Origin of the sequence: Pseudoalteromonas sp. BZK2 (genome assembly GCF_014349195.1) — a bacterium.
GTDB lineage: Bacteria > Pseudomonadota > Gammaproteobacteria > Enterobacterales > Alteromonadaceae > Pseudoalteromonas > Pseudoalteromonas simplex.
This window is the reverse complement of record NZ_JACSOG010000035.1, coordinates 1-42,637: the sequence shown is the minus strand read 5'-3', so window position 1 is coordinate 42,637 and position 42,637 is coordinate 1. Positions and strand designations below refer to the sequence as shown.

General features: G+C 41.8%; 44 protein-coding genes. 13 read left to right on the top strand and 31 right to left on the bottom strand.

Annotated elements, in window-relative coordinates; translation table 11 throughout:
- Window positions 1-135: 135 nt before the first annotated feature.
- The 13 genes from lpxA to rpsB all read right to left on the bottom strand — a co-directional run bounded on the left by lpxA (window position 136) and on the right by rpsB (window position 13,008).
- Window positions 136-906, bottom strand: a complete 771-nt coding sequence (gene lpxA / locus BIZ38_RS17890) for an acyl-ACP--UDP-N-acetylglucosamine O-acyltransferase (RefSeq protein WP_054553112.1) — start codon at window positions 904-906, stop codon at window positions 136-138.
- Window positions 907-908: 2 nt separating this feature from the next.
- Window positions 909-1,361 (bottom strand): 3-hydroxyacyl-ACP dehydratase FabZ, encoded by a 453-nt coding sequence (gene fabZ, locus BIZ38_RS17885; protein WP_054553113.1) that lies wholly within the window; start codon window positions 1,359-1,361, stop codon window positions 909-911.
- Between the two features lie 10 nt (window positions 1,362-1,371).
- Window positions 1,372-2,412, bottom strand: a complete 1,041-nt coding sequence (gene lpxD, locus BIZ38_RS17880; RefSeq protein ID WP_187490901.1) for a UDP-3-O-(3-hydroxymyristoyl)glucosamine N-acyltransferase — start codon at window positions 2,410-2,412, stop codon at window positions 1,372-1,374.
- A gap of 9 nt (window positions 2,413-2,421) precedes the next feature.
- Window positions 2,422-2,940, bottom strand: a complete 519-nt coding sequence (locus BIZ38_RS17875; RefSeq protein ID WP_187490900.1) for an OmpH family outer membrane protein — start codon at window positions 2,938-2,940, stop codon at window positions 2,422-2,424.
- Between the two features lie 12 nt (window positions 2,941-2,952).
- On the bottom strand, window positions 2,953-5,424 hold the full coding sequence (gene bamA, locus BIZ38_RS17870; protein ID WP_166341552.1) for an outer membrane protein assembly factor BamA: 2,472 nt from the start codon (window positions 5,422-5,424) through the stop codon (window positions 2,953-2,955).
- A gap of 104 nt (window positions 5,425-5,528) precedes the next feature.
- A complete protein-coding gene (gene rseP / locus BIZ38_RS17865) occupies window positions 5,529-6,881 on the bottom strand; it encodes a sigma E protease regulator RseP (RefSeq protein ID WP_187490899.1) in 1,353 nt (450 codons plus the stop codon).
- 1 nt (window position 6,882) lies between these two features.
- Window positions 6,883-8,082: a 1-deoxy-D-xylulose-5-phosphate reductoisomerase gene (gene ispC / locus BIZ38_RS17860; RefSeq protein ID WP_187490898.1), complete on the bottom strand. Its 1,200-nt coding sequence runs from the start codon at window positions 8,080-8,082 to the stop codon at window positions 6,883-6,885.
- The gene (locus BIZ38_RS17855) at window positions 8,079-8,945 is read right to left on the bottom strand and encodes a phosphatidate cytidylyltransferase (RefSeq protein WP_054553119.1); all 867 of its coding nucleotides are present in this window, start codon (window positions 8,943-8,945) and stop codon (window positions 8,079-8,081) included. The genes ispC and BIZ38_RS17855 overlap by 4 nt, the downstream gene beginning before the upstream one ends.
- Before the next feature lie 22 nt (window positions 8,946-8,967).
- Window positions 8,968-9,747: an isoprenyl transferase gene (locus tag BIZ38_RS17850; protein WP_187490897.1), complete on the bottom strand. Its 780-nt coding sequence runs from the start codon at window positions 9,745-9,747 to the stop codon at window positions 8,968-8,970.
- Window positions 9,748-9,851: 104 nt separating this feature from the next.
- Window positions 9,852-10,409 (bottom strand): ribosome recycling factor, encoded by a 558-nt coding sequence (gene frr, locus BIZ38_RS17845; RefSeq protein ID WP_054553121.1) that lies wholly within the window; start codon window positions 10,407-10,409, stop codon window positions 9,852-9,854.
- 14 nt (window positions 10,410-10,423) lie between these two features.
- The gene (pyrH, locus tag BIZ38_RS17840) at window positions 10,424-11,173 is read right to left on the bottom strand and encodes a UMP kinase (RefSeq protein ID WP_138599317.1); all 750 of its coding nucleotides are present in this window, start codon (window positions 11,171-11,173) and stop codon (window positions 10,424-10,426) included.
- 151 nt (window positions 11,174-11,324) lie between these two features.
- A complete protein-coding gene (tsf, locus tag BIZ38_RS17835) occupies window positions 11,325-12,176 on the bottom strand; it encodes a translation elongation factor Ts (protein ID WP_138599316.1) in 852 nt (283 codons plus the stop codon).
- Window positions 12,177-12,279: 103 nt separating this feature from the next.
- Window positions 12,280-13,008, bottom strand: a complete 729-nt coding sequence (rpsB, locus tag BIZ38_RS17830; protein WP_054553123.1) for a 30S ribosomal protein S2 — start codon at window positions 13,006-13,008, stop codon at window positions 12,280-12,282.
- A gap of 247 nt (window positions 13,009-13,255) precedes the next feature.
- On the opposite strand from rpsB, the gene map reads away from it, so the two are divergent.
- The 5 genes from map (at window position 13,256) to BIZ38_RS17805 (ending at window position 22,009) form a co-directional block, all read left to right on the top strand.
- Window positions 13,256-14,065 carry a type I methionyl aminopeptidase gene (map, locus tag BIZ38_RS17825; RefSeq protein ID WP_228482666.1) on the top strand — a complete coding sequence of 270 codons (810 nt, stop codon included), beginning with the start codon at window positions 13,256-13,258 and terminating at the stop codon, window positions 14,063-14,065.
- A gap of 12 nt (window positions 14,066-14,077) precedes the next feature.
- Window positions 14,078-16,696: a [protein-PII] uridylyltransferase gene (gene glnD / locus BIZ38_RS17820; protein ID WP_062566881.1), complete on the top strand. Its 2,619-nt coding sequence runs from the start codon at window positions 14,078-14,080 to the stop codon at window positions 16,694-16,696.
- Window positions 16,697-16,705: 9 nt separating this feature from the next.
- Window positions 16,706-17,533: a 2,3,4,5-tetrahydropyridine-2,6-dicarboxylate N-succinyltransferase gene (dapD, locus tag BIZ38_RS17815; RefSeq protein ID WP_187490896.1), complete on the top strand. Its 828-nt coding sequence runs from the start codon at window positions 16,706-16,708 to the stop codon at window positions 17,531-17,533.
- Window positions 17,534-17,810: 277 nt separating this feature from the next.
- Entirely contained in the window at window positions 17,811-20,921 is a 3,111-nt protein-coding gene (locus tag BIZ38_RS17810; protein WP_187490895.1) for an efflux RND transporter permease subunit, read from the top strand.
- 11 nt (window positions 20,922-20,932) lie between these two features.
- Window positions 20,933-22,009 carry an efflux RND transporter periplasmic adaptor subunit gene (locus tag BIZ38_RS17805; protein ID WP_187490902.1) on the top strand — a complete coding sequence of 359 codons (1,077 nt, stop codon included), beginning with the start codon at window positions 20,933-20,935 and terminating at the stop codon, window positions 22,007-22,009.
- Between the two features lie 287 nt (window positions 22,010-22,296).
- Here the strand turns inward: BIZ38_RS17805 and BIZ38_RS17800 are convergent, their stop codons facing one another.
- The 7 genes from BIZ38_RS17800 to BIZ38_RS17770 all read right to left on the bottom strand — a co-directional run bounded on the left by BIZ38_RS17800 (window position 22,297) and on the right by BIZ38_RS17770 (window position 25,919).
- Complete coding sequence (locus tag BIZ38_RS17800; protein ID WP_166341562.1) at window positions 22,297-22,758, bottom strand: ankyrin repeat domain-containing protein; 462 nt, start codon at window positions 22,756-22,758, stop codon at window positions 22,297-22,299.
- A gap of 164 nt (window positions 22,759-22,922) precedes the next feature.
- Window positions 22,923-23,039: an RHS repeat-associated core domain-containing protein gene (locus BIZ38_RS22025; protein ID WP_206004323.1), complete on the bottom strand. Its 117-nt coding sequence runs from the start codon at window positions 23,037-23,039 to the stop codon at window positions 22,923-22,925.
- A gap of 243 nt (window positions 23,040-23,282) precedes the next feature.
- On the bottom strand, window positions 23,283-23,765 hold the full coding sequence (locus BIZ38_RS17790; protein ID WP_166341564.1) for a hypothetical protein: 483 nt from the start codon (window positions 23,763-23,765) through the stop codon (window positions 23,283-23,285).
- A gap of 91 nt (window positions 23,766-23,856) precedes the next feature.
- The gene (locus tag BIZ38_RS17785) at window positions 23,857-24,273 is read right to left on the bottom strand and encodes a hypothetical protein (RefSeq protein ID WP_166341566.1); all 417 of its coding nucleotides are present in this window, start codon (window positions 24,271-24,273) and stop codon (window positions 23,857-23,859) included.
- Between the two features lie 92 nt (window positions 24,274-24,365).
- Window positions 24,366-24,752: a hypothetical protein gene (locus BIZ38_RS17780; RefSeq protein WP_166341568.1), complete on the bottom strand. Its 387-nt coding sequence runs from the start codon at window positions 24,750-24,752 to the stop codon at window positions 24,366-24,368.
- Between the two features lie 189 nt (window positions 24,753-24,941).
- A complete protein-coding gene (locus BIZ38_RS17775) occupies window positions 24,942-25,283 on the bottom strand; it encodes a hypothetical protein (protein ID WP_166341570.1) in 342 nt (113 codons plus the stop codon).
- 288 nt (window positions 25,284-25,571) lie between these two features.
- Window positions 25,572-25,919, bottom strand: a complete 348-nt coding sequence (locus BIZ38_RS17770; protein ID WP_187490894.1) for a hypothetical protein — start codon at window positions 25,917-25,919, stop codon at window positions 25,572-25,574.
- 147 nt (window positions 25,920-26,066) lie between these two features.
- Here BIZ38_RS17770 and BIZ38_RS17765 point away from each other — a divergent pair, with 147 nt between their 5' ends.
- Together BIZ38_RS17765 and BIZ38_RS17760 are read left to right on the top strand one after the other, a co-directional pair.
- Window positions 26,067-26,309, top strand: coding sequence for a type II toxin-antitoxin system Phd/YefM family antitoxin (locus BIZ38_RS17765; protein ID WP_187490893.1), 243 nt, complete (start codon window positions 26,067-26,069; stop codon window positions 26,307-26,309).
- Window positions 26,310-26,315: 6 nt separating this feature from the next.
- Window positions 26,316-26,612, top strand: a complete 297-nt coding sequence (locus tag BIZ38_RS17760; RefSeq protein ID WP_187490892.1) for a type II toxin-antitoxin system RelE/ParE family toxin — start codon at window positions 26,316-26,318, stop codon at window positions 26,610-26,612.
- A gap of 31 nt (window positions 26,613-26,643) precedes the next feature.
- Here BIZ38_RS17760 and BIZ38_RS17755 read toward each other — a convergent pair whose 3' ends face one another.
- From BIZ38_RS17755 to pspA, 11 genes are all read right to left on the bottom strand, one after another.
- The gene (locus tag BIZ38_RS17755; RefSeq protein WP_187490891.1) at window positions 26,644-27,213 is read right to left on the bottom strand and encodes a hypothetical protein; all 570 of its coding nucleotides are present in this window, start codon (window positions 27,211-27,213) and stop codon (window positions 26,644-26,646) included.
- 191 nt (window positions 27,214-27,404) lie between these two features.
- Window positions 27,405-28,571 (bottom strand): lipase family protein, encoded by a 1,167-nt coding sequence (locus BIZ38_RS17750; RefSeq protein ID WP_187490890.1) that lies wholly within the window; start codon window positions 28,569-28,571, stop codon window positions 27,405-27,407.
- 33 nt (window positions 28,572-28,604) lie between these two features.
- On the bottom strand, window positions 28,605-29,114 hold the full coding sequence (locus BIZ38_RS17745) for a DUF6795 domain-containing protein (RefSeq protein ID WP_138617111.1): 510 nt from the start codon (window positions 29,112-29,114) through the stop codon (window positions 28,605-28,607).
- Window positions 29,115-29,392: 278 nt separating this feature from the next.
- Complete coding sequence (locus BIZ38_RS17740) at window positions 29,393-29,737, bottom strand: 4a-hydroxytetrahydrobiopterin dehydratase (RefSeq protein ID WP_036969771.1); 345 nt, start codon at window positions 29,735-29,737, stop codon at window positions 29,393-29,395.
- 9 nt (window positions 29,738-29,746) lie between these two features.
- A complete protein-coding gene (phhA, locus tag BIZ38_RS17735; protein WP_187490889.1) occupies window positions 29,747-30,544 on the bottom strand; it encodes a phenylalanine 4-monooxygenase in 798 nt (265 codons plus the stop codon).
- Window positions 30,545-30,770: 226 nt separating this feature from the next.
- Entirely contained in the window at window positions 30,771-31,952 is a 1,182-nt protein-coding gene (gene megL, locus BIZ38_RS17730) for a methionine gamma-lyase (protein WP_138599307.1), read from the bottom strand.
- Between the two features lie 134 nt (window positions 31,953-32,086).
- Window positions 32,087-33,121: a TIGR01620 family protein gene (locus tag BIZ38_RS17725; protein WP_187490888.1), complete on the bottom strand. Its 1,035-nt coding sequence runs from the start codon at window positions 33,119-33,121 to the stop codon at window positions 32,087-32,089.
- Window positions 33,118-34,530 carry a YcjX family protein gene (locus BIZ38_RS17720; protein WP_187490887.1) on the bottom strand — a complete coding sequence of 471 codons (1,413 nt, stop codon included), beginning with the start codon at window positions 34,528-34,530 and terminating at the stop codon, window positions 33,118-33,120. The genes BIZ38_RS17725 and BIZ38_RS17720 overlap by 4 nt, the downstream gene beginning before the upstream one ends.
- A 62-nt stretch (window positions 34,531-34,592) precedes the next feature.
- Window positions 34,593-34,994: an envelope stress response membrane protein PspC gene (pspC, locus tag BIZ38_RS17715; RefSeq protein WP_054553136.1), complete on the bottom strand. Its 402-nt coding sequence runs from the start codon at window positions 34,992-34,994 to the stop codon at window positions 34,593-34,595.
- A complete protein-coding gene (gene pspB / locus BIZ38_RS17710) occupies window positions 34,991-35,224 on the bottom strand; it encodes an envelope stress response membrane protein PspB (protein WP_036969793.1) in 234 nt (77 codons plus the stop codon). Before pspB ends, pspC begins: the two co-directional genes overlap by 4 nt.
- 57 nt (window positions 35,225-35,281) lie before the next feature.
- Window positions 35,282-35,944, bottom strand: coding sequence for a phage shock protein PspA (pspA, locus tag BIZ38_RS17705; RefSeq protein ID WP_054553137.1), 663 nt, complete (start codon window positions 35,942-35,944; stop codon window positions 35,282-35,284).
- 188 nt (window positions 35,945-36,132) lie between these two features.
- On the opposite strand from pspA, the gene pspF reads away from it, so the two are divergent.
- Genes pspF through BIZ38_RS17675 form a run of 6 tightly spaced genes read left to right on the top strand, consistent with a single transcriptional unit; the run spans window position 36,133 to window position 42,499 of the window.
- Window positions 36,133-37,206 carry a phage shock protein operon transcriptional activator gene (pspF, locus tag BIZ38_RS17700; RefSeq protein WP_187490886.1) on the top strand — a complete coding sequence of 358 codons (1,074 nt, stop codon included), beginning with the start codon at window positions 36,133-36,135 and terminating at the stop codon, window positions 37,204-37,206.
- 15 nt (window positions 37,207-37,221) lie between these two features.
- Window positions 37,222-38,829, top strand: a complete 1,608-nt coding sequence (locus BIZ38_RS17695; RefSeq protein WP_138617099.1) for an ABC transporter substrate-binding protein — start codon at window positions 37,222-37,224, stop codon at window positions 38,827-38,829.
- A complete protein-coding gene (locus BIZ38_RS17690) occupies window positions 38,829-39,863 on the top strand; it encodes an ABC transporter permease (protein WP_054553140.1) in 1,035 nt (344 codons plus the stop codon). Before BIZ38_RS17695 ends, BIZ38_RS17690 begins: the two co-directional genes overlap by 1 nt.
- The gene (locus BIZ38_RS17685; protein ID WP_054553141.1) at window positions 39,850-40,743 is read left to right on the top strand and encodes an ABC transporter permease subunit; all 894 of its coding nucleotides are present in this window, start codon (window positions 39,850-39,852) and stop codon (window positions 40,741-40,743) included. The genes BIZ38_RS17690 and BIZ38_RS17685 overlap by 14 nt, the downstream gene beginning before the upstream one ends.
- A 2-nt stretch (window positions 40,744-40,745) precedes the next feature.
- On the top strand, window positions 40,746-41,738 hold the full coding sequence (locus BIZ38_RS17680; protein WP_054553142.1) for an oligopeptide/dipeptide ABC transporter ATP-binding protein: 993 nt from the start codon (window positions 40,746-40,748) through the stop codon (window positions 41,736-41,738).
- Complete coding sequence (locus BIZ38_RS17675; protein ID WP_054553143.1) at window positions 41,738-42,499, top strand: ATP-binding cassette domain-containing protein; 762 nt, start codon at window positions 41,738-41,740, stop codon at window positions 42,497-42,499. The genes BIZ38_RS17680 and BIZ38_RS17675 overlap by 1 nt, the downstream gene beginning before the upstream one ends.
- Window positions 42,500-42,637 lie beyond the last annotated feature (138 nt).

The following is a 42,637-nucleotide window of genomic DNA, read 5'->3' as shown; positions in this document are numbered from 1 at the left end:
AAAATCAAGTAAGGAATTAACATGAGTATTTTTTCAGGCAAAGCCTAAATGATGATAACCACCTACTGAAGTAGGTGGTTTAGGGCCGAAAACAAAAAAGCCACCTTACGGTGGCTTTTAGTAATTAGCTTTTGATTAGCGAATAATTCCGCGCTCAGAGCTTTTCACGAAGTCTATCATCAACTGAACAGCTGGATACTTCGCAGCATCTTCACTTAGCTCAGCGATTGCTTCTTCAACACCTAAACTCTTACGGTAAAGCGTTTTATATGCACGGCGTGTTGCCATGATTTCATCGCTTTCAAAACCACGGCGTTTCATGCCTTCAGTATTGATTGCTACAGGGCCTGCCGGCGTGCCAATGGTCGTTACAAATGGTGGCACATCTTTATTAACACCTGAGTACATACCAACAAAGGCATGTGAACCAATTTTACAGAACTGGTGAACACCTGAATTACCAGCAAGGATCACCCAGTCACCTACGTGTACGTGGCCAGCAACAGAGGCATTATTAGCAAAAATAACGTTATCACCCACTACTGCATCATGCGCAACGTGTGTGTAAGCCATAAATAAGTTGTTGCTACCAATTTTTGTTACACCTTGGTCTTGAATCGTACCACGGTGAATGGTCGCACACTCACGGATCACGTTGTTGTCACCAATGATCAAGGTTGTAGGCTCATTCGCGTACTTTTTGTCTTGGCACGCTTCACCGACCGAAGCAAATTGGAAAATATGGTTACCAGAACCAATCGTCGATGGGCCTTTTACAACCACATGAGATTCGATGATACAGTTATCACCAATAGTAACATCGTTACCGATGTAGCTATAAGGGCCAACTGATACGTTATTTCCAAGTTTTGCACCTGGTTCGATTATCGCCGTAGGATGGATCACTATTAAAACTCTCTTCTCGCACACATGATTTCGGCAGTACACACTACTTTGCCGTCAACTTTTGCTTCTGCTGCAAACTTCCATATATTGCGGCGCTCTTTTAAAAACTCTACATGTAAATGCATAGTATCGCCAGGTAATACTGGCTGTTTAAATCGCGCATTATCAATCGCAGCGAATAAATATAGTTCGTTATCGCTACGATTTTCAACTGTCTTAAAGCCAAGTAAGCCAGTTGCTTGGGCCATTGCTTCTAAAATCAACACACCTGGAAAGATAGGTTGATTAGGAAAATGACCCGTAAAAATAGGTTCGTTCACTGTTACATTTTTAATCGCATGTAACGACTCGCCTGGCGTGTAATCTAGAACACGGTCAACAAGTAGCATCGGGTAACGATGCGGAAGTAAACTTAAAATATCTTGGATATCAAGACTATTTAATTCATTTGCCAAAATAGCATCCTTATTTGTCTTCAATATTGAGTGACTTAGTCAGTGACTCAAGAGCTTTAATGCGGTCTTTCATATCGCCAAGATTGCGGATGTGGGCAATACTTCGGCGCCATTCTTTATTAGTTTGATGAGGTAATCCTGATGAATAGATTCCAGGCTCTGTGATTGCTTTCGTCACCATACTCATGCCGGTGATTATAGCACCATCGCATACGCTAAGGTGACCATTAATTGCAACCATACCACCAATCTGACAATTCCTACCGATCTCGACGCTTCCGGCAAAAACCGTGCAACCGGCAACCGCTGTGCCTGAGCCGATCTCGACATTATGCGCTATTTGACATTGATTATCGATAATTACATTACTATGGATGATCGTATCGTCTAATGCACCACGGTCAATCGTAGTAGACGCGCCTACCTCAACCTTATCACCGATGATTACTCGGCCAAGTTGCGGTATTTTCACCCATTCCCCACGCTCATTAGCGTAACCAAAACCATCGCTGCCCACGACTGTATTCGCTTGGAATAAACAGTCGCTGCCAATCTCAACTTCATGGTAAATGCTTACATTTGCCCAAAGCTTAGTGCTTTGACCAATTTTTGCATGCTCACCAATAAAACAGCCTGAGCCAATCTGTACATTGTCAGCAATAACAGCACCCGCTTCAATCACCACATTGGCGGCGATCGCGACATTATTACCAATCGAAGCTGAATCATGAATGACTGCACTAGGGTGAATACCCGTCACTGCTGAGCGCGGTGTGGTGTCCATTAGCTGAGCAAGCTTGGCGTAACAAACATAAGGGTTAGCAACAATGAGCTTATTACCCGAAAAGTACTCAGCGTCTGCTGATGATAAAATCACCGCACTTGCTTGAGTATCATCTAATTGCGAGCGATATTTCTTGTTCGCTAAAAATGCAATATGCCCATGTTGGGCATTTGCAAGTGTAGATATTTTTTTAATCTCTGTAGCGCCGTTACCTTGAAGGTCAGCGCCCAGAAGATCCGCTATCTGCGAAAGCGTGTAGTTTTGCATATATGATTTCTATTGCTTACTTACTTTTTCAACAACTTTGCTTGATAAGTCATCGACAGTTTTAGGGTTTACATAAATCGTTGTTTCTTTAACTTTAACTTCATCGAATTTGCCAGCTTTCGCTACTTCTTCGATTGCATTTAAGATTAGCTTTTGAACTTTAGCTAGTTCTTGGTTTTGACGCATTTTGATTTCTTGCTCTAAAGGACGGCCTTTTTCAGCAAGTTGCTGCTGCATACCTTGAATCTTAGTGCGTAATTCTTCTTTTTGCTTGTCGCTCATCGTTGTCGCTTCACGCTTGAACTTTTCAGCTTCAAAACGAATATCACCTTGAAGTTTTTCTAGTTCTTGACGACGCTCAGAGAATTCAGCTTCTAAAGTTTGCTCTACTTTCGCCATTTGTGGGATTTGTTTGTAGATTTCTTGCATATCAACAATACCTACTTTGTGGGCAAATGCGTTAGTAGATAGGCCCATAGATAAAGTAGCAAGTAGTGCAAAAGCTGTTGATTTAATTGATTTATTCACGAAAAAACTCCTTTAGAATGTATTACTAATGTTAAAGCTGATGGTCTTCGTATCGTCATCTTCTTCTTTTTGCAATGGATACGCAAAACTGATCAGCATTGGACCCATAGGAGAGATCCATTGTAGAGAAAGACCGGTTGAAACCCTAAAGCGCATCGGATCTGCATAGTCATCCAATTTAGCACGCTCATCTGTTGACAGGTTTTGATAACGGTCAATATTAAACTCTGTATCCCATACGTTTGCTGCATCTACGAAGAAGCTGGTACGTACAGAGCTAGTGTTTTCTTCATCTAAGAAAGGTGTTGGAACAATAAGCTCCATCCCTGCGACCGCTTTGGCGTTACCACCAATTCGGCCTGCTGTGTAAAGCTGGTCAAACTCTGATGCACCACCAATGCTACCTGTTGTCGTACCATCAGGTAATGGTGTACCAGGAATGCTTTGCGGAACACGTGATACAGCACGTGGTAAAATCGTATTACGGTCAAAGCCACGTAGTTCCATTTCAGTAATTCTGAAGAACTCTTGGAATGGCAGTGTTTGGTCATAACCATTGGTTGTACCATAGCCATTACCATAACCAAGTGCCGCACGCGTTGAGAACACCCAGCGGTGGTCATTACTGATTGGCCAGTAGAAACGCGAATCATAATTTAGCTTAAAGTACTGTAAATCAGAGTTTGGCGTTGTCGCAGTTAAGTTAAGAGATTGACGCGAACCTGCTGTTGGAAATAAACCACGGTTTACAGTAACGCGTGACCAACCTGCACTTAGCTCGTACTTAGTAAAGTCAAAACCTGCATCTGGGTTATCTGGATCTAAGAAGGTTTCACGAATAACACGTGTTTGCTCGTACTCAGCAATATCTGACAGTTCTTCTTGTACCCAACGAACACCAAAGTTAATACGGTTTACTGCATCGATTGGGAAACCAATGTTAGTACCAATACCATAGCTCTTCGATTTATAGTCGATTAGGCTAAACTTACTCGCATCGTAGTTACTGTAGAAAATGCTACTACCTTGCGATACACCATCAGGCGTAAAGTAAGGGTCAGTATAAGACACACTAATACGCTCAGAACCACGTGAGGTATTGATGTTGAAACCAATTTGGTTACCGGTCCCTAAGAAGTTTGATTCACTGACACCAATGTTAAATTGCAGACCTAAGTAAGAACCATAGGCAAGGCCTGCGTTAAAGCTACCTGCAGATTGTTCTTTCACAGTAAAATCTACATCAACTTGGTCATCTACACCTGGTACTGGCACCACATTAAAATCAACGCTTTCCATGTAGGGTAAACGCTGAATTTGCAGTTTAGAGCGCTCAAGGCTTTGATTGGACAACCACGCACCTTCAAGCTGTGTCATTTCACGGCGCACTACTTCATCAGAGGTATTTTGGTTACCACCCACAATGATACGACGAACATAAACACGCTTACCCGGATTAACCGATAGCGTTAATTGAACTTCTTTATTTTCATCATCAATTTCTGGGATGGTACGCACTTCAGCATTAGCATAACCAAAACGCGCTAAGTAGCTTTTGATAAACTCTTCTGAAGAGGTCACAACGGAGCCATTATAAAGCTCACCTGTTTTCAGCGGGATAACACTTCTGATGAGTTCTTCACGGCCTAACAAGTCACCAATAAAGTCAAAGCCTTTCACTTTGTATTTAACGCCTTCGGTGATATTTGCTGTTACATAAACAGAGTCACGCTCAGGGCTTACAGATACTTGTGTTGAATCGATATTAAAGCGCAAGTAGCCACGGTCTAGGTAGTAACTGCGAATTTTCTCTAAATCGCCTTCAATGGTTTGCTTTTGATAACGGTCGCTCGACATGAACTTCCACCACGGCAAATCTTGCTGTGACTCAGCTAATTTAAGTAGCTCTTCATCAGAGAAAAGTTCGTTACCAACGAGGTTGATTTGACGAATTGATGCAGCATCACCTTCATCAAATTCAAATAATAGTTTTACACGGTTTCGAGGTAACTTTGTGATACTAACTTCCACCTTTGCATTGTACTTACCAATACTGTGGAAGAATTCAACTAGACCTTTTTCAATGTTATCAAGAACTGTTTTATCAAGCGGCTCACCAGTACGGATATCCTGCTGGTCTAGCGACTCATTTAGCTGCTCATCTTTGATATCTTTATTGCCATCAAATTCGATCATACTGATCGTTGGGCGCTCAGTCACTCGGAAGATAACACTGTTGCCATCACGTAATGCTTTAATATTGTCAAAGTGACCAGAACGATAGAGAGCCTTTATGGTTCTTGAAATTGTGTACTCATCAATATTATCGCCCACATTGATCGGAATATGCGTTAACGCAGCACCAAGTGCAACACGCTGTAAACCTTCAACTTTTAAATCTTCTACAATAAAGGAGTTTTGGCCTAGGGCTGCAAAGCTAGCGCCTAATAAACTTGAAACTGCCAAATGTTTTTTTATAGCCATTTTGTTATCTTTATCCTTTACAACTGTATTACCGCTCAACACCTTATTAAATAAACTTTTGGTGTTTTACAATCGTGTTCAAATTGGAATTTTTCGCTTACTTGTTATAAACGCGATACATCATTGAACAAAGCGAAACATGTTAAAAACAGAAGCAGCAAGGCCCCCACTTTAAAACCAAATTCTTGCGTCTTTTCAGAGACCGGCTTTTTGCGAAAAAGTTCAATTATGTAATACATTAAGTGCCCACCATCTAGCACTGGCAGCGGTAATAAGTTAAATACGCCAAGGTTTACACTAATTAATGCTAAAAAGCTTAAAAATGCAACCAAGCCATAGCTTACGCTAGTTCCCGCGCCAACTGCAATGCCCACCGGGCCACTTAAATTTTTAACCGACACCTGACCGGTAATTAAATTACCAATCATGTCAAAACTAAGGGTAATTAAACGCCATGTTTCTTGTATGCCCAGCACAATACTATCGACGGGGCCATAATGTCTAGTTTCAATATAGTTTTCTGGCCATGGCTCGACCACCGGAGACACGCCTAAAAATCCTTGAGCAACGCCTGCATCATTGGTTCTGCTTTGTGGCGTTACCGTCAGTTCTTTTATACTATCTTGCCTTTGTACACTAAATTGTAAGGATTTGTTAGGTGATTGCTGAATTAATGAAACTAACTTGCTCCAACTGCTGATATTTTCACCATTTACAGCAAGTATTTTGTCGTTAACCTCTAAACCTGCAGCTTCTGCCGCCGAGCCTTTACTGATCATGGCCACTTCTAAAAGTGCTTTAGGGCGAAACGGTACAATACCTATCGAGGTTAATGGTGGTACGTCTTGTTGGTCTAGTTTCCAACCATCTAAATTAAGAGTACGCACATGTTTTTGATAATTTTGATCACGAAGCGTTACCACAACACTTTGCTCACCTAAGCGACTCATAAGCGAGAATGTGGCATCTTGCCAAGTGTTAATGTCGTCTTCACCAATTTTAATAATTTGCTGGTTTGGCTCAATATTAGCAGCAGCGGCACGGCTGCCTTGAGTCACCTCACCCACCACAGGTTTTAATGACTGCACACCCACCATATACATCACAGCAAGTGCAAAAATAGCGAATAAAAAGTTTGCCATCGGGCCTGCAGCCACAATCGCAATACGTGCTTTTACTGATTTAGCATTAAATGATAAATGACGCTGCTCTGGCGGCACTTCGTCAACACGCTCATCAAGCATTTTGACATAACCACCTAGTGGGATTGCAGCAATCACATATTCGGTTTGCTGTTTGTCGTACCACTTGATCAACGGCTTACCAAAGCCAATTGAAAAACGTAGCACTTTCACGCCCGCTTTTCGCGCAACCCAGAAATGACCATATTCATGCACAGTCACTAAAATACCTAAGGCGAGAATAAATGAGCCAAGATTCCAGAAAAAATCAAACATGCTAGTTGATGCCTCTTTTTACAAACTCAGTCGCTTTTACACGTGCAGCTTGGTCGCAAGCTAAAATCTCATCGAGAGTTTGCACGTTGATGTTTTGTGTTGCGTTGAGCGTTTCAGCGTTAATTCGATAAATATCTGTAAAGCCGATTTGACCATTTAAAAAGGCAGCAACGGCAATTTCATTCGCCGCATTTACTGTGGTGGTTGCACCTTGCCCCATTTCACACGCATCAATGGCAAGTTTTAAATTAGGGTAACGAGCATAATCTGGTTTAGTGAAAGTAAAATCTGCCATTTGTGAAAAATCGAGCGGTTTTACACCCGCATCGACACGCTCAGGAAAAGCTAAAGCATGAGCAATTGGTGTGCGCATATCTGGATTGCCCATTTGCGCAAGCACTGAGCCATCTTGATATTGCACCATAGAGTGAATAATACTTTGTGGGTGGATCACCACTTCAATATCACTGGCACAGCAGTTAAACAGCCACTTGGCTTCTATAAACTCTAGGCCTTTATTCATCATAGTGGCTGAATCAACAGAAATCTTTTGTCCCATTGACCAGTTTGGATGTGCCACTGCCTCAGCAACAGTCACTGATGATAATGTCGCTAAATCACGCTTTAAGAAAGGACCGCCAGAACCTGTAAGCAAGATTTTGCTTACACCATTATCAGCAAGTAGGCCTGATGCATTCTGTAGCGATGCTGGCATACATTGGAAAATCGCATTATGTTCGCTGTCGATAGGCAGTAAAGTGGCGCCATGTTGTTTTACTTTATCAATAAACAACTGACCTGACATAACGAGCGACTCTTTATTAGCGAGCAAGACCTTTTTGCCAGCTTCAACTGCACTTAAAGTCGGTAACAGACCTGCTGCACCTACTATCGCCGACATCACTGCATCAACATCAACGTGAGCAGCAAGTTCACTCATCGCTTCAATACCCGCTAGCACTTCAGTTTTACACATGCTGTTCGCGAGTAAGTGTTGAAGGGCTTTGGCAGCGTGTTGGTCAGCCATAACAGCAAATTTAGGCTGATGTGCGATACACAGTTCAGCCATTTTTCCAGCATTTTTACCCGCTGCTAATGCAAAAATCGCAAAGCGCTCTGGGTTTCTAGAAACAACATCTAAGGTGCTTAAACCGATTGAACCAGTTGCGCCCAGTACGACAAGTTGCTCTACTTTGCTCATAAACTCAGTGTCCACGCGTAACAAAGTACAAAGATTGGCGCAGCTGCTGTTAAGCTATCGATACGGTCTAAAATACCACCGTGACCTGGTAAACACGAACCGCTGTCTTTCAAACCAACCTCACGTTTAAACATACTTTCGAGTAAATCGCCCACCGCTGAAAATAACGCAATAAATGCAGTCATCACAGCATAGATTGGCCAAACACTCATATCAACATTAGTGAAGTGGCAAAATGCTAAAACAAAAACAACCGAAGCCACTACACCACCTAATAAACCTTCAATCGTTTTATTAGGACTTACCTTTGGCATTAGTTTACGTTTACCTAAATTTTTACCGGTAAAATAAGCACCAATATCTGCGCTCCACACAATACCAAGTACAACTAAAATTAACATTGAACCAAAGTGAGTAGATTCGCCATACCCTGCGCTACGTAGTGTATTTAGTGCAAGCCAAAGTGGCACTAAGGTTAAAAAGCCTGCAATGGCACGCATTACAATGCCTTCATTCCAAGCCTTTGCCATTGCTGGGTAGCGCCAAACTAAGTAAGTTGCCACAATCCACCATGCAAATGACAAGGTAAATAGATAGTTTGCATCACCCACTAATTGACCATTTTGCCAAAGTGATTCAATGGGCCAATGCCAGTTGAGTAATGCCAAAAATGCAGCCGTTGCTGCTACAAATCCAAAGCGTTTAACTTTATCGCATAGGCCCATAAATGCAGACCATTCCCACGCACCGAGCAAAACAATACCAGCGGCGATATAACTAAATAGTGTTAATGGGGTATAAAAAACCAAAATAAGTGCAAGTGGTGCCAACACGAGCGAGGTTAAAATTCGTTGTTTTAGCAATGTGTGTACCTTCAACTAGTAATTAGGTCTCGGCGAGTAATTGTTTTATTTGTTCGCCTGTACAACCAAATCGTCGCTCTCTGGCAACGTAACATGCGATAGCGTCAGCAAATGCAGCTTCATTGAAGTCTGGCCAAAGCGTATCGGTAAAGTAAAGCTCAGCATAAGCCGCTTGCCATAAAAGGAAGTTACTGATGCGTAAATCTCCACCGGTGCGGATCATTAAATCAAGCTCACCTTGGTCGGCCATACGCATTTGTTCAGCCATTAGCTCTTCAGTAATATCTTCTGCGGCCATTTCACCGGCTGCGACTTTTTTCGCAAGCGTTGTTGCGGCGTTAGTAATATCCCAACGTCCACCATAATTAGCTGCCACGTTTAACTGTAGACCCGTATTATTACGAGTTAATTCATGGGCTGCATCAACTTTATTGCGCAAACCTTCTGAAAAGCGTGATAAATCACCAATTATGTTTAGCTTTACATTATTTTTATGAAGTTTTTTAACTTCTTTGCCCAGTACAAATAAAAATAGCTCCATGAGCGTATTTACTTCGTCTTCTGGACGTCGCCAATTTTCGCTACTAAATGCGAATAGTGTTAACGACTGTATACCTAAGCGAGTACAAAATTGCACTGATTGACGAACCGCATCAACGCCCTTTTTGTGCCCATAAACACGTGGGCGATTTTTCGCTTGTGCCCAACGTCCGTTGCCATCCATGATTATAGCGACATGCTTAGGCAAACTTTGCTGGGAAATTTTATCAGCGTTAAGAACCATAAATATCGAGTATTCCATAAAAAAACGCCGTCTAGTATACCCTAGACGGCGTTTCAAAACTAATAAATTTAGTTACGCCTGTTTACTTACAGAATCAGTGTCTGAAAGATAAACAGCAGCGATTAGATTTCCATTAACTCAGCTTCTTTTGCAGCTAGTTGTGCGTCCATCTCTTTGATGAACTTATCAGTAAGCTTTTGGATCTCGTCTTCTGCTTGACGTGCTTCATCTTCAGAAATATCTTTTTCTTTCAATAAGCTCTTAATATCGCCATTTGCATCACGACGGATGTTACGTACAGCAACACGACCGCTTTCAACTTCGCCACGTACGATTTTGATAAGGTCTTTACGACGCTCTTCTGTAAGTGGAGGAAGTGGAACACGAATAACAGTACCTGCAGACATTGGGTTTAAACCTAAATCTGAAGCCATGATCGCTTTTTCTACTGCTTGCGCTAATGACTTATCGAACACGCTAATTGCAAGTGTACGAGAGTCTTCAATTGTTACGTTAGCAACTTGGTTTAATGGCGTGTCAGCACCGTAGTAAGACACTTGAATACCGTCAAGTAATGCTGGGTGCGCACGGCCTGTGCGAATTTTAGATAATTGACTGCCTAGTGCCGCAACACTTTTTTGCATACGTTCTGACGCATCTTTTTTGATATCGTTAATCACGGTTCAATCCTAATCTATTTGCTAGTTTCGTCTGAGGCTTGTGAAGAGATAAGCGTTCCTTCATCTTCGCCCATAATAACACGCTTAAGCGCGCCTGATTTATTCATGTTAAATACGCTTAATGGCATGTTGTGGTCACGCGCCAGCGTAAATGCAGCTAAATCCATAACCTTAAGCTCTTTTTCAATGATTTCATTGTAGCTTAAGTGGCGATATAGTGTAGCGTCTGGGTTTTTCACTGGATCATCAGAGTAAACACCATCCACTTTAGTCGCTTTGATTACAGTATCTGCTTCAATTTCAATACCACGTAAACACGCTGCTGAGTCAGTCGTGAAGAATGGGTTACCTGTACCCGCTGAGAAAATTACAACGCGGCCAGATTTTAATAGGCTGATAGCTTCTGCCCAGTTGTAAGCATCACACACACCGTTCAGTGGGATAGCAGACATTAAACGACAATTTACAAATGCACGGTGCAGTGCATCGCGCATTGCCAAACCATTCATTACAGTGGCAAGCATACCCATGTGGTCGCCAACTACGCGGTTCATACCCGCTTCTGCCAATGAACCACCACGCAAGAAGTTACCGCCACCGATAACTAAACCTACTTCTACGTCGAGCTCTACAAGTTCTTTAATTTCTTGAGCCATACGGTCAAGTACTTTTGGGTCGATGCCGAAGCCTTCGTCTCCCATTAATGCTTCACCGCTAAGTTTAAGAAGAACACGTCTAAAAATAGGTTTACGATTGATAGTCATAATATTTGGGCCAGCCTTAGTAATGAGATAAAAAATAACCGCGCTATGGTTACACATAAAACGCGGTTATTTTAAAGAATTTTCATCAGTGACGCAAAAGCTAATAGCAGATTAATTTCATCTTATTGCCCTACGTCACTAAGTTAGAAAATTACTCGCCTTTTGCAGCAGCGATTTGAGCAGCTACTTCAGCAGCGAAGTCTTCTTCTTTACGCTCGATACCTTCACCAACTTCTAAACGGATGAAGTTAGTAACAGTTGCGCCTTTCTCTTTAAGAATTTCGCCAACTGATTTTTTAGGTTCCATGATGAAAGCTTGACCAGTAAGAGAGATCTCACCAGTGAATTTCTTCATACGACCGATAACCATTTTCTCAGCGATTTCAGCAGGCTTGCCTTCGTTCATCGCGATATCGATTTGAACTGCTTTTTCTTTTTCAACAACGTCAGCTGGTACATCTTCTGGGTTTACGAACTCAGGCTTAGACGCAGCTACGTGCATAGCAACTTGCTTAAGTGTTTCTTCGTCAGCTTCACCAACTACAACAACACCGATACGGTCGCCGTGGCGGTAAGAAGAAAGCTTGTCACCGTCGATGTACTCAACGCGACGAACGTTGATGTTTTCACCGATTTTAGCAACTAGAGCAACACGAGTTTCTTCGAATTGTGCTTTAAGTGCTTCGATGTCTGCTTTAGATTCTGCAGCAGCGTCAAGAACTTGGTTAGCGAAACCAAGGAAATTAGCGTCTTTAGCAACGAAGTCAGTTTGACAGTTAACTTCAAGAAGTGCAGCGAAACCGTTACCTTCTTTGATTAAGATTGTACCTTCAGCAGCGATGTTACCTGCTTTTTTAGCAGCCTTTGCAGCACCGCTCTTACGCATGTTTTCGATCGCTAACTCGATGTCACCGTTAGTTTCAGTTAACGCTTTTTTACAATCCATCATGCCAGCGCCAGTACGCTCGCGTAATTCTTTAACTAGGGCAGCAGTTACAGCCATTAGAATATCCTCAATTGAATTCTGTTATAGGGAAGCGGTATAGGCCGCTTAACAAGAATAACAAGTCTTCATCTTAATTAGATGAAGACTTGATGACAGCTAATTACTCAGCTTCTACGAAGTCGTCTTTCTCAGCTTGAGCAACGATGTTGTTCTCACGACCTTCAGTGATCGCAGCTGATACAGCGCCAGTGTAAAGTTGGATAGCACGGATCGCATCGTCGTTACCAGGTACGATGTAATCAACACCGTCTGGGTTAGAGTTAGTATCAACGATAGCAACAACTGGGATACCTAGGTTGTTAGCTTCACGGATAGCGATGTGCTCGTGGTCTGCATCGATAACGAAAAGCGCGTCAGGAAGACCGCCCATGTCTTTGATACCACCAAGGCTCTTTTCAAGCTTTTCCATTTCACGAGTAAGCATTAACGCTTCTTTCTTAGTTAATTTCTCGAAAGTACCGTCTTGGCTTTGCGCTTCAAGGTCTTTAAGACGCTTGATTGATTGACGAACTGTTTTCCAGTTAGTCAACATACCACCTAACCAACGGTGGTTTACGTAGAACTGCTCGCTTTGAAGAGCGGCTTCTTTAACTGCTTCGCTTGCTGCGCGCTTAGTACCAACGAAAAGTACTTTACCTTTGTTAGAAGCTGCGTTCGATAAGAACTTAAGTGCTTCGTTGAACATTGGTACAGTTTGCTCTAGGTTGATGATATGAACACGGTTACGAGCGCCGAAGATGAAAGGCTTCATCTTAGGGTTCCAGTAACGTGCCTGGTGACCAAAGTGAACACCAGCTTGAAGCATATCGCGCATTGAAACGTTTGCCATTTGTATAATCCTCTATAATTTAGGGTTAGGCCTCCACATATCCCATAGCACCAACACCGTAGTTAATTTGTAACTTAAGTGCACCCAAGTGTATGTGACGATACGTGTGTGTGTTAAAATAAAATTGTGTTTGCCTTAAATACAAAAAATCAGTTAAGAATTTATTTGTAAAAAGACGGCGCGCTTTATACCATATTAAAATTGAAAACTCAACGTCTAGTGCAAAATTTGTGCACTAAAAAATGACCTGAAAAACAACTTTGGAGCCTCAATGAGTGCTGTGATCAAGACCCCTGAAGAAATCGAAAAAATGCGTGTTGCCGGGCGCTTAGCCGCCGAGGTACTAGAAATGATAGAACCGCATGTGGTGCCAGGTGTAACCACAGATGAACTAAACACAATTTGTCATGATTATATTGTTAATGTTCAAGATGCTATTCCAGCACCGCTTAATTATCACGGTTTCCCAAAATCAATTTGCACCTCAGTGAACCATGTAATTTGTCACGGTATTCCAAATGACAAACCACTTAAAGAAGGCGATAGCGTCAATATCGACGTGACTGTGATCAAAGATGGCTATCACGGTGATACATCGAAGATGTTCCACGTTGGTACGCCTAACATTCAAGGCAAGCGTCTTGCAGATATCACCCAAGAAAGCCTTTACCTTGCAATTAAAATGGTAAAACCAGGCGTACGCTTAGGTGATATTGGTGCTGCAATTCAAAAATACGCAGAGGGCTTTAGCTATTCAATCGTACGTGAATACTGTGGCCACGGTATTGGTGCTGAGTTCCACGAAGAACCTCAAGTAATGCACTATGGTAAAGCAGGTACTGGTGAAGTATTAAAAGCAGGTATGTGCTTAACAATCGAACCTATGGTTAATGCTGGTAAACGCCAATGTAAGCTACTTAAAGACAACTGGACAGTTGTAACAAAAGACCGTTCATTGTCTGCACAGTGGGAACATACACTGTTAGTGACTGAAAATGGTGTTGAAATTTTAACGCTCCGATCAGATGATACTATTGACAGGATCATCGAACACTAGGAGCCAGCCCCAGTGGCATTACCCAATAAAGTAAAAAAGTTGCTCAGCCAAGCTGAGCAACTTAGCGATTATCGCGACTGTTCTAGTTATTTTTATAAATGGCTACAGAACGAATTCTCAAAACAACCCGTTAGCAACTTAATTAATGCCCGCGCTGAGTTTATCGACCGCTTATTAATTAAACTGTTTCACGATTACGACCTCGCTCACGAAAGTGATCTTGCCCTAATTGCTGTGGGTGGTTATGGTCGTGGCGAACTACACCCCTATTCCGATATCGACTTTATGTTGCTAGTAAGCGAGCAGCCAAGTGAAGCCGTCTGCGAGAAAATTGGCCAGTTCGTTACCATGCTTTGGGATCTTAATTTAGAAATTGGTCACAGCGTTCGCACTATAGAACAAGCATTAGAACAAAAACGCGAAGATGTGACATTTGCCACCAGCTTACTCGAAAGCCGATTAATTTTCGGTAACCATATCGAATTCGAAAAATTAAAAAATCATCTAATAGATACGCCTATTTGGCGCTCAGACGAATTCTTTTTAGCCAAAGTACAAGAACAAAGCTTACGCCATAAAAAATGCCATGGTACAGCTTATAACCTTGAACCTAACATCAAAGAAAACCCAGGTGGCCTGCGCGACTTACAGACCATTATTTGGGTTGCTAAAAAGCACTTTAGAGCCGAAACATTACAAGAACTTATAAATCACGGCTATCTTACTCACGAAGAATACCAAGAACTGTCTGAATGTTTAGAAAACCTTTGGAACATTCGTTTTGCGCTACACATCGCTGCGGGTCGCTCTGAAAACCGCTTATTGTTCGATCATCAACCTCATGCCGCAGAAATTCTAGGCTTTGGTAGTGACGGTAAAGCCTCGGTCGAGCGCATGATGAAACGCTTATTTAGGATTATGAGCCGCGTACGTGAGCTTAACCAAATGCTGCTTTCATACTTTGAGCAAAGCATTTTACCGGGTGCTGGTGAGTTACCTGTGATTGAGCTTGACCGTAACTTTGAGCGTATTGGTCATCAAATTCGTGTTAAGAATCCATCGGTGTTCTTCCGCCGTGATCAGCTATTTGTATTGTTCGAGCATATTGCTGATAACCCAGAAATCACCCATATTTACCCAAGTACCATACGTACAATGCGCCAAGTTCGCCGTCGTTTATTGGGTGATTTACAAGATTACGCCGCCTGTCGCGAAGCATTTTTGCGTTTAATCAAACACCCTAACGGTATGGGGCGCGCATTTACGCTGATGCACAAGCACGGTATTATCGCTGCCTACTTACCTCAGTGGCGTAATATCTTTGGGCAAATGCAGTTCGATTTATTCCATGCCTACACCGTGGATGAACATACCCATAAACTCATCAACAATATTTATAAGTACTTTGATAAATCAAAAGTCAGCGAATTTCCGTTATGTAGTGAAATTGTCACTCGCATGGACAAGCCTGAGTTACTTTATTTAGCCGGTATTTTCCATGATATTGCTAAAGGCCGTGGTGGCGATCACTCTGAGCTTGGCTCAGTTGATGCAATCGCGTTTGCTAAGCTACACCGCTTCCCAGCCTCAGATGGCAAGCTTATTTCGTGGTTAGTGGCTAATCACTTACTTATGTCGGTTACAGCGCAGCGCAAAGATATTAATGACCCAGATGTGATTAAAGACTTTGCAAGTAAAGTGAAAAATGAGCGTCAGCTTGATTACTTGTACTGCTTAACGTTAGCCGATATTCGCGCAACTAACGATAACCTGTGGAACGATTGGAAAAATACCCTACTACGTGAGCTGTATTTACACACCCAGCGAGCGCTTCGTTTAGGGCTTGAAAACCCAATGGACCAACGTGACCAAATACGTGATAAAAAACAGCAAGCCAAACAGCGCTTACTGAACCACGGTTGTAACGAAGATCAAATCGACTTAATTTGGAGTCGCTTTAAAGCCAATTATTTTACTGCTTTTAGCGAGCAACAGATTTCGTGGCACACAGAGCACCTACTAAGCTGTGACGATTTAAGCCAGCCTAGCGTTGCCGTGTCTAACACCGCAATGCATGGTGGTACACAAGTATTTGCTTATAGCCCTTACTCGGGCAGTTTATTCTCACGTTTAGTTAGTGTGATTGGTTCGAAAAAAGCGCAAATTCAACATGCGCAGGTACTGACCACAAAAGATGGCTACGTGCTATTTAGCTTTGTTATTTTAGAGGTCAATGGTGACCCGATTGCGAGTAACCGTTCGCAAGGCATTAAACGTGCTTTAGATCTTGCAATTAGCGACCCGAAAAAGAAAATTCGCCTTAAAAAGAATCGCTCTCAGCGCTTTAAAGACTTTAATATCAAGCCAAAAATTGTGCTTAGACCGCATGCCCGTAAAGACCGCAGTTTAATTGAAATTCAGGCGGTGGATATTCCGGGTCTATTAACAAAAATTGCGGAAGTATTTCAAGCGCACTTATTACATATTCATGCCGCGCGGATCACCACTGTTGGTGAGCGTGCAGAAGATTTCTTCGTGGTATCAAATAACGAATACCAAGCATTAACAGACGAAGAACAGGCTAAAATTCATCAAGCATTGCGTAAAAAACTCAACGCAGAAACCGAATAAGAGGATCTTATGTTAGATTTAAAAACCATGATCGAAAACGCCTGGGACAACCGCGATAGCATCAGCCCAAGCACAGTATCAAGTGAAATTAAACAAGCAATTATCGACGCGCTTGAATTACTTGATAGCGGTGCTGCGCGTGTTGCTGAAAAAATCAGTGGTGAGTGGGTTGTACATCAATGGTTGAAAAAAGCGGTGCTACTGTCTTTCCGTATTCGTGATAACCAACCAATGAGCGATGGTGTTAATCAGTTTTACGACAAAGTACCCCTTAAATTTAGCGACTATACACCAGAGCAATTCCAACAAGGCGGCATGCGTGTTGTGCCTAATGCTGTGGCACGTAAAGGCAGCTTCGTAGGTAAAAACGTGGTGCTTATGCCATCTTATGTCAACATTGGCGCCTACGTTGATGAAGGTACCATGGTTGATACATGGGCAACGGTTGGCTCATGTGCACAAATTGGTAAAAACGTTCACTTATCTGGCGGTGTAGGCATTGGTGGTGTACTTGAGCCACTACAAGCTAACCCAACTATTATTGAAGACAACTGCTTCATTGGCGCACGTTCTGAAATTGTTGAAGGCGTTGTAGTTGAAGAAGGCGCCGTTATCTCGATGGGCGTTTATATCAGCCAAAGCACACGCATCTATGACCGTGAAACTGGCGAAATCCATTACGGCCGAGTACCAGCTGGTGCAGTTGTCGTTCCAGGTTCTTTACCGTCAAAAGATGGTTCGCACAGCCTATATGCTGCCATCATCGTGAAAAAAGTGGATCAGCAAACTCGCGAAAAAGTAGGTATTAACGCCCTACTTCGCTCGATTGATGAATAATAAAGCGGAGCTTTAAGCCGTCAGCTTTAAATTTTAGATATAAGAAGCGCGATGCTAACTAGTTTCGCGCTTTTTTGTACTTAGAGCTTAAAACTTAGGACTTAAGGCTTTTAACTTAAAGCGCCTCAGCTAAATTGTTACATCTTATTTCAAATACACACTTTATCGCGAATTAACGGCTATTCAGCGTTACTTCTGACATACATTTCATTTACCTCACTGGCACTTTTTTTACATCGCACTACAATGCACACAAACTGATTTTGGAACACACACAATGAACCTGACACGTAGTTCGCTGAAAAACCCTGCGAGTGTTATTGTCATCTTGGTGTTGATTATGTTGTTTGGCATGTTGAGTATTTTTAAGCTGCCAATTCAGCTCACACCAGATATCGAGCAACCGCAGATCACTATTTTCTCTGGCTGGCGCCAAGCTGCACCTGAAGAGATTGAATCGGTGATCATTGAGCCGCTCGAGAACGCAGTAAAAAACACCCCGGGTGCGCTAGAGGTTAATACTTACATTAACCGTGGTAATGGTTCTATCACGTTGACTTTTGCTGTTGGGCAAAACATGCAACAGGCCATGCTTGATGTGTTAACTAGCCTTAACCAAGCGCCGCCTTTGCCGTTAGATGCATTTGATCCTGTGGTATTTGCTGGCGGTAATAATGGCGAAGCCGCTGCAACGTTACTGGTCACCCCGAAAGATTTTAATAGCGACAGCCTTGATTTAGACATGGCGCAGTTCCAAAAACAAATCGATGAATTTGTTGAGCCCCGTTTGGCACGTATTCCTGGTGTTGCCCGCGTTGATTTAGCCAGTGAGCGACCAAAAGAGTTACGTATCACCTTTGACCCTCACAAAGCCGCCGCTCTTGGCGTCAGCCTTGACCAAATCAGTAACGTATTAGCCAGCTCACGCGATACCTCTGGTGGCCTTGCCAATGTTGGCCGTCGTCAATATACCGTGCGCTTTACTGGGCAATATGATTTATCGAGCATGGCACAAATGCGCGTTGGTTATTCAGGCGATAGACCTATTTACCTTGGCGATATCGCAAGTGTAGAGCGCACTTTTTCTGACCGTTTAGGAATGAGTGGTCGAAATGGTAAACCTGCGTATTACATTCGTATTTCGCGCGCTAACGAAGCCAATACCGTTGCCCTACTCGACGAAATTAACCTTGCCATTAAAGAGCTAAACGAAGGGCCGCTGGCTGAGAATGGCTTATCGATTGAATTAAGTTTTGATGCCTCAGTGCATATTCGTAATGCCTTGTCCTTGGTTAAAAGTAACTTAGGCCTAGGTGTTTTGCTGTCGTGTTTAATCTTGTGGCTGTTCTTTAGAGGTTTAAAGGCCACGTTTGTGATTGCAGCGACGATTCCTGTCTCTTTGTTAGTCGCGTTTTTAACGTTGAATATTTTTGACCGCAGCTTAAATGTTATTTCACTGGCGGGTCTTGCCTTTGCTGTTGGCTTAGTACTTGATGCCGCCATCATAGTGCAAGAAAATATCGCAAGGCTCAGAAGCGAAGGCTTTGATAGTAAAAAAGCCGCGCTAAAAGGTGCAGCTCAAGTAACAGGCGCTTTATTTGCCTCAACCACCACCAGCGTTGCTATCTTCTTGCCAATTTTATTTATGGCAGGTATTGAGGGGCAGTTATTCTCTGACTTGGCGCTCACCTTATCTATTGCTGTAATTGCCTCTATGATTTGCGCAATTACACTAATCCCGTTAGCTAACCACTTTTGGCCAGACAAAGAGCTCAAAGCGGATCCTTATAGTAAATATTGGCATAAGCTAACTAACTTCATCATGGCGCTAACCAATACCCGCGTTAAACAAATAGTGTGGATAACAGCCTTATTAGGTGGCTCACTCGTCGCGACCATGACCATGCTCCCGAAAACTGATTTTATGCCACGCGCACCAACCGATGGCTTTTTCTTTAACTTGAATACCCCGCCTGGCGGCAATGTGCAGTTTATGGAAGAAGAGCTGCTGATGCGCATCAAAAAGCGCTTAATGCCTTATTACACAGGTGAAAAAGAGCCGGGGATAAAAGATTTTAACTTTTATGCTTTTGGTTCGAATGCTGGTGGCTTTATTTATTCTGCTGATCCGCAACGTGTTGAAGAATTAATGAAGGTAGCCCGAGAAGAAATCTTCATTGATTTACCCGACACCCAAGTATTCTTCTTTCGAGGGTCGATGATCCAAGTTGCTAATGGCGGTGATGGTCGCAATATCAATATCGATTTAACGGGTCCTAATATGGACGAGCTAATCGCCGGTGCTAATGTGGCGCTGCAAGCTGTCACCGACGCAATGCCGAATGCCACCGCAAGGCCACAACCACGACTCGATATGGCAGAGCCAGAGCTTAGGCTCACACCCAATGACCGCCGTATAACCCAAGCAGGGCTAACTCGTCGTGATGTATCTCAAGCAGTGCAAGCCTATACAGGCGGGTTATTTGTTAATGAATACTTTGATGGCAACGAACGCATGAACGTGATTTTGCGCGGCATACCGTGGCAAACTCCAGAGGAGCTTAAAGCACTGCCCATTGTGACCCCACAATCAGGTATTCAAACTTTAGGCGAGCTTGCCAATATTGAACGCACCGTAGGACCAACCCAGCTTAGACGTGTTAATGGCCGCCGTACCGTGAGTATTGTTGTCACGCCACCAGCAGACATGAGCTTGCAACAAGCGCAAACTATTCTCTCTGAGCAAGTTATGCCAAAAGTTCGTGCAAGCTTGCCTGACAGCTCTGGTGCGATTTTGGCGGGGAACGCACAAAAGATGAATTCGGCCATGCAAGAAATGACAATCAACTTTATCTTGGCTCTGTTTATTTTATTCTTGCTAATGACCGCATTGTTTAAGTCAGCCAAAGACAGCGCGTTAGTTTTACTGGTCATGCCATTGGCAATTGCAGGCGGTGTCCTGGCCCTATTCGTACTTAACTTATTTACCTTCCAATCACTCGACTTACTGACCATGATTGGCTTTATTATCTTGCTGGGTCTGGTGGTAAATAATGCCATTTTATTGGTTGACCAAACCCGTGTCGCAATGGCCGCTGGGCTCAGTCGAGAAGACGCCGTTCGCCAAGCAGTGCTGCTGCGCGCAAGACCCGTTTACTTAAGTACCTTAACCAGCTTATTTGGCATGCTGCCTTTGATGCTAATGCCGGGGGTAGGATCAGAAATTTACCGTGGCCTTGCCACTGTGATCGTCGGTGGCATGGCCATTAGTGCCCTATTTACCCTGATATTAATGCCAAGTTTATTGCAACTTGGCAGACAACTGCCGCCCGCTAATAACAAACAGCAACCAGAAAAAACGCCTTTAAGCTTGGTATCGAATCAATGAGTATTAAAACAATGAACACACCTTTTCGTAAATTAACCGCTCGCTTTTGTGCGCTATTCAGTCTTATCGCATTTAACGCCTTTGCAGTCGTACCGGTTACGGTAGAAACCGTCACACAAGCTCCACTGACAAGCGAAATTGAAGTCAGCGGCACTTTGTATGGCAAAGACGATGTAACCCTAACAGCAGGCGTTAGCGGGCGTTTATTATATGTTGTTGAGCCAGGTACTCTGGTGAAAAGTGGCGACACCCTAGTTCGTATGGACACCTTACCGCTTGAACTGGAAAAAGCACGCCAGCAAGAAATGCTCAATCGCGCCAAAATAAACCTACGCTTATATCAACAAGAGCTCGCTCGTTTACAAAAACTCGCCAAAGCCAGCAGTGCTGCAGCAAGCCAAGTCGATGATATGCAAAATAAGCATGACCTTGCGTTATCTGATATCGCACTGGCTAAGGTTGAATTAAAAGTAATAGACGATCAGCTTTCGCGTGCAACCGTTCGCGCCCCATTTGACGGCGTGATCAGCGAGCGTTTTAAACGCGCTGGTCGCGAAATAAATCGTGCTGATGAACTGGTCACCCTGCTCGATATTAATAACCTAGAAGTAAGACTGTACGTGCCTGTTAAATACTTAAAGTTTTTACACAAAGGCATAGAGTTACCGATTCAAGCCGGCGACTTATCAGCCCCTGATATGACAACAGCCACCGTAACAGCGGTGATCCCATCAACCGATCCGCGTTCACAAACCGTAGAAGTGCGTGCCCTACTAGCAAATGATGCCGAGCAAACATGGGCAATTGGCCAACTGGTTGATGTAACCGTGCCACTAAAAAGCAAAGGGGATGTACTACTGGTGAATCGCGATGCGCTGATTTTACGCAAAAAAGGCACCCATATCGTCAAAATCGACAACGACAACAAAGCCCTGCAAATTCCCGTAAAAGTCGGTAATGGTAAAGACAAACTGGTTGAAGTCACCCCGACTTCAAACATCACTTTAAATGCGGGCGATAAAGTCGCAGTACGCGGCGCCGAGCAGTTGCAAACCGGGCAAGAAGTAGAAGTTCAGGTAAAGCAATAACTGTTAGGCTTGAGATGACTGCCAGCTATTTAATATTTTAAGAGCTGGCTGTTCTAATAAAGGGTAGTAATGATTATTAAGAGTTGCGCTTGTTTTTTGACTTTGTAGGAAGCAAAAAGCAAGACCTGACCCCTTTATTCTTTTGAATTTGGCACCAATCGACTATTTTCATTGAACCAAAAAAACAAACCCAGCTTCCGCTGGGTTTGGATTGAGAGCAACGTTTATTTGATCTCGATAGTTGAATCCTAGCCCCGACTAGCGAGGCTTTGGATTCAACGAACACATTAATCTCGCATACTTACTAGAAAGTTAATCATATTTTGACTTTCCATGTCTTCACCATAACAATCGTCAGGTAGCTCATTATCTTCATTCAAAATGTTAATATCCGCCCCATTTGATACTAAAAGCTTCACTTTTTCCAAAGTTTCCGATAAATGCAAAGGAGTATCACCATACATATTTAACGCATTAACGTTTGCACCATTGTCGATCAACAGTTGAACAATTTTAGAATCATTTTGTATATGAAGTGGAGTCTGTCCATCATCCCTTGAAGCATCGACATCAGCTCCTCTATCAATAAGAAGTTTCAAGACTTTATAATTTTCATTAAAGTGCAGCGGTGTAATACCCCCTTGCGCTTTAATGTCTGCACTAACTCCTTCATTTAAGAAGTTAGTTGCCTCAACAACAGATGCCGTTTTATGCAGTATTGATAATGTATTCACAAACTTTTCATTCATTTTAGTTTCTCTTTTTAACTTTCCATTTCCCTTTTTTGTTCACCACAACATTTGGTAGTTTTGAATCCGCATTTCTTGTTTTCTGATCTGTGATAGTACTTTGTACATGACCGTGATAAGTCTCATTATTGCCACTTTGCTCATGTCTATCTAAAACTACTACCTCACCAATTACCTACATACACATACATATTCATCTCATCTTTATATCCAATGGGAACAGTCTGCATAAAACGCCCTAATTCAGGGTGGTAAACCCGTGCTTTGTAGTGATAAAGCAAGACTTACCAAGGGCAAAAAGCAAGACTTGACCCCTTCATTTTTTCAGATGAGAGATTTCCAACTTCTTCGGCACGGATTTTCGCCTGAGCAAATCACCCAATTGAATTTGACACCAAACGACCGTTTTCATTGAACCAAAAAAACAAAACCAGATTCTGCTGGCTTTGGATTGAGAGCAAGTATTGCTAGTTTGGTTGAATCCTAGCTCCGACTAGCGAGGCTTTGGATTCAAAAATTATAATTTACGATTTAAATTTAAGATAACCGTCAATTCCAATCTTTAATACTAGCGGTATCAGCCAAGGCATTAAAACCAAAATCCAGTTAGGCCACGCGAACCACAAAATAAGCCCATTTGTTACTAGAACCAAGGTGACTAAAGTTATATTAGAAAACTTCTTAAATGAAAAATCACTAGCAATATGTTTCAGATCCATCACTAGTAAACTATTTACACCAATAGTTAGGGGAACTAAAGAACCCAATATGGCTATTCTGATGCCATTTTCTAAATATAAAATAACAAACAACCCTACATATAATCCGATATATACGCATAACTGCAATTTGTCAGACTTGAGCGACAATATTAGACGCTCAAAAGTTAATAGCTTCTTTTCCAAATTAACACTTACCTCCGTTTGAATTGCATATTGTCTTCGCTGTTGATGATGCAGCATTAGAACCAGCAACACTAGCTGCCGCCCCAGCTTCGATTGGAGCATTTTGGACAGCTTGTTGCGCTGCATTTGCTCTATTTATTTGAGCATTTCTAGCTCCGGGTTTATTTGCAATTCTTTGAAGTCTATTCGCAGATTAAGCATTTAATTTTTGCCCAGCAGAGTTTGCCACCTTATTTGAAGCATAGTTCCCAGCCGCTTTGCCAGCGGTTTGCCCCGCAACAACATCAATAGCAACACCTGTCAATGTTACGTCTCCACCTTTAAGCGCTGTACTACCAGCGCTAATAGACGCATCAGCAGCTATGTTACCAAGCACCTGTCCAGCTTTACCAAGCTTAGATACTTGGTTTGCTATCCCAACTCCAGCAAAACCAGCAGCAGAGACTAATACGGAGCCTCCATCAAAGCTTTCTTGCTGACCTGCGGCTATCATAACTCCTTGGGTAACTACATCTAAAGCCGCTGCGATTGCAGCTCCCCATACTGCATACTCTCCTGTCGGATCAGTCAGATTAATAGGGTCATTCCCCACATAAGCATACAGGTTCATCTGATTTTGAACTAAAGATCAAAAAAACACAGCTGCCTGCTTGGCCGGAGTTTTCTGATGGGTGACCCTTTTGAGCGGCAAACGAACCAAGATTATTTATAGTCACTTTCGAGCTCAAGGTCAGATACTATTAGCTTTCTTAAGCTCTCTAATACCAGCAAATACATGGCGTACTCATGGTACTTTAGATGATATTTTGAAAACCAAGATTTAAAATCAGTATTTTCAAATAGTGTTAACTTTTGTAGTTTAAGTAACTTTTCAGAGCGTCCGGAAATAGTCTGTTTAGAGTATTTATAGGCTACACCTTCGATAACTTCAGAATAGAATAGGACTTCGTCATATATTGAAAATTGATCTTCTTCTAATTCCAAACACTCAACCCCGATAGCTTTAATATCTTTCTTTGCCTTTTCAAATTGCTTAGAACCTAAGTTCAACAAATTTTGAACTTGTTGTTCTGAATCGCTTAAATTCATAACTCTAATTTTTTCCGTATGTTAAAGTTTTCCCGTTCAACTCTATTTTGAATTCTCCATCTTTTCTAGTAAATGTCGTTGAACCATCAATATGGTGCTTTTTCCTAGCTCCTTTTTTATTGAAATTACTGTTATGAGGGTCAAGTCTTGTTTTTTGCCTTATAAAGCAGAAAGCAAGACCTGACAACTTTACAAATTAGTTTTCTTATGAAGAAAGTACAAAGCGAGTAAGCCCAGTGCAGCTTGATAAACTATAACGAAACCTACTTGCATAATAGCTGTTGTAATTTCATCTGAAGATTCAAGTAGTAAGTATGCATTTTTAGAGACTATTGAAGTAACCAGTAATGCTCCTAACGTTTTCGATAACAAATACTGCTTCATAACAAAAAGCACTGAAAAAATTACAGAAACGATGATGTTTATAATCTCCCATTGAGAAAGATGTAGAAACTGCGTAAACACATGTAGCAAAATACCGATTATGGGAAGAAACAAAAAGAAAAATATAACTATCAGTTTCTTAATCATCTTTATTCCACCTTTAAATTAAGTTCTTAATTTTTTGACTTTTTAGAAGAAAAAACAAGTTCAGGGCCCTTTGGCTTCCTTGCTATCCAGAGTACCTACCTTAATTCCGATGACAGTACCAACAATCGCAAAGGCTATACTCAGAGGCACTTCGACAAATCATAAAGGTGGGATAAATAACGTTTGTAATAGTATCGATACAATTATTGTTCCCACTATAAAGCTCAGTAAATATACACTTACGCAGAACTAAGTTAACAGCTACGATTCGCGTTTAAAATACTCGCTTTATAATGCTTTAAAATAGTGAATCATTCTAAAAACCTCTTTTATTTCATAGCAATAAAGAGGTTCCCAGCGAAAGCTTAGTGGCAAACACCACCAAAGCATTGAACCTGTGTAAAATTTTGTCTCTTGCTTACTAAATTTAAACTTACATCCTTTGAGGGCTGAACCAAATTTTAAGCTTTTTGGCTTTCCACCTGTTGTAAGTGCTTCATTTGCTTGAGAGATAGATAGCATATTTACTTCTAAGTCAATATAACCATGGCTACAGCCAACCTTTCCTACTTTTATTGAAATAGGATCAGAGTTTTCAATATGCTCGATTACTATGTCATCTAATATAAATTTCATAATTCTCTTATGTATGTGACGTGCCTTATATAATCAGTGCCTTGTAAGTAAAACTACAGAACCCAAACTAATCGTGCGATTTAATTATTTTGACCATTTCATGCTTTTTACTATAATTCCCCTATCACTTTATTTTAGAGCTCAGCCATGAATACACTAACAGCAAATGATGCAAAACGTAATTTTGGTGAACTACTTTTAAACGCTCAACGTGAGCCTATTAAAATTAGTAAAAACAACAAAGACGCCGTAGTGGTCATGTCTATAAGGGATTATGAAGAATTAGAAGCTATGAAAGTTGACTATATTAAGTATTGCTTTGAAAACGCAAAAAGAGACTTAGCTCAAGGTAATGTAGTTGATGGTAAAGACTTCTTAGATACTTTATAAAACATTATGCAAAAGAGAAGTTACAAACTAAGTGAGTTAGCCCAGTCTCATTTGCTAAAAATCAAAGATTACACCGTTAATAATTTTTCGCCGTTACAATGGCGCAGTTACAAAGAAAAACTGCTTACAACATTTCAGCTGCTTGCTGACAATCCAGAAATTGGGCGTAGTTGTAATGACATTTATCCAAATGGTTTTTACTTTTCTGTTGGTAAACATACCGCTTATTTTATTAAAGAAGATGGTTTTATAATGATTGTTGCCGTACTAAACCAATCTCAGCTTCCTGAAAACCACTTATAATCGCAGTCACCTCCCACAAAGCCAACACCTCTCACTGCAAACAGCCATACCCTTTTAATGAAATTTCTTGAGTATTCGCGCCGCTTTGGTTTTTATGTTGAATGATCAAACGCGAATCTTGGCTAGTAAAGGTAAAGGTTCCGAGCCAAGGTAGCTGGGCTATTGGTTGCATGTGGTAAAAACCATTGGCATTAAAGCATATAAATGAGAACTCATGATGTACCGGTGCAAATACGCCATAATCAGCGGTAAATACAGCAATGTTGTCTTGCAGCATAAAATATTTCGCTTGCGTGCCCGCCACTAAATACCAAAAACATATTGCTGTCATTATCACCACCTGTAAGCCGCCGAGTAAAAAGACTGAAAATTTAACAATACGGGTCGATTTACTGGCTTCCATATAAAGGCGCTTTGCTTTGAGTAATAACCAAAGCCCAATGGCAACCATAGTGAGCTTTACAATCATCAGCGCTACGCCTATTTGGTACATAAGTTTAGGGCTGTGCCATTGAATGCCAAATGTTTGCGGGATAAACAAGCTATCAATTAAGGGCAGTAAAATGAGTAGGAATGGCAGAATAAGCGCTTTGTTTTTCATTATTTACTTTTCTAGTGTTCTCGCATAGATAAGAGCCTAATGTTAATTCTTGGACTCTAAAAAAGCAAAAAGGCGCAACCTGAGGTTACGCCTTTTATCGTTCTGGGCAGAACTTAAAATTTACAGTGCAGCGAATACATCGTCTGTTTTTACTTTAGCAACATCATAAATATTTATTTATGTAATGGTTGCTAGTTTTGCTTCATTGCTTGTCTAGCAGCTTTATACAAACGCCCAATAGTTACACTGAATACCCAACGAATGAAGCTCTCTGTTAATTTTATTGGGATACTTACGCCTTTACCTGCAAAAGCCAGCATACATGCTAACAAACCTCTAAGGGGTTCTGTTTGCTCTGTTTTTATCTTAGCTATATCAGCCAGAGTACGAGCCATAACATCATAAACAGTGGCAACAGGCACTAATGTAGCTTGTAAACTAGCGACGATACCTGACGCTCCGCCATCAACCAATATTGTCATTAATGCAGCCGCTATTTTATCAGCCCAATGTGTTGAGTATGTAGTCTGAAGGCGATGGTTATAATTGAGTATTACACGCTGGCTTATAGAGGTTGATGATTGCACATCTAAATTCTCCCAACGATTATGATCTGCTGTATTTATATATCCAGGCCCATTCGGCATTCCATGTGCTGCGAAACTAATTCCTTGAGCTCGTGACAATATATATTCTCGTCCATTTAACGGAGCATGGTAAAAAGGCCAGACAGGTACTTTTGGAACAGGATCATTACCATGAACACAACGGTAAGTCTTTTCAATTCTTGAATGATTACTTATTACAAAATCTTTTTTGCCAACTCGCGGAGCTCCAAAGGTATAAACGTAAACTGTTTTATCAAATTCTGTACTTATCCAGTCAGCAGCTAATGTGGCTAAGGCTCCGCCCAAGCTATGTCCTACACAATGAACAACCCCACCTTTTTTGTCTCTTACGCCAGGTTGGTTAAAATAATCAAAAAGACTAGGTCTTATAGAAGCAAAACTGCGCTGAAAACCAGTGTGAACAGCATTCCCATTATCACTATTCGTACTATGGGCTGTTGCATCAGTAACCCAGTCAGCTAAGGCATCAGTTCCTCTAAAAGCAACTACATAATCATTTTTATGTATCATACTACTAGCCTTTCCTTGACCAATAAGTGCGAAGCCTGTTTCTTTACGCCAGAAAAATCCCCCAGAAGTCCCCTTGTGTACTCCGTTTGATAAGTCAAAGCTGAAGTGTTTATCGATATCTTGGTTAACTGCTAGTCGAGCCCCTTTTGATAAGCCATTTTTAATAGAGTATGAGGCTAGTGCTAGGCTAGATGCCATCCTGGGTGAAATTGCGTGCATAATGTTTCCTTACATTAAAATTGAAATTAAAAATTAATCAATATCTGCATAAGTAGATATCTCTTGATTATTATAAAAAGATGTTATGAGGCTATCTTCGAAATAGCATATAGATAAAACGACTTGAGAGCGCATACCACCATAACTTCTTGTATCAACTTCATGGTGTATTTCTTTATTTTGTAGATCTGCATTTAATCTTAATAACAAATCACTTAACGGCTTAACTGGTTCCCACACCTTACTCGTATACCATAGTTGATATAACTTATCGTCGCGCTCAACATAAATCGCTTGTAATACTGGCATGTTCTGTCCAAAGATACTGCCTGGCTTACGAGATTTGATTACCATTTTTGTAAACGAAAACTCACCATTTTCATTTGTAAATGTATGCTCTAGTTGTTCTTTACCATCTTTGTACCCATCATATGCTAGGCTTCTTGCTACTTGCACACCTGATAATGGCTTACCCCCATCAGTTATTCGACCTGATACCTCCGGCGACATTTCTACAGTATGCAATTTAAATCGACCAAACATAGCTTGTACCTCAAGTGGCTTTAATAAAAGTAAAAGATAAAGGCAAATATAAGCTGATAATATGATATGGCGTAAAAAATAAAAGCTCTGGGTTTGAGTGCTTTCTATAACCTTAGAGGAATAAACGATAAACCACCTTCCCTAGTATTTACCTATATGAGGTTCATGCTAGCCTTTTTATGAAGTCCCTTCAAGTACGGTGCTGAAATCAGAACTAAAAAAGCAAAAAGGCGCAACCTGAGGTTACGCCTTTTATCGTTCTGGGCAGAACTTAAAATTTACAGTGCAGCGAATACATCGTCTGTTTTAGCAGCACAGATAAAATCATTTTTGTGTAATCCTTTGATAGAGTGGCTCCACCAAGTAACGGTTACTTTGCCCCACTCGGTTAACAAGCCTGGGTGGTGACCTTCTTCTTCAGCCATATCGCCCACTTTATTAGTGAACTCAAGTGCTTGCTTGAAGTTTTTAAACTTGTAAACACGCTCTAATTGCATAATGCCGTCGCGCACTTCAGGAACCCAGTCTGGGATCATTTTGATCAATTCTGCTAATTCAGCATCAGATACTTTAGGCGCATCCGCACGACACGCTTCACACTTTTGTGTGCTTAATGAAGACATTATAAATCCTTAACTTGCTAATTTTTCTTTAGGAGGAAACTTTGGCTCATGTAGCCCTAATTCTTTTGCTTTACTCACCAGCGACATGATATCCATTTGTGAAATATCAAATAAGTCATTGATTGAGTTAATGGTGTAGTACACAGGCTGCATAATATCAATACGATAAGGTGTACGTAATACATCAAGCACGTTCATCGCATTGATTTCTGGCTTATCTGAGTACACGTATTGTGTTTCGCCTGGGCTTGATAAAATACCACCACCATAAATTCGCAGACCTTGTTCGGTTTTCATTAAACCAAACTCAACAGTAAACCAGTAAAGGCGTGCTAAATAAACACGATCTTTCTTTTCAGCGGCATAACCTAACTGACCATATTTGTGTGTAAACTCAGCAAATGCTGGGTTGGTAAGCATGGCACAATGGCCAAAAATCTCGTGGAAGATATCTGGCTCTTGTAAGTAGTCAAACTCTTCACGGCTGCGAATAAAAGTCGCTACTGGGAACTGCTTGTTTGCTAGTAATCGAAAGAACTCATCAAAATCGATCAGTGCCGGAACAGGCGCAACTTGCCAGCCCGTTGTTTCGAGTAACACTTCGTTGAGTTCACTAAGTTGTGGAATACGATCTGTTGGTAAATTAATTTTCTTAAGACCTGCTAAATATTCATCACAGGCTTTACCTTCTATGCAAGCGAGTTGGCGAGCAACTAGCTCAGACCATATTTTATTTTCTTCTTCGCTCCAATGGATAACCCCATTTTCATCAGGTTGCTTGGAGGTGTAATTACTTGCTTTAGCCATAATAACCTTCTTCGTTAAATCTTGATCAGCATTGATCAGAATCTCATTAACTTGTTAAGCCGATACTATGTAAAAGTAAGCGAAATTTTAATAGTTAAGGCTGTTTCTAAGGTTTGCAGAAACAGCCCTAACGTAAAGTTAAAATTACACCAAAAGATCGAAAAGTTTACACACCTCGTTTTCAAAGGGCTAAAAGCAAACACAATCGTAAACTTAAGATTACAACCTAACCAATGAATGTAAATGCAGTTTTAAGATCGTTAATAATATCGTTAACATCTTCTAGACCAACTGATAATCGAATTAAGCCATCACTGATCCCAGCAGCTGCTCTTTCTTCAGGTGTATAAGGCGAATGTGTCATCGATGCAGGATGTTGAATGAGGGTTTCAGCATCCCCTAAACTGACCGCAAGGGTACAAAGTTGGGTGTTATTTATAAATGTTTCGCCATCTTCAAGGCTGCCTTTTATTTCAAAGGCAATAACACCACCAGCGGCTTTCATCTGTGAGCCAATAAATTGATGACCCGGATGTGATTTAAGCCCTGGGTAATAAACTTTGCTAACTAAAGGATGCTGCTCTAAATATTCAGCAACTACTTGGGCACTCGCACAGTGGCGTTCCATGCGTACAGCAAGGGTTTTTAAACCACGATTAATTAACCATGCATCATGGGGGCTAATCGTTGCACCAATATCTTTTAGCACCGTCATTTTTATCAGGTTGATATGCTCCTCTGTGCCGCACACAAGTCCTGCTACCACATCACCATGGCCATTTAGGTATTTAGTTGCGCTGTGTACCACAATATCAATACCAAACGAGGTAGGTTGCTGTAGCAGAGGCGTTAAGAAGGTATTGTCGATAACGCTTATCAGTTGATGCTGTTTGGCAACATCGGCAATTAAACTTAAATCAAGCACCGCCATGGTCGGATTAATTGGTGTTTCAGCAAAAATCATTTTTGAATTGGCTTTAACCGCGCCGCGAAGTTCAGCCTCGTTGGTCATATCAACAAAAGTAACTTCGATACCAAAGCGCGGCAACATGTGAGCAAAAAATGCAAAAGTACAACCGTATAACGCGCTTGATGCAACTAGGTGGTCACCTTGTTGTAAAAAGCTAAGCACAGACGCAGACACCGCCCCCATACCCGTTGCTGTAGCAGCCGCTGCTTCACAGTTTTCTAACTGAGCCACTTTTTGTTCTAGCTCTTGGGTTGTCGGATTACCCAAACGGGTATAAATAAAGCCCTGCTCTTCACCAGCAAATCGGGCTGCACCTTGAGCTGCATTAGCAAAAGAGAAGGTAGAGGTTTGATAAAGTGGCGCACTCAGTGCGCCATGTGGGTCATTTGGTTTTTCTGGACCATGAATACATTGTGTATGTAAGTGATGCTTAGTCATTGTGTGTTCTCGTTTTTATTATCAGTACTTCATACTCGTAAATAAAACGTAGATACCCACAATGCACAAGCATGCCGGATGCTCAGATGGCTAAATATCACTCAGCCGTTTTTATTAACTGTACACAAAAGTTGTCATTTTGTATTTTCGGTCTCTTTGTCGCTGGTACGTGAGGCAATTTTACGGGCAATACTATTGGCGGTTTCTTTTAGCAAGCTGCGCTTATGCTCTAAGCGAGGTAATGGGCGACTAAGCTCCATCGCTTTATACCCTATACGCGCGGTAAAAATACCTGCACTTAGCCCTTGCGCTGCACGGCCCGACAATTTTCCCAGTAATTCAGCGCTTAGTGCCGTTGCAGCTAAATCTGAAACTAACTCTGCACTACCAACAAACAACACTTGCTTCACTAATAAGCGGTACAATTTAATACGGCTTGCATAACCAAAACCAATACCGTAAATACGGCCAATTTGCTCAATGAGCTTAGTGCCACGCCATAGCACCGCCATCATATCGACTAAAGCCAACGGGCTTAGCGCAACCAATAAGCCAGACTCAGTGGCAAAACGGTTAATCAGTTTTTTCGCTTGCTGATCTTGGCTGACCAATAAGCTATCGGCGTATAAGGTCATGATTTCTTTATCGGTATGGTGACTTGCTATTTGCTGCTTAAACTCTTCAAACCCAGTAAGCGTTTGATGCTTATTAAGCTTTTCTAGCCATGGTAATGCTTCACCTACTTGCTCGCTATTGAGTAAGCGGTCGGCCTCGGTACGATGCAATTGATTACGCTTTAAACTTCTTAGCATGCGGTACTCGCGCCAAATAACACGGGCAATCAGTAGCACACCACTGAGAACAGCCGTTAAATACACCGAACCTAAAATAATTGATTGCTGGAACGTCACAAATAATGACATTGCAAACTCAAGTAACACTAAAACTAAAAAGCTAACAACAAACACTCCTTTTAGGGTTTGCCATTTCGACTTTTTATACACAGGCTCAAGCTCAATGCTATCTTGCTGATCTTCTTCAGTGTCGATAAATTCAGCGTTTTCTATCACTTTAGCAACAGTTAGCTCCTTCGCTGGCGCTTCATTACTTGCAGAGCTTGAAATACGGCGACCCGCCTGAAAGTTCATCTCCTTTGGTTGCTCACTCATGTTAGTTTATCTCCTATCAGATACTGCATGACATGATCTAAACGAATATGCTTTAACCGTTTATCAGGGCATGGCAGTGGCGAAAACGATAAGAACTCAAAGCCCTGTTTTGGCCACTCTTGTTTGTTGAGCAGGCGTGACGGTGGCTGCGGTGGCAAATACGTTAGCCATTCTTGCTCGCCTAAAGGCTTGCCATAAATACAAGCTAACTGTTGGCCTTTTTCAGCCACTTGGCGCGGCTCTGTAGCGCAGATAGATGACATTGCCATGGTTTCGATTTGCACGCCTTCGAACTTTAAATGATTCGTTTGGTCATGCACGATTGAATCAAGCAATAGCGCTAAATCTTTATGATATTGCGCACTAATATGATCTGACTTATTGGCCGCAAACAGTAGCTTGTCGATGTTTGGTTTAAACAAACGTTTAAAGAAGCTTGCTTCACCATAATTAAAATGGGCCAACAATTGGTTAATAACACGGCTTTGCTCATGCAGGGTTTCGCTGCCTTCATTCAAGGCGCTGAACACATCCACTAGCACAATTTGTCGGTCAAAATGACGAAAATGCTGCTCGTAAAAAGGTTTTACAACCTCTTTTACATAGGCTTTATAGCGCTTTTTAAGATGCGCTAGATTCGACCCTTCGATTATGTCGTCAGGCACATTAGCAACAGGAAAAAACTGCAGTAGCGGCGCTCCTTTAAGCTCGCCTGGCATCAGCATGCGACCAGGTTGCAGCATGGCAAGTTTGGTGTCTTTTTTAAGGCCCACTAATAACTGCTGATAAAGCGCAGCGACATCAGCAAGTTTGTTCTCATCAACACTGGCTGATAGATCAAGTTCAGCAAGGGCGGTTAAAAATGGCTTCGCTTTTTCGTTGCGTGCTGTTTGCTGCAAGAGTGAGTATTGTGACTCACACCAATCAGCAAATGATTGCTCTAGCATTGGCAAATCAAGTAGCCATTCACCTGGGTAATCAATAATGTCTAGATAGAGCGTTGATTGCGGTGCAAAGTGACCACGTAGCCCGGAATTACTTTGGTACTTAATTGCTAAACGTAGCGTATTTATACGCTCGGTAGAGGCAGGCCAAACTGGCTCACCTTCAACAGGTAATAGCGCTGATAATGCATTTGTGTATTCAAATGTCGGTATTGTCAGTGCTTGCTGCGGCACAATTTTTGTAGCGATATGACGCTTTTCGCGCATCACATCAAAAAAAGGTAAGTTTTTATCGTCAGCTTGACTGGTTAAGTGTTTAACCAAGGCGGTAATAAAAGCGGTTTTGCCGCTGCCACTTAAACCTGTAACGGCTAACTTCACGTGTTGATCTAAACTACGGTGAAGGGCTTTTTCCGCTTTATTTTTTAACGAATTAAAGGTGTTCTTTGCAAATGATTGGCTCATAAAGTGTCTAGCACCTTATTTGCGCTTGGTATCACGATGCAAACAAGGTGCGTATATATCCTTTAAAGTTTGTTGATTTCACGGCTAACCGTAAATTCTGTTGATGTGACATAGCGTTCCATCTCTTGTAAACGACCATCAACTCGAGCAAGACGATCTTTTAAGTCTTGCAATGCACGGCGAGGTGGTTCCCCTTTTTGCCATACTTTAAATTTTACTTCAAGCGGGTCTTGGTGAATGCTGTCTGTGCTTTTCTCTGTTTTTTCTGTCGGTTTTTTATCTAAAATAAACCAAGCAGCAATGTAAGCAACAACAATAAATTGACCACCTGATAATAACGCTGCCGAAACAACTAAGATACGTACCAGCCAAAGCTCCATGTTAAAGTAATCACTGATACCTGCACATACACCACCTAACTTGCCACGTTCAGGATCTTTATATAGTTCGCGTTTGATACTCATACTTTACGTCTCCACTGCGGAGCCTCTTGATCAAGTAAGGCTTCTAATGTTTCAACACGCTCTGCCATTTTATCTGCTTTTTGTGCAAGCTCTAATAATTGGCGGTGCTCGTGTTCACTTAAACCTTGGCTCACTTGTTTTTTACTACGGTAATGTAAAATTAGCCAAAGTGGGGCAACAACCACCATAAAAACAATAATCGGTGCCATCAAAACTTCTGCGTCGAACATGGTACTCTCCTGTCAATCCGTTATGTGTTTAAGCATTGGGGGACATGCCCCCATTTATTATTTTTTATCTGCTAGTTTTTTCTTAAGCTCAGCGAGCTCATCATCAATCTTTTCGTCTTGCTGAAGACCAGCAATTTCGTCAGCTAATGATTTTTTACCAAGATCATAAGACTCTATTTGTGATTCTAGACCATCGATCTTAGTTTCGTAACGTTCGAAGCGGTTTAAAGCGTCTTCAACTTTAGAGCTGTCGAGTGCTTTTTTAACTTCTAGACGTGACTCAGCAGAGCGTTGACGTAAGATGATTGCCTTTTGACGCGCTTTTGCATCAGCTAGCTTCTCTTGTAACGTGCTCACTTCTTGCTGTAGTTTCTCGATGTGAGACTCTACATGCTCAAGCTCAGTTTCAACCGCTGCGACTGCATCTGCTGACTTTTGCTTTTCAATCAGTGCTGCACGCGCTAAATCATCACGGTCTTTACTTAGTGCTAATTCAGCTTTTTCTTGCCAGTCTGCAACTTGAACTTTTAAAGTTTCAACGCGACGTACTAGCTCTTTTTTCTCAGCAAGTGTTTTCGCTGATGTAGAGCGAACTTCTACTAATGTATCTTCCATCTCTTGGATGATCAGGCGAACCATTTTTTCTGGGTCTTCTGCTTTATCTAAGATGGCATTGATATTAGAATTAACGATGTCTGCAAAACGTGAAAAAATTCCCATAACATTTACCTCTTTGGTGTTTTAACTTAATCAGTTGGTATATCTAGTATCAATATGCTTGCCAACTTTTATAAACTTAGAATAACTTAATATATTCAAACAGTTAAACTAAATTTATAAATTTCTTTAGTTCTAATAGATAATGAAATACACTAGATCTTAGTAAAAATGACTAAGAGTTAGGGAATATGAGCCAATTTCGCCAACAGGATAATTTACTCGGCCAATCTGACAGTTTTTTAAGTGTACTTGATCAAGTTTCGCAACTAGCTAGTTTAGAAAAGCCGATCCTTATTATTGGTGAGCGCGGTACGGGTAAAGAACTCATTGCTGCCCGTTTGCACTTCTTATCTAAGCGTTGGGATCAAAACTATATAAAGCTTAACTGTGCAGCGCTTAACGAAAACCTGCTCGAAAGTGAGTTATTTGGTCATGAAAGTGGCGCATTCACCGGTGCCAGTAAACGCCACGAAGGCCGCTTTGAGCGTGCTAATGGCGGTACGTTATTCCTTGATGAATTAGCCAACACCTCGGCGATGGTACAAGAAAAACTACTACGCGTTATTGAATACGGCGAGTTTGAACGCGTTGGTGGTAAGCAAACCGTTAAAGTCGATACCCGTTTAGTCTGTGCGACTAATGAAGACTTACCAACCCTTGCTGAGCAAGGCGAATTTAGAAGCGATTTACTCGACCGCCTCGCTTTTGATGTTATTACCCTGCCCCCGCTGCGTGAACGTCAAGAAGATATCATGTTACTAGCAGAACAATTTGCAATTAACATGGCCCGCGACCTTGAGTGGGAGCTATTTAGTGGCTTTACGCGTAGCGCCATCGAAACGCTGCAATCTTACGAGTGGCCAGGTAATATTCGTGAGTTAAAGAATGTGGTTGAACGTAGCCTCTATCGTCATGGTAACGAACATATTCCCGTTCACCAGATTATTTTAGATCCATTTGCGAGTAAATTTAGACCTAAACAGCGCGTTAAAGCTGCCGTTAGCAGTGCCCCTGTTGCAAACGTCGAAGCTGCGCCTATCGCCACGACACAAAATCAAGACGTTGTGACACTCAATAAGCCCGACATTCAATTTCCTTGTAATTTAAAGCAGCTGTCTAATGACTTTGAAATTGATGTCATTAAAAAAGCGCTTGAACATAGCCAATTTAACCAAAAGAAAACTGCAGAACACTTAGAATTAACGTATCATCAATTACGTGGCTATTTGAAAAAATACAATTTATTAGATCAGCAGCAATAGTTAGAGGCTAATCAGGTGTTTAAACCGTTACTTGCTTTGTCTTTGGTGTGCTTAGTAGGCTGCCTAGATAACGAAGAAAAAACCACAGAACAAAAAAACCAGGGCTTAGTCTATTGCGCCGAAGCAAACCCTGTGTCGTTTAATCCGCAAGTGACAACGACGGGTTCAACTATCGATATTATCGCCAATCAGTTATATGATCGCCTGTTAAGTATTGATCCGGTGTCTGCCGAGTTTAAAGCAGAGCTGGCAACTGATTGGAAAATTAGCCCTGACGGCAAAGCAATTACCTTTACCCTGCGTAAAGGGGTTAAATTTCATACCACAAAATACTTTACCCCAAGCCGTGATTTTAACGCTGATGATGTAATTTTTACTTTCAGCCGCTTATTTGACGTTTATAACCCTTACCACTTTGTTGGCGATGCCAGTTACCCTTATTTTCAAAGTGTGGGTATTGATCAGCTTATTCGTCGTATTGTGCGTGTTTCTGATTACCAAGTACGGTTTGAGCTTTATAATGCTGAAAGCAGCTTTTTAGCAAACCTTGCAACCGATTTTGCCGTGGTGTTATCGGAAGAATACGCCATGCAGCTTAAAGAGCGAAACCAAGAAAACTTATTTGACCAATACCCAGTGGGTACTGGCCCTTATGTATATAAAGAATATCGTCGCGACCGTTTAATTCGCTATTACCGCAACCCAGACTACTGGAAACATCCTGTAGCACTTGAACAACTGGTGTATGACATTACGCCAAACGGCACCACACGCGTTGCGAAAATGCTCACTAAAGAGTGTGATGTGACTGCGCACCCAAGCAGCGCGCAGCTAAGTATTTTATCGCAACGTGAAGACATTAAAGTTCAAAAAGAGCAAAACTTAAATATTGGTTACTGGGCCTTTAATACTGAGCGTCCGCCTTTTGATGATGTACGTGTACGCCAAGCACTCGCAAGCGCCATTGATGTCGATAAAATCATGCAAGCGGTGTATTACGGTAACGGCATTAAGGCACAGTCATTACTGCCTCCAGCTTCGTGGGCATTTGAAGCGCAAAAAGCCATGCCTGAATTTAACCCAGCTCTTGCCAAAACCTTGCTCGCAGAAGCTGGCTACAAAAATGGCTTTGATATGAATATTTGGGCTATGCCGGTAAGCCGTATTTATAATCCAAACGCCCGTAAAATGGCTGAGCTGATGCAAAGTGATTTACGCAAGATTGGTGTAAACGTTAATATCGTCGAGTATGAGTGGAACACCTTTTTACAACGCGTTGGTGAGCATAGACACGATAGTGTGTTACTTGGTTGGGCTGCTGATACGCCAGATCCTGATAATTTTATGAGCCCATTGTTAAGTTGCACCGCAACATTTAGTGGTAAAAACCCTGCCAATTGGTGTCATCCTGAATTTGATTTATTACTTACTCAAGCCCTCGACACCACAGATCTTGAAAAACGAAAACAATACTACAATCAGGCACAGCGGATCATAGTGCAAGAGCTGCCTATTTTGCCGATAGCCCATGGTATGCGCTTTCAAGCAGCAAGTAGTGACGTAAAAGGTATAAATTTAAGCCCATTCGGCGGCATTTCACTAGCTAACGCGAGGAAAGAATAATGATCCTTGATTATATTCTTCGTCGTCTAGCATTGTTAATGTTTATGATGCTGACGCTGAGTATTTTTACCTTTTCATTGAGCTTTATGTTCCCGGGTGATGCGCTAACTAACTTAAGCGGTATTACTAATAGTACGTTCTCGCAAACCAGTGTGTTAGAGGAAAAGTTTCACTTTACCGACAACTACGTGGTGCAATACTTTGCCTTTTTAGAACGCATTATTCAGGGGGATTGGGGAATTTCTTTTGCATCTGGTGAGAGTGTATTTCAACATATAAAAGACTTATTTCCAGCAACACTCGAATTGAGTCTTTATGCGCTCATTGTATCCGTCATAGTTGGCGTACCAAGTGGTATTTTAGCCGCTGCCTACTACAAACGTTGGCCTGATAAACTGATAAATTCCGGCACACTTTTTGGCTATTCAATGCCCGTTTTTTGGTTAGCATTGTTACTAATTATGGTGTTTTCCCTGCAACTAGGCTGGTTTCCTATGTCGGGCCGAATGGGCCTTCTTTACGAAATAGAACCAGTTACCGGCTTTATACTTATTGATATCTTTTTAGCTGATTTCCCCTATGATGGCATGGCATTTTTAGATGCAATCCATCATTTAACACTACCTACCATAGTACTTGCTATGTATCCGACCACAGTACTAGTTCGCTTTACCCGTGATTCAATGCTGAAAGTACTCGATCAAAGTTATATTAAAACAGCGCGCGCAAAGGGCTTAAACCGTGCGCAGCTGATTATTCACCACGCTCTGCGTAATGCGCTGCTACCGGTGATTAAACAAATAGGTCTACAGTTTAGTACCTTGATCACCCTTGCGATGATCACCGAGGTTATTTTCTCATGGCCGGGCATTGGTCGTTGGCTTATCGATAGTATTTATCAGCGTGACTACCCTGCAATTCAAGGTGGCTTACTCGCTGTTTCTATGTTCGTTATTTTAGCTACCATTATTGCTGAGCTCACTTATACCTTATTCGACCCATTATCGCGGAACCAAGCACATGGCAAAGTTTAATTTATTCTCTGAAGAGTCGAATAAATCGCCGTTAGCGCGATTTTGGAAGAAATTTAAAACCAATCACCCTGCCCTTGTAGGCTTATGGTTGTTTATTGCTTTAGTGTTACTGGCAGTGTCTGCACCACTCCTTGCACCTTATGGCGTGAACCAGCAACACAGCGATGCACTGCTATTACCGCCATCGTGGCATGATGCAGGTGATGTACGCTTTTTATTAGGCACCGACGATTTAGGCCGAGATGTATTGTCACGTTTAATGAATGGTGCAACTTACACCTTTGGTTTATCGGTTGTCGCAGCTTTGATCACCACAGTGATAGGTGTGTTAGTGGGCACCTTTGCTGGCATTAGCAAAGGTATTCGCTCAAGCTTTTTAAATCACTTGCTTGATATTACCTTATCAATTCCATCATTATTACTGGCCATCATTATTATTGCGATTCTTGGCCCTGGTCTAATGAATACAGTTTGGGCGATTATATTAGCTTTATTGCCTCAGTTTATTCACTCGGTGCGTAACTTAATTGTCGAAGAGCTGAACAAAGATTACATTACAGCATTCAAGCTTGATGGCGCATCCAATTGGCATATTCTTGCTCGTGGTATTTTTCCGAACATTTACGAGCATATTGTGGTTATTTTTACCATGGCGCTTTCTACTGCGATTTTGGATATCTCGGCACTTGGCTTTTTAAAATTGGGCGCCCAGCCCCCCACCACAGAATGGGGCGCTATTTTGGCTGAAAATCTAGGTTTAATTTACCTTGCCCCTTGGACTGTTGGCTTACCAGGCGTATTATTATTTTTAGCAGTGCTGTCTACCAATTTAGTAGGTGACGGTTTACGCCAAGTGCTTAAAGAACGTAAGGCCGACTAATTATGCAATTACTCGATATTCGTAACCTCACTATAGAGTTACGCACTTCAGATACCGTGATTCGTGCGGTGGATAGAGTCAGCATGACCTTAAAAGAAGGCGAAGTACATGCTTTGGTTGGTGAGTCTGGCTCAGGTAAAAGCTTAATTGCAAAAGCCATTGTTGGAGTTTTAAACAAACGTTGGCATATCACTGCAGACCGCATGCATTGGCGTGGCGTGGATTTAATGCGCTTATCTAACGAGCAACGCCGTAAACTCGTAGGTCAAGACATTGCTATGATCTACCAAGATCCAAGCCGCTGCCTAGATCCAACTGCCAAGATATTCGACCAAATTGCCGAGACCTTACCTGAACAAGCAACCAGTGGTTTTTTCTTAAAACGAAACAGACAACGAAAAGACAGAGTAAAAGCGTTAATCCACAAGGTTGGTATTAAAGACCATAAGAAGGTGCTAGACAGCTACCCTCATGAGCTCTCTGAAGGTATTTGTCAAAAAGTGATGATTGCCATGGCCATTGCGCGTACCCCAAAACTATTGATTGCCGATGAGCCAACTACCGCTCTTGAGAGCACCACGCGTGCGCAGGTATTTAGACTGCTAAAAAGCTTAAACCAGCTAAAGAACATGTCGATTTTGATGATCTCTCACGAGCTTGAGGAAATTGTAGAGTGGTCTCATGGCATGCATGTTTTATACTGCGGTCAGATGGTTGAAGCTGGGCCGACTAACAAAATTTTTAGCCAGCCGCGACATCCTTATACCCAAGCACTGTTAAAAAGTTTGCCTGATTATGAGCAAGGGCTTGCTCACAAAGAGCCGTTTTATGCTTTAAAAGGCACCATTCCAACTTTACAACATTTACCTATTGGCTGCCGCTTAGGCCCACGTTGCCCACAAGCACAAAAAGAGTGTGTCGTTACCCCGAAATTGACCAAGCATCATAGCCAGAGTTACGCCTGTCATTTCCCATTAATTAAGGCGATGAAATAATGCAGCCCCTACTCAAAGTTCAAGCATTATCAAAGAGTTTTAATTTACGTGCCGGTTTATTTTCACGTAGAAGCTTTACTGTATTAAAAGATATTTCGTTTTGCTTAGGGCAAGGCGAGACGATCGCCATTATTGGCGAAACTGGCTCAGGTAAAAGTACTCTCGCCAAATTGCTTGCTGGGGCTGATAACGCAGATAAAGGGCAAATTCTACTTGATGGCAATATCATCGAAAATGATGGCTTGCGTGATAACGACTGTCGCCATATTAGGTTGATTTTCCAAGACTCTGAAGCGTCTTTGAATCCAGGTTTAACCATTGGCGATATGCTCAATGACTGTTTACAGTACAACACTGATTTAAACAAAGAAGAACGTGAGGATAAAATAAAGCAAACCCTCGCAAAAGTGGGCTTGCTTTTAGATCACCAGCACTATTACCCGCATATGTTTAGTAGTGGTCAATTACAACGTATAGCGCTTGCACGGGCTTTAATTTTAGACCCTAAGGTTGTCGTGCTCGACGAAGCGTTATCGTCCCTTGACCCGTCTGTACGCGCACAAACGGTAAACTTATTGCTACGTCTACAAAAAGACACAGGCCTTAGCTATGTGCTTATTACGCATCACCTAAGTTTGGTGCGTCATATTAGCGACCAACTTGTGGTACTTGATCACGGTGAGATTGTTGAATACGGCCAAACCGAAGCGATTTTCCAAGACCCCCAATCGGTGGTAACGCAGAAGTTGTTGAACTGTTGATAGTGAGCTGTCAGCTATCAGCCGTAAGCTGTCAGTTTGATTCGGCGTTAAAACGCCTTATATGGACTCCTCCTATTGCACAATACCCTTCGTTAATTTTGTCAGACTGCGTGCTTATATGCGGGCTCATAATGAGGA

Bases quoted from the DNA above. Each gene is read 5' to 3' on its own strand.
- lpxD (WP_187490901.1), bottom strand. From the start codon at position 2,412: ATGCAAAACTACACGCTTTCGCAGATAGCGGATCTTCTGGGCGCTGAC.
- bamA (WP_166341552.1), bottom strand. From the start codon at position 5,424: ATGGCTATAAAAAAACATTTGGCAGTTTCAAGTTTATTAGGCGCTAGC.
- rseP (WP_187490899.1), bottom strand. From the start codon at position 6,881: ATGTTTGATTTTTTCTGGAATCTTGGCTCATTTATTCTCGCCTTAGGT.
- ispC (WP_187490898.1), bottom strand. From the start codon at position 8,082: ATGAGCAAAGTAGAGCAACTTGTCGTACTGGGCGCAACTGGTTCAATC.
- BIZ38_RS17850 (WP_187490897.1), bottom strand. From the start codon at position 9,747: ATGGAATACTCGATATTTATGGTTCTTAACGCTGATAAAATTTCCCAG.
- pyrH (WP_138599317.1), bottom strand. From the start codon at position 11,173: ATGACTATCAATCGTAAACCTATTTTTAGACGTGTTCTTCTTAAACTT.
- tsf (WP_138599316.1), bottom strand. From the start codon at position 12,176: ATGGCTGTAACTGCTGCCCTAGTTAAAGAATTACGCGAGCGTACTGGC.
- rpsB (WP_054553123.1), bottom strand. From the start codon at position 13,008: ATGGCAAACGTTTCAATGCGCGATATGCTTCAAGCTGGTGTTCACTTT.
- dapD (WP_187490896.1), top strand. From the start codon at position 16,706: ATGTTAGATTTAAAAACCATGATCGAAAACGCCTGGGACAACCGCGAT.
- BIZ38_RS17810 (WP_187490895.1), top strand. From the start codon at position 17,811: ATGAACCTGACACGTAGTTCGCTGAAAAACCCTGCGAGTGTTATTGTC.
- BIZ38_RS17805 (WP_187490902.1), top strand. From the start codon at position 20,933: ATGAACACACCTTTTCGTAAATTAACCGCTCGCTTTTGTGCGCTATTC.
- BIZ38_RS17800 (WP_166341562.1), bottom strand. From the start codon at position 22,758: ATGAATGAAAAGTTTGTGAATACATTATCAATACTGCATAAAACGGCA.
- BIZ38_RS17790 (WP_166341564.1), bottom strand. From the start codon at position 23,765: ATGCTCCAATCGAAGCTGGGGCGGCAGCTAGTGTTGCTGGTTCTAATG.
- BIZ38_RS17785 (WP_166341566.1), bottom strand. From the start codon at position 24,273: ATGAACCTGTATGCTTATGTGGGGAATGACCCTATTAATCTGACTGAT.
- BIZ38_RS17780 (WP_166341568.1), bottom strand. From the start codon at position 24,752: ATGAATTTAAGCGATTCAGAACAACAAGTTCAAAATTTGTTGAACTTA.
- BIZ38_RS17775 (WP_166341570.1), bottom strand. From the start codon at position 25,283: ATGATTAAGAAACTGATAGTTATATTTTTCTTTTTGTTTCTTCCCATA.
- BIZ38_RS17770 (WP_187490894.1), bottom strand. From the start codon at position 25,919: ATGAAATTTATATTAGATGACATAGTAATCGAGCATATTGAAAACTCT.
- BIZ38_RS17765 (WP_187490893.1), top strand. From the start codon at position 26,067: ATGAATACACTAACAGCAAATGATGCAAAACGTAATTTTGGTGAACTA.
- BIZ38_RS17760 (WP_187490892.1), top strand. From the start codon at position 26,316: ATGCAAAAGAGAAGTTACAAACTAAGTGAGTTAGCCCAGTCTCATTTG.
- BIZ38_RS17755 (WP_187490891.1), bottom strand. From the start codon at position 27,213: ATGAAAAACAAAGCGCTTATTCTGCCATTCCTACTCATTTTACTGCCC.
- BIZ38_RS17750 (WP_187490890.1), bottom strand. From the start codon at position 28,571: ATGCACGCAATTTCACCCAGGATGGCATCTAGCCTAGCACTAGCCTCA.
- BIZ38_RS17745 (WP_138617111.1), bottom strand. From the start codon at position 29,114: ATGTTTGGTCGATTTAAATTGCATACTGTAGAAATGTCGCCGGAGGTA.
- BIZ38_RS17740 (WP_036969771.1), bottom strand. From the start codon at position 29,737: ATGTCTTCATTAAGCACACAAAAGTGTGAAGCGTGTCGTGCGGATGCG.
- phhA (WP_187490889.1), bottom strand. From the start codon at position 30,544: ATGGCTAAAGCAAGTAATTACACCTCCAAGCAACCTGATGAAAATGGG.
- megL (WP_138599307.1), bottom strand. From the start codon at position 31,952: ATGACTAAGCATCACTTACATACACAATGTATTCATGGTCCAGAAAAA.
- BIZ38_RS17725 (WP_187490888.1), bottom strand. From the start codon at position 33,121: ATGAGTGAGCAACCAAAGGAGATGAACTTTCAGGCGGGTCGCCGTATT.
- BIZ38_RS17720 (WP_187490887.1), bottom strand. From the start codon at position 34,530: ATGAGCCAATCATTTGCAAAGAACACCTTTAATTCGTTAAAAAATAAA.
- pspC (WP_054553136.1), bottom strand. From the start codon at position 34,994: ATGAGTATCAAACGCGAACTATATAAAGATCCTGAACGTGGCAAGTTA.
- pspB (WP_036969793.1), bottom strand. From the start codon at position 35,224: ATGTTCGACGCAGAAGTTTTGATGGCACCGATTATTGTTTTTATGGTG.
- pspA (WP_054553137.1), bottom strand. From the start codon at position 35,944: ATGGGAATTTTTTCACGTTTTGCAGACATCGTTAATTCTAATATCAAT.
- pspF (WP_187490886.1), top strand. From the start codon at position 36,133: ATGAGCCAATTTCGCCAACAGGATAATTTACTCGGCCAATCTGACAGT.
- BIZ38_RS17690 (WP_054553140.1), top strand. From the start codon at position 38,829: ATGATCCTTGATTATATTCTTCGTCGTCTAGCATTGTTAATGTTTATG.
- BIZ38_RS17685 (WP_054553141.1), top strand. From the start codon at position 39,850: ATGGCAAAGTTTAATTTATTCTCTGAAGAGTCGAATAAATCGCCGTTA.
- BIZ38_RS17680 (WP_054553142.1), top strand. From the start codon at position 40,746: ATGCAATTACTCGATATTCGTAACCTCACTATAGAGTTACGCACTTCA.
- BIZ38_RS17675 (WP_054553143.1), top strand. From the start codon at position 41,738: ATGCAGCCCCTACTCAAAGTTCAAGCATTATCAAAGAGTTTTAATTTA.